Genomic DNA, 57,671 nt, shown 5'->3' with positions numbered 1-57,671 from the left:
ACGGTAGTCGGTTCGGTCCTCCAGTTAGTGTTACCCAACCTTCAACCTGCCCATGGATAGATCGCCCGGTTTCGGGTCTATTCCCAGCGACTAGACGCCCTATTAAGACTCGCTTTCGCTACGCCTCCCCTATTCGGTTAAGCTCGCCACTGAAAATAAGTCGCTGACCCATTATACAAAAGGTACGCAGTCACCCAACAAAGTGGGCTCCCACTGCTTGTACGCATACGGTTTCAGGATCTATTTCACTCCCCTCTCCGGGGTTCTTTTCGCCTTTCCCTCACGGTACTAGTTCACTATCGGTCAGTCAGTAGTATTTAGCCTTGGAGGATGGTCCCCCCATATTCAGACAAAGTTTCTCGTGCTCCGTCCTACTCGATTTCATGACCAAGAGATTTTCGCGTACAGGGCTATCACCCACTATGGCCGCACTTTCCAGAGCGTTCCGCTAATCTCAAAGCCACTTAAGGGCTAGTCCCCGTTCGCTCGCCACTACTAAGGGAATCTCGGTTGATTTCTTTTCCTCAGGGTACTTAGATGTTTCAGTTCCCCTGGTTCGCCTCTTGCACCTATGTATTCAGTACAAGATAACCATCTTATGATGGCTGGGTTCCCCCATTCAGACATCTCCGGATCAAAGTCTGTTTGCCGACTCCCCGAAGCTTTTCGCAGGCTACCACGTCTTTCATCGCCTCTGACTGCCAAGGCATCCACCGTATGCGCTTCTTCACTTGACCATATAACCCCAAGCAATCTGGTTATACTGTGAAGACGACATTCGCCGAAAATTCGATAATACTCAATTAAGAGCAACTCACAAATTTTACCTTAGCCTGATCCGTTACCAGTGAAAGTAACGTTCAGTCTATCTTTCTATCACATACCCAAATTTTTAAAGAACGAACTAGTCAAAGACTAGAAATCAACATTCACCATCTCTCGATGGAATGCTCATTTCTAAGCTTTCAAACTTCAGAAGCAGTAGTGGTGGAGCCAAACGGGATCGAACCGTTGACCTCCTGCGTGCAAGGCAGGCGCTCTCCCAGCTGAGCTATGGCCCCGTATTTCTACAGGCGTTTCCCACACAAAATTGGTGGGTCTGGGCAGATTCGAACTGCCGACCTCACCCTTATCAGGGGTGCGCTCTAACCAACTGAGCTACAGACCCAATTTCGGGCTGCTTCTTTCGTCTTCTTCAATGAATCAAGCAATTCGTGTGGGAACTTATGGAGCAGCTGATGTCGTCGATTAAGGAGGTGATCCAGCCGCAGGTTCCCCTACGGCTACCTTGTTACGACTTCACCCCAGTCATGAATCACACCGTGGTAACCGTCCTCCCGAAGGTTAGACTAGCTACTTCTGGTGCAACCCACTCCCATGGTGTGACGGGCGGTGTGTACAAGGCCCGGGAACGTATTCACCGCGACATTCTGATTCGCGATTACTAGCGATTCCGACTTCACGCAGTCGAGTTGCAGACTGCGATCCGGACTACGATCGGTTTTCTGGGATTAGCTCCACCTCGCGGCTTGGCAACCCTCTGTACCGACCATTGTAGCACGTGTGTAGCCCAGGCCGTAAGGGCCATGATGACTTGACGTCATCCCCACCTTCCTCCGGTTTGTCACCGGCAGTCTCCTTAGAGTGCCCACCATAACGTGCTGGTAACTAAGGACAAGGGTTGCGCTCGTTACGGGACTTAACCCAACATCTCACGACACGAGCTGACGACAGCCATGCAGCACCTGTCTCAATGTTCCCGAAGGCACCGATCCATCTCTGGAAAGTTCATTGGATGTCAAGGCCTGGTAAGGTTCTTCGCGTTGCTTCGAATTAAACCACATGCTCCACCGCTTGTGCGGGCCCCCGTCAATTCATTTGAGTTTTAACCTTGCGGCCGTACTCCCCAGGCGGTCAACTTAATGCGTTAGCTGCGCCACTAAGAGCTCAAGGCTCCCAACGGCTAGTTGACATCGTTTACGGCGTGGACTACCAGGGTATCTAATCCTGTTTGCTCCCCACGCTTTCGCACCTCAGTGTCAGTATCAGTCCAGGTGGTCGCCTTCGCCACTGGTGTTCCTTCCTATATCTACGCATTTCACCGCTACACAGGAAATTCCACCACCCTCTACCATACTCTAGCTCGACAGTTTTGAATGCAGTTCCCAGGTTGAGCCCGGGGATTTCACATCCAACTTAACGAACCACCTACGCGCGCTTTACGCCCAGTAATTCCGATTAACGCTTGCACCCTCTGTATTACCGCGGCTGCTGGCACAGAGTTAGCCGGTGCTTATTCTGTCGGTAACGTCAAAATTGCAACGTATTAGGTTACAACCCTTCCTCCCAACTTAAAGTGCTTTACAATCCGAAGACCTTCTTCACACACGCGGCATGGCTGGATCAGGCTTTCGCCCATTGTCCAATATTCCCCACTGCTGCCTCCCGTAGGAGTCTGGACCGTGTCTCAGTTCCAGTGTGACTGATCATCCTCTCAGACCAGTTACGGATCGTCGCCTTGGTGAGCCATTACCTCACCAACTAGCTAATCCGACCTAGGCTCATCTGATAGCGCAAGGCCCGAAGGTCCCCTGCTTTCTCCCGTAGGACGTATGCGGTATTAGCGTCCGTTTCCGAACGTTATCCCCCACTACCAGGCAGATTCCTAGGCATTACTCACCCGTCCGCCGCTCTCAAGAGAAGCAAGCTTCTCTCTACCGCTCGACTTGCATGTGTTAGGCCTGCCGCCAGCGTTCAATCTGAGCCATGATCAAACTCTTCAGTTCAAACATCTTTGGGTTTTTAAGAAACCCTAAACTTGGCTCAGCAATCGTTGGTTACATCTTTGATTTCTCGCGGAGTAACTTGTGATGCTGATAATCTTGTTGACTATCAGTCTGACTCCACAAGCACCCACACGAATTGCTTGATTCAGTTGTTAAAGAGCGGTTGGTTAAGATCTTTCGTCTCAACCGAGGCGCGCATTCTACAGCAGCCTCTGTTGCTGTCAAGTGGTTATTTTCAGAAGTTTTCAAAGTTTCCTTTGTAACTTCAACCACTTGCGCTTCCGATCACTCGGTAGCGGGAGGCGAATTCTACAGTGATTCAATACTGCGTTGATTCAATACTGCGTCAAGCCTCTTTTGAAACTTTCTTCACCACTTCAAACGTTTGTACATTAAGGACCTTTCCAGCCCTGCTTCAGCAAGGCTGCATCACTTGAAACGGCAGCCCTCCCAACCCGCCTTCGACTGGCGACCCCTACTCGGTCGTCCAGTCAAGATCGTCGTCCCACTCCTCATCATCCTCAAAGTCTTCCTCATCAACCTCCTCTTCTTCTGGGTGGTTAAGGAGAAAATCCTTACGGCTCTCAGTAATTGCCCGTCTTAGTTCCTCCCCTTTTACGGGGCAGTTGAGCATTTGGGCGATGCGATCGATTTTTTTCGCCACGGCTTCCTCCAACGCATCGGCTATGGCCCGATAGTGCGCGCTTTCGGGCCTTGATGCCAAATGGCTGACCACCTGGCAACTCAGTTTTTGCGTAAATCTCCGAGTCGCCCGATGAGGTTTTCGGTTGGGAAGCGAAGATGCAATGCCTTTAACAAAGCATCTGCCGCCGGGGCCTGACCGGCATCCTGCAGGCGAATCACCTCGCGCAATTGTTCATCCAGCTGATTCGGTGGCACCGCGGTACGTTTGCTGACTTTTGATTCCTCAGCCATTCCGGCGTTGATCGATTCGCTCTGCGCGGGCGCAGCAATATCCGCCATCGGCGCAGGGGCCGCCAACGCGCGAGCAGCAGGCGCCGCCTCTTTTTTGGCAACCGGCGCGGACATTTTGGGCGCAGGGGCGAAGTCATAGCTCGGCGCTTGCTCCGGCGTACGTTGCACCAATGCCACCATCAAGGCGACACCCACCAGACTGGCAAACACCACCTGCCAGCGAGGCTTCTGGCAAACCTGAACCCAACGTTGCCAGACGCTTGGCTTCGGCATCGGGGTTTCCCTGTGGGCCACGCCAAGGATCAATGAATCCAGATGAGCCGACGGTTCACCCACCGCATGTTCACGGTAGTGCTTCACCACTTCGTCTTCCGGTGTAGTACGGGCGTCAGTCATGTCAGTACCTCCTCGGCCAGCAGCCGACGCAGTTTTTGCTGGGCGTAGCGCAAACGGCTTTTGACCGTTTCCAGCGGTGTTGCGGTGAGTGTGGCGATCTGCGGCAGGTCGAGATCGCCATGTGTACGCAGCAGGAAGACCTCACGCTGTTCAGCAGGCAGATTTTGCAGGGCCGTTTCAAGACGCTGACTGTCGCGGCTCAGGCTCAACAGAAGCTCCGGATCGGTCGCCTCATCAAATAAGGCGTGAGCCTGTTCGTCATAGCTGTCGTGCAACGGATGGTGGATACCGTGTTTGCGCCAGTGATCGATGAGTCGGTTGCGGGCGATCTGATAAAGCCACGTACGAAAATTCGCCCGACCTTGTGGCTGACTGGTACTGCGTATCAGGCTCAGCCAGGTTTCCTGATAAACCTCTTCGGCCAATTCGGTTTTACCGCTGAGGCCGAGCAGGAACCGGTAAAGTCCCTGCCGATGACGGGCGTATAAAATCTCGAACGCCGGCCCTTCGCCTCCGCGATATCGGGCCAGCAGCGCTTCATCGCTCGGTTCCGGCGCTGACATGTCAGTTGTAGCCTCCTTTAAGTGGCTCGCTGTTCAATGCCGTAGTGGTACGCAGGCTTTGCGCCAGCTCCACCAATTGCACGAACTCTGCACGCAGTCCGAATGGGTCCTCACCCCGCGCACCGCGAGCCAGCGCTTGCGTGTCCTTCAAACTGAAATCACCGGTGTACCGTCCATCCTTGAGTTGCTGGGAAAATGCCGCCACGGCCGCCGCAAATCTCAGGTCATCGCTGGCTTTGGCCGTTTGACTGTTAATGATAGGCCGCTCGATCAAACGACTATTCCCACCCTCCGGTAGCTGATACCGCACTCGTAATATCGCCAGTTCTGCGGTATTCGCCGAAACAACTGCCTCAGGCTGCCCATAACGCAGCGGCTCCAGCCAGCCTTTCTCGCCTTTGGGTACGATTTCATACAGCGCCGTTACCGTGTGTCCTGCACCGATTTCGCCTGCATCGACTTTGTCGTTGCTGAAGTCCTCACGCTTCAACGCCCGATTCTCATACCCCAACAACCGATATTCGCTCACCTGCGCCGGATTGAATTCCACTTGCAGCTTGACGTTCTTCGCCACGACCGCAAGGGTCGAGCCCAGCTGATCGACCAACACCTTGCGCGCTTCACGCAAGTTGTCGATGTAGGCGTAGTTACCATCGCCGGCGTCGGCCAGTTGTTCCATCAGGTGTTCATTGTAGTTATCCACCCCAAAACCCAAGGTCGTCAGAGAGACGCCGGACTTGCGTTTATCCACCGCCATCTGTTTGAGGCTGTCGAAGTCGCTGATGCCGACATTGAAGTCACCGTCGGTGGCCAGCAGGATGCGGTTGATTCCTTTGGGGATAAACGCTTGTTGTGCCATTTGATAGGCCAACTCGATGCCCGACGCTCCAGCGGTCGAGCCGCCGGCGGTCAATTGATCGATAGCTGTACGAATTTTCGCCTTTTCGCGTCCGGAAGTCGGCTCCAGCACCACGCGCGAATCACCGGCATAGACCACCAATGAAACCCGGTCCTGCTCGCGTAATTGATCGACCAGCAATTTCAGGGTGCTTTTGACCAGCGGCAATCCTTCGCGACGATCCATTGAACCGGAGACGTCCACCAGAAACACCAGGTTCGCCGGGGCCAGTTCCGCCACCGCGCGGTCCGACGCCTTGATACCGACGCGCAGCAGTCGGGTATGCGGGTTCCATGGCGACGGCGCCAGCTCAGTGGTCACCCCAAACGGTGAGCCATCAGTGGGTTGGGCGTAGTCATAGGGAAAATAATTGACCATTTCCTCCAGCCGTACCGCGCCTTCGGGGGGCAATCGCCCCTGATTCAACAAACGCCGGACGTTGGCGTAAGCGCCGGTATCCACATCAGCACTGAAAGTCGAGACCGGTGCCTCGGTCACGCTGTGGATGGGGTTGTCCGCCAGCGCTTGGTATTGCTCTCGCTGTTCATCCCGATACCCGGGCGGGAACGACTCAGGTGCAAAACTCGCAACCGGCGCCGGGCGAACGCTGCGCTTGGCCATTGACGCATCCGCCATGCCCACCTCGCTGCGCACCAACTCTTCAAGCTTTACCTCGCTTTGAGCCGGTGGCGACACGTGCGCGGAATCAGGTGTGGAGGAAACGCCGCAACCGGCAACAGCCAATAGCAATCCGCTGACGAATCCCAGGGCTGCCGGGCGAAGGTAAAGCAGAGGGAGGGACATGGGGGGCTGACCTCAGGAGGAAATTGATCCATTCATCCTCTGAGACGAGCCCCCTTTCAGGTTCGGGTTAAACCGGCTGAAAATTAAACTCAGCGGTGATAACGACGTACCACGCTGCTGTTTTTCAGCACATGACCTTTGATCTTTTCCAGCAGTTGCGCGCGCGTAAGCCCGGCGGGCAGGGCCTCTGGAGCAAGGTCCAGTGCGTACAGCTGAATTATGTAGTGATGTGCACTGTCGCCAACCGGCGGGCAAGGCCCGACATAACCGGTGGTGCCTTTGCTGTTGGTGCCACCGACGCCTTCGAGTGCCGACTTTGCCCCGACACCGGCGGGGATCTGGTGAGTGGTGGCCTTGATGCCGTAATGCACCCAATGATCGGCACCCTGCCCCTTCTGCCCATCGGGGTCGTGCATGACCACGGCATAACTCAAGGTACCCTTCGGCCCGTCGTTCCAGTTCAATGCCGGTGACGCGTTGTGTCCGCCACAACCCGGAGCATCGCTGGCCGCGGCCGAGGTAAACAGCCGGTCATCCGTGACACCTGGAATGTTCAGGGTGAAACGTTCTTGGGCTTGCGCCGGAAATTGCACACAAATGGCGACTGCAATGGCCGCCAGCCAAGGGTTCAGAGAGGTCAATCGGGTCATTCCGGAGCACCTTGTGGGGTAGGGCCGTCGTCGGCTTGCGAACTATAGCTGTACCGTTCGTGCGGTGGCAGTGGGAATTGGCTGAACCTCGCATTACGCACCAAACTCTTAAGTGAAACGTCTGTCTGGAGAGCCGTCATGGCACTGCATCGTGTCGCCCGTTTCGCCGATGTGTCTGAAAACCGGGGCCTCGAAGTCCAGATTGAAGACACCAAAATTGTTTTGCTGCGGGTGGGCGATCAATTACGCGCCTATCAGGGTGAGTGCCCGCATGCCGGGGCACCGCTGGCGGAAGGTGCGCTGTGCCACGGACGTTTGATCTGCCCGTGGCACAAAGCGGCGTATCGAATCGAGGACGGTGCGTTGTGCGAGCCGCCGGCTCTGGACAGCCTCAAGCGTTATCCGTTGGAAATACGCGATGGCGACATCTGGGTCGATGACCAGCCGTTTGCCGATGCACACACTCCACCGGCAGACGACGAGCGCACGTTTGTGATCATCGGTGCCGGGGCAGCCGGTACGGCGTGTGCGGCGGCGTTACGCGAAAAGGGCTTCGGTGGCCAAGTGCTGCTGATCGACCGTGAAGCCGACGCCGGATACGACCGCACCGTCCTGAGCAAATTTGTGATTGCCGGGCAGATGCCACTCGAAGAAGTCCCGCCGCTGCGCGATGACGCGTTTTATCGCGAACAGCGGATCGAACGCATGACCGGTGAAGTCGCCAGCCTGGATTCGTCGAATAAAACCGTGCGGCTAACCAATGGTCGATCGCTCAACTATGACGCGGCACTGCTTGCCACCGGCGGCAAGCCCAATCAACTCACGCTGCCTGGCGCCGATTTGCCGCAGGTGTTCGTACTGCGTTCAAAAGATCAGGCAAGCCAGATTCTGCAAGTGGCGAAACCTGGCCAGCGAGTGGTGATCATCGGTGACAGTTTTATTGCGCTGGAGTCCGCCTCAGCCCTGCGGGAGCTCGGGTTGGACGTCACGATCCTGGCCCGGCATGCCATTCCCTTTGCCGCACAATTGGGCGAAGCCGTCGGCAACGCCATTCGCGCCTTGCATGAAAGCAACGGCGTGGTGTTTCACACCGATGGCGAAGCCTTCTATATAGAAGGCACGGACCACGTAGAGGCGGTGTGCCTGGACAACGGTCAACGCTTGCCGGCGGATCTGGTACTGGCCGGCATCGGCGTCAGCCCCGCAACCGAGCCGTTTACCGATTTGCCCAAGGAAAAAGACCGGTCGCTGAAGGTCGACGGCGGCATGCGCGTCACCGACGGGTTGTGGGCGGTAGGTGATATCGCGACGTTCCCGCTCAACGGCCAGCCTCAGCGCATCGAGCATTGGCGTCTGGCCCAGCAACAGGCGCGGATCGCCGCCGCGAATATGCTGGGCGCTGACGAGCATTACCTCGACGTGCCGTATTTCTGGACCTGGCACTTCGGCAAAAACTACGACTACCTCGGCCACGCCGAAGCCTGGGACGAGGTCGAGTTCAAGGGGGATCCGAACCATCCACCCTTTATCGGCTTGTTCGGCAAAAACGGCGTGGTGGCTGCCGCAGTTGCCTGCGATGAAGAACGGGCGATGGCGCTGCTGGCCGAACGCATGAAACAGCCACTGTCGGTGGACGAGGCGTGGCAGTTGATTCGGGACATTGGGTAGCGGGCACACACCCGACAGCAAAACGCCCGAACTGCGGGAGTCGCAGAGGTCGGGCGTTTTATTCAGCCGTGGGATTTATTCCTGGATTTCGGCACCGCCACCGAGCTTGCTCATCACGAAACCGACAAACTCTTCAACGGTCATTTTCTGGCCATTGAATTCCACCTGATTGTTGGCGTAATGCAACTTGCTGACAACGTTGTTGCCGTCCAGTTTGGCGAGCTGCGTGCCGACCGCCATGCTGCTGAACATGTCGGCAGTGGCGGTGGCCTGGTCGGCGATGAGCTTGGCATCGGTCTGACCGTCCAGTTGGCTTTGCACGGTGAGTAAATCGACGAGCATCGGCTTGGACACCTGCACGTTGATATCCAGCAGTGCGATCAACTGTTGGGTCAGTTGATCAGGCGGCAAGTCCATGGACTGCGGTTTGGTCAGGTCAAGCACCAGGTTGGCGCGGCTTTCACCATTGGTCGTGTTGAACGACAGGTTTTCCAGCGCCACTTGCGGGCCAGCAGCCAATAGCTTTTCGAGACCGGTTTTGACTTGCGCCTCCTCGGCCGGAGTCAGGACCAGTTCAGGAGAGGGCAGACCCGCAGCAGCAGCCTCTGCGGCCGCTTTCTCGTAAGGCTGCAGTTTGGTCTGATAGATCTGCATCAGCGACATGGTGGCCGGGATATCGAGGTTCTTCAGGCTCATGGCCATTTGCGCAGAGCCGACGGTCTTGCCGTTCAACGACACTTCACCCACCTTGTAGTCGGCACGTCCCGAAGCGCTGGTGCCCGACTCCTCGGTCTGGTTCTTCATTTCAAATTTCTTGATGCCCAGTACCGATTGCTTGGGGCCGAAAGTAGTTTTGCTGTCCGTCAGCTCAAGGGTGTTCTCGCCGGTGTAGTAGCCGTAGGTGCTTTTAACCAGGTTGCTGGCCAGGGTCAGGCCAGTGAGCTCGACCTTCACCGGGGTTTGATCTTCAGCCACGGTGCTCAGTGTCAGGCTGTCCATGTAGCCGTTGGCCTTGAGCTTTTGGACCTGGGGGCTGGCGTCGACGTCGAGGTTCAAACCGGTGAATTTCAGGTTGGACTTGTCATCCAGCGCAACGTCCAGCGGCTGCAACTGGAGGGTGCCGCTGGTGGAGTTGTCGTAACCGATGTTGACCACGCCGGTGAGCGGCGATTTGTCTTTGGCGGCGGCAAACCACTTTTCGGTGAGCGACGTGCGTTCAAGTTCGTAGTGACTGGTGGCCATGACCGGCAACCACTTCAACGCGACCAGGCGCGAGAACGGCAGCGGACCGTGTTCGATGTGGTCGACAAACTGCAATTCAACCGGGGTTTCACCAAACATCTCGCCTTCGCCTTTAAGGCGGTAGTGCGCGGTACTGCTGAACACGTGGCGCTCAAGCGACACCAGCTCCAGCGATGCCGTGCCATTGGAACCTACCAGCGCGGCCTTCAGCTCTTTGTTAGCGTCGGCGATCGAGGTGTTCAACACGCCTTCGATTTTGCTCCCGGTGAACCAGGCACCCCCCGCGCTGATTGCGCCGATGGCTACGACAATTCCAAGAAGCACGCCTGCTGATTTATTCATGAATGACCCAGTCAATATCCGTTGTTTGAAGGTGTGGTCGTCTTCCCTGAACCCATGACGGGTTGCGGCTCGACTCCGCTAAATAGCTAAATAAAAGTGGAGTGGAGATTAGCACTCGGCGCGACGGGCGGCCCAATGATTAAAGGTTAAAGAGTGTCTATGGACTACTCAGGACGGTTGAGCGTTTCGACGGATATGAAATCGCCATCGCGAGCAGGCTCACGCCTACAAAGGTTATGTGTCGTTCACAGAACCCTTGTAGGCGTGAGCCTGCTCGCGATGGCGTCACTCCCGCCAACAAAAACTCAGGAATACTGCACTTCCATCTCATCCAGCTGATGATCAAAGCTCTTGAGCCGTGCCGTCCACGTATACACCAGCACTTCAAAATCCCGATTGATCACCGCCCCGCCCGTCACTTCGGCGCGCGGGTCGCAAACGTCCAGTTGATAGCGTTCTCGCGCCATGGCAGTGGCGACATCCGAGAGTTCACGGGCATTGTTCAGCCAGTGCCAGTCCTCCTCGGACACCTGTTTATCCAGTGCCAGGCATTGTTTCTTCAAGGTCTCGAGGCTTTTTTCCAACGGTGTGCCGGTGAGCTCGCCCATGACTTCCTGGAAGGTGCGCCCCGGCTGCCAGTAGCTGCCCCAGAAATATTGGTCAAACACCGTTTCGACACGACGCAACGCCACCTTGGTGTCCCAGATCAGCACCAGGGTTTTGCCTTGTTCGAGTTGTCTTTTTTTGATGCGCTGGCCCTGGACTGAAGCCCAGGCCACCACCACGATTGCCATCACGGCAATCAGCGCACTGGCGCTGTCGAGAAACACCAGAGCCTTGTCGATCTGGTGGGCCAGCATGATGCCGTAGAAATAGGTGGCCGACAGCAAAACCAATGCCGCAATAGCGCACCAAAAGCCAGGAGCATAAGGGTTTTTCATTATTAGAGTCCCCATGACCAACGCGAGCCTTGATTGATGAAATCAGAACGTGACTTCATCAAATCAAAGCATAGCAACGGCCTCAGGGTTTGCTGGCGTTCGAACCTTGCGTTCGTCCGCTTTCCCAGCCACCGCCCAGCGCGAGGAACAAATCGATCTGGCTGGCGGCAACCTGGGTGTTGGCCGCGCCCAGTTGCGCCGTGACATCCGTGTAGGTGCGGGTCGCTTGCAAGTCCGCCAGGAACGAAGCGCGGCCGGCCTGGAAGAAACGGTGCGTCTGGTCCGCTGCCAGTCTTGCCGATTGCTCGGCGTCTGCCAGGGCGTCACGACGCTGCAACAATGCGGTGTACTGGACCAGGCTGGTCTGGGTTTCGCGAATGGCGTTGAGCACCACCCCATCGAAATGCGCCAGTGTCGCCTGGGTCACCGCTTCGGCTTCGCGGATGCGTGCCCGGGCGCCGTTGGTCGGCACGTTCCAGGTCAGCGACGGACCAAAGCCCCAACGGTTGGTGGACGGGTCACCGAGATCGTCGAGGATACCGACGGTGCCGATGGTCGCGCCGATGCTGATGTTCGGGTACAGCTCACCCGTGGCGACGCCAATCCCGGCCGTCGCGGTCGCCAGCCGGCGCTCGGCCTGCCGCACATCGGGACGACGCTTGAGCAACGCGGCGCCATCGCCCACCGGAATCAATTGCGCGATTTTCGGCAGCTCGTCGCAGGTGGCGGTGCCGGCCGGCAGTTGATCCACCGGCTTGGCCAGCAACATTGACAGGCGATACAGCCCGGCCTGACGCGAGGCCTCATAGCGCGGCATGTCGGCGCGCAAGGATTTGAACTGGGTTTGCGAACGGGTGACCTGTGTTTCATCACCACGTCCGGCATCGCGCAGACGCTGGATCAGCGTGGTGCTCTGGGCCTGCAGGTCGAGGGAGTGCTGGGCAATCTCGCGCTCTTCATTGGCGGCGCACACCTGGGTGTAGGCCCGGACCACGTCGGCCACCACGGTGATGCGAGCCGTATCGGCAGCGGCCTGCGTCGCATCGGCGTTGGCCTTGGCCGCTTCGATGCCGCGCTGCAACGTGCCGAACAGATCGAACTGGTACGACGCGCTGATGCCGATATCTCCGACGTTGGCCACCGGCACTTTTTCCGGAATCAGGAACGCCTGGCCGGACTCCTGCAATCTCTGGGCGCCCATCTTCACGCCGCCGCTCCAGCCACCCGCCGCTTCTGCCTCATCGACCTGAGCGCGAGACCGCAACAGACTGGCCGCCGCCACGCGCAAATCGGTGTTGGACGCCATGGCCTGCTGCACCAACTGGTCGAGTCGCGGGTCCTTGTACAGGCGCCACCAATCGGCCGGCACCGGTGCGGACACCACCGTTTTACCGTCGACCGCCAAATCACCCTGCAAATCGGGTCGATGGACCGCCGCCTCTTCGGGCAAATGATAATCCGGCCCGACCATCTGACACGCCGACAGCAGCAAGCCTAATCCGGCGACCGCCAAACCCGAGGCCTTGCTCATTGCGCCGGCTCCCGCTTCTGATCGTCGATGATCGATACCGTGGCGGTACGCCCGGCGATCATGCGGAAATCTTCAGGTACATCATCAAAGACAATTCGCACCGGAATCCGCTGTGCCAGGCGCACCCAACTGAACGCCGGGTTGACGTTGGGCAGCAGGTTATTGCCGATGGTGCGGTCGCGGTCTTCGATGCCGGCGACGATGCTTTCCACATGGCCGCGCAGGCGCGCGCTGTCACCGATTACGCGGATGTCGACACTCTGGCCGACGTGAATGCCGTTCAGCTTGGTTTCTTCGAAATAGCCGTCGATGTGGAACGAATTACTGTCTACCACCGACAACACCGGCCGCCCGGCCGTGACGAACTCTTGCGCACGCGGCGCACGGTCGTTGATGTAGCCGTCGACCGGGCTGCGGATGGTCGAGCGGTCCAGGTTCAATTGAGCACTGTCCACCGCCACTTGAGCTTCCATCAACGCAACTTCAGCGCGCGCCACCCGGGACTGGCTTTCTTCCAGCTGTTCGCCAGGCACCAGATTGCCCAGACCACGGTTACGCTTGGCTTCGCGTTGCGCCTGCGCCAGGGTTTCCTGACGGTCGGCGACTGCCGCTTTGGCTTGGCGCAAGGCCAGCTTGAAGCGGTCCTGATCAATGCTGAACAGCACCTGGCCACGTTTTACCCACTGGTTGTCGCGCACATCCACTTGCTGGATCAGCCCGGAGACGTCCGGGGCGATTTGCACGATGTCGGCACGGATATGCCCGTCGCGGGTCCACGGCGCAAACATGTAGTACATCACCATGCGCCAGACCACGACGACGGCGAAGGTCACGATCAACAGGGTCAGCACCACGCGACCCAAGGTCAAAAAAGGTTTTTTCATGTCATCAGGTATCGACTGAGTGAGTCCACGGCGCCGAGCAGCAAAGCGTAGAGAGCCACGTTGAACAATGCCCGGTGCCAGACCAGACGGTAAAAGTGCAAGCGCATCAGCAACCCGTGCACCAGCAGGAACAACACATACGTAATGCCCATCAATACCAGCAGCGTGGGCAAGAACACCCCGCTGATGTCCACATCACCGATCATAAAGGCGCTCCATCGATGCCATGGGGCAGCGGTTCTTCGAGTTCACCCGAGCTTACGAATTCCACACCCGGCAACAACGCCAGACGCAGGCCGCTCAGGGCATGCAGCAAATTCAGACGGGTGTCCTCATCACAATCCACATCCAGCGATCGGCGGGCGCGGTCGAGGGTCATCAGCAACGGGCCCGGTGCCGGCAGACGCTCCCCGGCCTTCAGGCAGGCCTTGAAATACTCGCCGACTTCCGTCACTACCTGATGCAGCAGCGCTCGCGGCACTCCGTCCACTCGCGGTGTGTAAGCCAGCAGATCGAGCACGTTCAGCGCCACACGCACCTCACGCAACGCGATGCCGGTGTCCTGGCCGGTCATGGCCAGACGCGGCAAGTGCTGCATCAAACGATCGAGCACCTGTACGCCCAATTGCCGGTGCTCGGCCAGATTGGCCGGTTCTGTGAGGCTGACGATGTCGCGCCAACTGAACCGGGTCAGCCGCTTGGCCGCCAGCTCCGCACCGAACGGCCGGGCGATCAGGGTCCAGATAAAGGCAAACAACAGCCCGATGGGACCGGCCAGGTTGGAGTTGGCGAAGCTGAGGAAGTCCGCATCGTAGGCGCCCTGAATACTGATAAAGGACGAGGTGTTGACGAGGGTCAGCAGCATGCCCAGGTAAAACTGCGGCTTGACCGTCAGGGTGCCGATGCAGATAAACGGCACGGCAAACGCCAGCACCAACATCGGGAAGTCGTGCAGGTTGGGCAGCACCAGAAACAGGTAAAGGCTGGCCAGCACCACCGACATCGCGGTCCAGAAAAAGAACCGGTAAATCTGCGGCGCCGGGTCATCCATCGAGGCGAAAAAGCTGCACGCCACGGCGGCGAGAATCACTGCCGAGCCGCCGTCGGTCCAGCCGAGCAGAATCCACAACACTGAAGCAACGATGATGGCCAGGACCGTGGATGCCGCCGAGTAGAGCATCAGGCCACGGTCGAGAAACGGCGACAGGCGACCGAGGCGCCAGTGGCGATACACCGCGCGCCAGCTGTCCTGGCTTTCGCACTCGATGGCGTATTGCAGGCTGCGGCAGTCCTGCCACACATCGATCCACTCGCCGAGGCGATACAGTGCGTTGGAGAACAGCAACTGCTTGCGATCATTCAGGGCTTCGGCGGACGGTTGCAGGGCTTCAAGCTGGTCTTTCAGCGATTGCCAGCGGCCGAGATCGGCGTCTTTGTAATTGAGCCATTCGGTGGTGGCGGCCAACAGCGGTGCGAATTTTTCGACCAGCTCCGGCGTGCGCCGCTCAAGGGCATACAGGGCATCGTCGAGGGCGTCGATCACCGGTAACAGGTGAATCATCCGCCCGCGCAGCTCTTTGGTATTACGTACGGTCTGCGCTCGCGCGCCCTCGTGCGGCAGCTGGCCGATCATCAATTCCAGCGTGTTGAAGGTCGTCACCATGGCGGAACGCAGCGCGCTGACTTCGTCTGGCTGCACCGTGCGGCTAAGGAACCGCAAACTGTACGTCGAGGCATCGGCAAACCATTTGCTCACCGCATCGTTGAACACCGGCGCCAGCCGCCGAGGCCAGAACATGGCACCGACCACCGCCGCCACGGCGATGCCAAGAAAGATCTCTTCAGTACGCGCTTCCGCCACGTCCCAAACCCCCAGCGGGTTGTTCACCACCGGCAGGGCGATCAGCGGCAAGGTGTAACCGGCGAGCATCAAGGCGTAGTTGTTGGCGGTACGCAGGTGCAAGGACAGGAACAGCAGGATCCCGGTCCACAGCGCGATGACCACCACCAATACGTAAGGGCTCTGGACGAACATCGGCACGAAAAAAACCGCCGCCGCCGCCCCGAAAAAAGTACCGATCGCGCGGTACAGAGCCTTGGAACTGGTCGGGCCGACAAAGGGGCTGGAAACGATGTAAACCGTGGCCATCGCCCAATAGGGACGCGGCATTTGCATGAGCAGGGCGATGTACAACGCGATCATCGAGGCGGCAAAGGTGCGCACACCGTAGAACCAGTCCCGCGCCGAAGGCATACCGGTGAAAAATCCGCTCAAGGGTTGACCACCGACGGCGCATTGGCCGCTTCAAAGGCTCTCAATACCCGTAGCGTAGCTTCCAGATCGCTTTGGTCGATGCCTTCAAGCACTTCATGGCGCAATCGCACCAGCTCGATTTCGACGGCCTGCACCAATTCACGTCCGGTGTCGGTCAGGCTCAGGCACTTGGCGCGCCGGTCATGGGCATCTTCGGTGCGGCAGACATAACCGCTATGACACAACTGATCGAGCAACCGCACCAGGGACGGGCTCTCCATCCCGGCGGCATGGGCCACCGTCACCTGCCGCACACCCTCGCCCAGACGCCCGATCATCAAGAGCGGAACGGCGCAGGCTTCGGAGATTCCATAGTTGACCAGCGTGGTCTGGCAGATTTTTCGCCAATGCCTGGCGGCCACCACCATGGAGCTGCTGATGTTCATCTGGAGAGCGTCGAGGTTCTTCGGCACGAGGGAAAACACACACTGTTAGTTTGCTAACTATCAATATGGCATTTGGAGGGAAAGGCGGTCAAGTTTTGAAACAAATTGATGGTCATCCGTCGCAGGATGTTGAGCATGAAATCAATTTAGTACTGACGATGTATATACTTCGTCAGTATGTGATTTGAGGACATAGCGATGTCAAAGCAAGCCGTTTTTACGATGAAACTTGAATCTGAACTGCGCGAACAATTTATGGCCGAGGCAGAAGCCTCTCATCGCCCCGCTTCGCAAATCGTCAGAGATATGATGCGCCAGTACGTTCAAACACAACGAGAGTCGCGCGAGTACGAGGCGTTCCTGCAAAGGAAAGTCGACAGCGCGCGTATTTCCATGCAGGCCGGAGAGGGCTTGAGCAACGATGAAGTCGAAGCGCAGTTCGCGGCCAGGCGTGCACAGGCGGCCAAAAAAGGATGAGGATAATCTGGACGCCCGCAGCAGCACAGGATCGTGCAGAGATTTGGGATTACTTGTATGAACTCAATCCGATTGCCGCCATTGACATGGACAACCGCTTGCGCGATGCCATTGCTCGCCTTGCGCAACACCCCGAAAGCGGGCCAGCCGGAATCATTGCAGGTACTCGTGAGTTGATTCCCCACCAGAGCTATCGTGTGGTTTACCAACCAGAATCGGACGCTATCTGGATACTGGCACTGGTCCACACCTCCAGACTGTGGCCACCCAACAGTTAGATCTTCACACCCCCCGCCCCTTCCTCAACAACACATCCAGTTGATCCACCACTTCCGCCCAATCCGCGTCATCCAGAATATCGTCCCGCAAAAACTGCGCCTGGCTCTTGCTCCAGAAAAACGCATCCGCCAGGTGCAATTCGGGCTTGAGCGGTGAGTGGGTGGCGATGAATTTATCAATGCTCTCGGCGTCATCCGCCAGGCCGAGTTGTTTGAACAGATTGGGCAGTGTGTGGATGGGGGATTCCATGTCGGGCTCCTTTAGAAATGAATAGCTCGCTCCCACAGCAATTGCGTGAACCCTGTGGGAGCGAGCTTGCTCGCGATGACGGCAGCATTGACGACACAACACTCAGTCACTCAACTCCCGCACCTCGGCATGCGGCACCATTCTCAGGAATTCCGGCATGTCCATGCGCAGCAGGTTGATGTGGTTGCCGGCTTCCACATAGACGTCTTTCTGCCGGGTCAGCAGCGGGTCGATCACCACGTCCAGCCCATAGGCCTCGCCCAGGGCAGGTATGGCACCGCGTTCACAATCATCAAACAGGTGCGGCAAGTTGCTTTCCCGCGAGACCTGCCATTCGCCGCTGTTGCGGACTTTGCTCAGGTCCAGGTGACGGCTGGCGGGCAGCACCGCCATCAGGTAATGACCGTGGTGGTCGTCGAGGATGACCGACTTGGCCACCCGTTCTGCTGGAATGCCCGCAAGCCGTGCTGTTTCCAGGCTGCTGGCCGAATGGGGGTGGGCGACGATGTCATATTCACATTGAGCCGTTTCAAGGCTTTTCTGCACGGTTCTTGCCATTCGCATGATGCACCTCGGTGTCCGCACCCGTGACGGGCGGACGATGGTTAATGCTTTTCTCCGTAGTGAAAGTCTAGGCCCGCCGGCACAAACCGGGGTGAAATCCGCCCATCGGACGCCGTCCAAAACCGTGCAGAATCCAGATAAGCCGCAGCTCTACTAAACTGTATACAGAGCCACTTCAAGACTCTCGCGGAGGGTCACGTGAATACGCGTTGCTTCGCCGTTGCACTGCTGTTGGCGTTGAGCGGATCGGTGTTCGCCGCCGATACCGTCGTGCTGCTGATGCCAAACCCCATCGGGATCTGGCTGATCACATTCGGCATCGCGTTTCTGATTGCCGAGGCGGCGTTGCCCAATTACGGCGTGATCGGTTTGGGCGGCATCGTCATGTTCGTGATCGGTGCGGTGATTCTGACCAATACCGAGGTGCCTGTACCTTTGATGATCGGCCTGGGACTGGTGAGTGCCCTGTTGCTGATTTTCCTGCTGATCCACGCCCTGAAAACCCGACCGCGCCGCACGGTCAGCGGCGATGCGGGGTTACTGGGCAGTGTGACGCCGATCCTGTCTTTATTGCCCGGCAATGCGTGTAGTGGCTGGGTGCATCTGCAAGGGGAGCGCTGGCAGGTTTCAAGCTCGACTCCGCTACAGCCGGGACAACACGTGCGGGTGGTGGCGCGAAAAGGACTACTGTTGCAAGTGGCCGCGACTGACGCGGCGCCAGCTGGAGAATAGTCATGGGCCTGCAAGTAGGTTTCGCCGCACTACTGCTTCTGGTGATTGCACTGGCGGGGTCAACCTTCCGCATCCTGCGCGAATACGAGCGCGGCGTGGTGTTCCAGCTCGGGCGCTTCTGGCAGGTCAAGGGCCCGGGGTTGATCCTGCTGATCCCGGTGGTCCAGCAAATGGTCCGCGTCGACTTGCGGACTATCGTCCTCGATGTACCGCCGCAAGATGTCATCACCCGCGACAACGTTTCGGTCAAGGTCAACGCGGTGCTGTATTTCCGCGTGCTCGACCCGCAGAAGGCGATCATTCAGGTCGAGGACTTCCTTACGGCCACCAGTCAATTGGCCCAGACCACGTTGCGGGCGGTGCTGGGCAAGCATGAGCTCGACGAGCTGCTGGCCGAGCGCGAACGGTTGAACATCGACATCCAGCAAGTGCTTGACGCCCAGACCGACGCCTGGGGCATCAAGGTCGCCAATGTCGAGATCAAACATGTGGACCTTAATGAATCGATGGTCCGCGCCATCGCTAAACAGGCCGAAGCCGAACGGGAGCGCCGGGCCAAGGTGATCCACGCCGAAGGTGAATTGCAGGCCTCGGAAAAACTCATGCAGGCCGCCGAAATGCTTGGCCGGCAGCCGGGGGCCATGCAGCTGCGTTACATGCAAACGTTGAGTTCGATTGCCGGGGACAAGAGCTCGACCATCGTCTTCCCGCTGCCGATCGAATTGCTCAAGGGGATGGCGGATTTGTCCTCGAAGCCATAAATACTTGCCATCGCTTCAATGCAATACGAACAACTGCGCGTCAGCCCCGCCTGCCCGCGTTTTGTCAACGCTCTGCCAGCCAGCGGGCAACGGCGAGAATTCGCCCGGCACATCGACGGTACTGATCAACCACACGCGATGAGTGCCTTTGGGCAAACTGTCGAGGCGGTCCAGATAAATGTCCTGGGTTACCAGCGTGCCAAAACCATAGGCATTCGGCCGACCCGACTTGCCATTGGCGTGCGGTGGGGTATACAGCAGTGGTTGAGTGGGCGCGCGGTTGTAATAGACGTAGCTGAGGTACCAGAGCATGTCGCTGGTCACGATTCGGTCACCCGCCACAAAGTGCCGGTTTACGTAATCGACCATAACGTTGATCTGATCGTTGGTGTCGACCCTGGTGTTGTTGTTCAAACCCACCAGTTCGATGCCGACAAAAAGCATCAGCACGGTCAACGCCAGCACCCGCAAACCTGAATAGAGGCGATCAATGGCTAACGCGACAATCATCGGCAACCCCAGCATATAAGCCGTCAGGTAGCGTTCGACGAAGACGGGGGTGATGAACGAAACGCCAAACACCAACAGTAACGGCAGCGCCGCGCAGCTCACCAGCAGAACACTGCCGCGAATGACGCTACGGTCCCGCGCCAGCGCCACGCCGGTGATGGCCAGCAGCGCCAGCGGCATCGTGATAAAAATCGGCGTCGGCAGGGTTTCACCGTCGTCCTGGGTCAACATCGACCAGATCATCGACGGCAACGAGCCCAGCGTGACCGGCAACTCCCACCCCACATCGCCATTGGCCTTGAGCTGATCCAGGTGCTGGATCAGATCGATCAGGTTCGGCACCCAAGGCAGGTAAAGCAGCACAATCGCGCCATTGGCCAGCCACCAGCCGGGGCGTTGAATCACACGCAATCGGTATATTGGCAGGACACGAATCAGCCCAAGGTACAGCCAGTGGCACAACACGCACAGGGCGGTGAAATAGTGGGTGTAGAACGCGGCACTCATCAACAGCACGTACGCCACCAGATAGCGCGTGCGCCGGGGATACCTGATCCAGTAGACCAGCGCGATCGTGGCACCGATCAGCCACAGGCCCAGCAGCGAATACATCCGCACTTCCTGGCTGTATCGCACCGCCGTCGGCAGCAGCGCCAGCAGAAAACCGGCCAACAACGCGGCACGCCGGGTGGCGATCAAGTCCATCAACCAGACGCCAAGCCACACCGTAACGATGCCGGGCAGAGCGCTGAGGCAGCGGATTGAGAAGATGCCGTCGCCGAACACTTCGATCCAGCCATGCAGCAAAAGGAAATACAGCGGAGGGTGCACATCATGGGCGGCATGCACCCAAATATCAGCCAGTGAATACTGGCTCAGCAGCAGGCTCGACCCTTCGTCACCCCAAATCGCTGCCGCCGTCAGGTCGTAAAAACGCACCAACGCGGACAACGCCAGGATCGGCAACAGCCAGTGCTCCTGCGCCCAGCGTAACCAGCGCTTTACAACCGCCCACCCGCCGGGCACCGCGTGCGGTTCCTGGGTACCGCCAAGCGATGTTTCTCTGTGCGCTAGCATTCGCTCCCCCTGCAACTGGCTCGAAGTCACCAAGCCTGGTGATTACTTTAAGGCCGCGCAGGTTCGTCGTCGATGCTGGCTTTACGACCAACGCCGTCGCTGAACGTATCTCCCAGAGGGATGAGTGGAGGTTTGGACCGCACGGGTGACGTCAGTGGAGGTTGGTTAGTGGATGGAAATGTGTTGTTTAAAAAAGACAAACTTTTCAAAGTTATTGATTGTTCCCCTATCGAATCGGGTAATCGGTAAGGAATCCCACACAACAGTAGGAGCCCTCATTCAAATGACGTGAATGACGCACTCAATTTAGGGTCAGCCCACTACTCAACCCCGCACGCAGAGATTCAGTTCTCTGGCAGCTGGGGTGAAAAAACCGGCTTCGCAGACTGTGTGAAAACCTAGCAATCTGCGCAAAGCTCAAAGAAAATGCTCCGTATCGAAAGATACGGAGCATTTTTCGTTATGGCTTACATCCAAGGTGAGTCCCGTAGCCAGACCAGTCTGTTCCCGGTCTCGCTGGAAGAACTGATCCCCGAGGATCATCTCGTTCGGGTTATTGACCTGTACGTCGCCAAGCTGGATCTGGTGCAACTGGGCTTTGATAAAGCGCTGCCCAAAAGCACAGGTCGTCCTTCTTATGATCCTGCCGATCAGCTCAAGCTCTACCTCTATGGCTATTTTCAGCGGATTCGCTCATCGCGGCGTCTCGAAGCCGAGTGCCAGCGCAACATCGAAGTGATGTGGCTGATCAACCGGCTTAAGCCCGACTTCAAGACCATCGCCGACTTTCGCAAAAACAACAAATCCGCCTTTGTGGCGACGTGCGGTGCCTTCGTCCGGTTTTGCCGCATGGCCGGTCTGATCGCAGGAGACTTGGTGGCCATCGACGGCAGCAAGTTTCAGGCAGTCGCTTCCTCGCGGCGCCATATGAACCTCAAGCAACTCAAGCGTCAGGAAGAAAAACTGGATAAGCGCATCGCTCAGTATCTGGCCGAACTGGATGAGGCTGACAGGCTCGATGCGGGAGAGGTGATTGATCGCGGCGCGATCAAAACAGCACTGGTGCAGCTTAAAGTTCGCCAGCAGGACAATCAGAGCTGCCAAGCGCTGATGAACTCGATGGGCCTGGAGCAGTTCAACACCCACGAAAGCGATGCCCGAATGATGCGCACGCCCAAGGGGCCGCGTGTGTCCTATAACGTGCAGAGCGCCGTGGATGCCAAGCATTGCCTGATTCTGCATCATGAGGTTACCCAGGATGGCGACGACCGCAAGCAACTCGAACCAATGGCTAAAGCCGCCAAAGAACAGCTGGAACAAGATGCCCTGACCGTGACTGCCGATGCCGGCTACTCCAACGGCCAGCAGTTTCAGGCCTGCGAGGAGGCTGCGATTACCGTTTATGTGCCGCCCAACCGCTCGGTCAATCCTGGTGGTGAGGACTTTTTTGAGCGCAAAGACTTTATCTACGAAGCCGAACACGATCGTTATCAGTGCCCGGCAGGCAAGTGGTTAACGCTCAAACAGCGCCACAAGGGCGATCGGATCTATCAGGCAGATGTCAGCGACTGCGCCGCCTGCCCGCTCAAATCCCAATGCACTGGCGCTCAGCGCCGCTACGTCTCACGCCACGCCCATGAAGAAGCCTTTGAGCGAATGGAGCAACGAATGCTGGCCCATCCGCAGATGATGGCCAACCGAAGATCCATTGTTGAGCACCCCTTCGGCAACCTGAAGCAATGGCTGTTTGGCAATGCTCGCTTCCTGTTGCGTCAACTGGAGGGCGCGAGAGCGGAAATGGCCTTGGCAGTGAGTGCCTACAACCTAAAACGCGCAATTAGTGTGCTCGGGGCCCGCCAATTGATGGCGTTAATGGGCTGAAAGGCTTTTTTCGCCTGTCGCCCGCACCAAAACAAACGCCCCGAACAAGTCGGGGCGTTTGTTGGGCCGGCCTTCAGCGCGTTTTCACACAGTCTGTTCGGCCGGTTTTTTCGTTTCTGAGGATTGGAATTGTGCGTACTGCGTTATTCGTCGACGGTAACAACGTCCAGCGATTCCCCGGTCGAGTTCTCGACAAACTGCTCCTGAGTCGCCAGCAATGCGCCCTGCACGGTCATCTGAATGAAAAAGGAAAACCAGACACCGAAAAACTTAACGCTGCATCCCCCACCGCTTCACCGTCACCCGCTCCAACGTGTCGAACACCAGGTTCTCCACCAGCAACCCGATCAGGATCACCACCGCCAACCCGGCAAAGACCTTGTCGGTGTACAGCTCATTGCGGTTCTGAAAGATGTACCAGCCCAACCCACCCTTGCCGCTGGTGGCGCCAAACACCAGTTCTGCGGCGATCAACGTGCGCCATGCAAACGCCCAGCCGATTTTCAACCCGGCGAGAATCGATGGCAGCGCGGCCGGAATCAGGATGAACAGCACGAAGCGCATGCCCTTGAGGCCGTAATTGCGTCCGGCCATGCGCAAGGTTTCCGAGACACCGAGAAACCCGGCATAGGTGTTCAGGGCCAAGGCCCACAGCACCGAATGCACCAGCACGAAAATCAGACTGTTCTGCCCCAGACCGAACCACAGCAACGCCAACGGCAACAACGCAATCGCCGGCAGCGGGTTGAACATCGAGGTCAATGTACTGAGCAGGTCGCGACCGAACTGGGTCGATACCGCGAGGGTGGTCAGCGCGAACGCCAGGACGATGCCGATCAGGTACCCCTTGAGCAACACCACCAACGAAATCCAGACTTTGCCCAGCAGTTCACCACTGAGCAAGCCGTCGTACAGCGCACTAGCGGTTTGCACAAAACTCGGCAGCAACAGGTCGTTGCCTTGAACCCGGGCGACCACTTCCCACAGCACCGCCAACAACACAAGAATCAGGCTTTTACGAATCCAGCCCTGCTGCCACAGGCGTTGACCGAGCGGTAATTCACGCTCCAGCGGTACGCTTGTCAGCGGCTGTAAAACGGTTTCAAACTCTTCACGCGCAGATGATAAATGGCTCATCGGGCAGTCCTCTCAATGGCTCAATAAGCGATGCGAATGTCGGCGAAATCCAGCTCGCGTGCGGTTTCCGGCGACTGGCCTTCATCGAACAACAACCGATGAATGCGCCGCGCCGATTCCTGGAAAGCCACGCCGCCAAGGCTGTGCAAATCGTATTGATGGCTGTGGACTTCCGCCCGCACGCGCCCAGGGTGTGGCGACAGCAGCAGAATGCGATTGCCCACCACCAGCGCTTCTTCGATGGAGTGGGTGACGAACAGCAACGTGAAGCGCACCTCCTCCCAGAGCAGCAGCAATTCTTCCTGCATCTTGCGGCGAGTCAGTGCATCGAGAGCGGCGAAGGGTTCGTCCATCAGCAGGATTTTCGGTTGCATCGCCAGCGCCCGGGCAATCGCCACGCGTGCTTTCATGCCGCCGGACAACGTGTGCGGATAGGCATCGGCAAACGCCGCCAGACCGACCTTATCGAGGTAGTGCAGCGCCCGTTCTTCAGCCTCTTTGCGCTTCAGGGTTTTCGACGCCAGCAGCGGAAACATCACGTTCTGTTTGACGGTTTTCCACGGAGGCAGTTGATCGAATTCCTGGAACACCACGATCCGGTCCGGCCCCGGTGCGCTGACGGTCTGGCCTTGCAGGCGAATCTCGCCTTCACAGGGCTCAATGAACCCGGCGACCGCTTTGAGCAACGTCGATTTGCCGCAGCCGGAAGGGCCAAGCAATACGAAGCGGTCCGCCGGGTCGATTTCAAAACTGACTTGATGGGTCGCCCGAACCACACGCTGCGGCGTGCGGTATTCGAGGCTGACGTTGTCGACCGACAGCAGCGCCTGGGCTGCCGTGGCCGGATTGCTGACCGTGTGGCCTTGCAAAGGGGCGTTCATTTCGATCAGCTCCCTTGCAGTGGCTTGGTGTCCTGGAAGAAGTAGTCCTTCCACGAATCCGGTTTGTTTTTGATCGCGCCGACGCGGTAGAGGAATTCCGCCAACGGATAGGTATTTTTCGGTGTGACGCTGAATTCGAACTGTGGGTTGTCGATGATTTTCAGCAGCGCAGCGCGGTCGATTTTCGCGTTGGTGACCCGGATATAAGTGTCGGCGGCCGCGCCTTTATCGTTCTGCGCAAATTCAGCCGCTTCAGACAGCGCGGCAATGAAGGCCTTGTAGGTTTTCGGGTTCTCGTCTCGGAATTTCTCGGTGGCGAACAGCACCGTCGGCGAGTTCGGGCCGAGCACGTCATAGGAGTTCAACACCACGTGGACGTTGGGATTGGCCAGCTCCTGATCCTGGAACGGCGGGTTGGAGAAGTGCCCGGACAATTCGGTGCCGCCGGCGACCAGCGCGGCCGTGGCATCCGGGTGCGGAACGGCGATAGTGTACTTGTCGAGGCGATTGAATTCCTTGTCGCCCCACTGCTTGGCAGCTGCGTATTGCAGGAACCGCGATTGCACCGACACCCCCACCGCAGGCACCGCAATGCGGTCCTTTTCGGTGAAATCGGCGATGGTTTTGACCTTGGGATTGTTGCTCACCAGGTAGTAAGGGAAGTTGCCGAGGGAGGCCACAGCCTTGACGTTCTGCTTGCCGTGGGTGCGGTCCCAGATGGTCAACAGCGGGCCGACGCCCGCGCCAGCGATATCAATCGAGCCGGAGAGCAGCGCATCGTTGACCGCCGCGCCGCCGGACAGTTGAGTCCAGTCGACCTTGATGTCGATGCCTTCCTGCTTGCCGTACTTCTCGATCAGGTTCTGATCGCGCACCACGTTGAGCAACAGGTAGACGATGCCGAACTGCTCGGCGATGCGGATTTCACCTTCGGCGTGAGCTGCGGTGGGCGCCACCAGGCTACCGGCGATCAGGCTGAACCCCAGGCCAATGGCCGCCGCCAGTGGTGCAAATGGAAGACGTTTGGACATGATCAAATCTCCGACAAATCAGAAAGGCGCGTCGCCCTGGATGGTGGTGCGATACAGCTTGCGGCGCAGATGGTTTGGGCATCCGGCGGCAAGGTGAATCAGCGAGCGGTTGTCCCAAAACACCAGGTCGTGGGGCTGCCACTGATGGCGGTAGATGTTTTGCGGCAACACGCTGTGGGCGTAGAGTTCGTCGAGCAGTTGCTGGCTCTCGTCATCCGGCAAACCGACGATGCGGGTGGTGAACCCTTCGCTGACAAATAACGCCTTGCGGCCGTTTTCCGGATGGGTGCGCACAATCGGGTGAACCACTTCGGCGACCTGAGCCAGTTGCTCGGGCGTCAATGTCGGGCGCCAGTTGCCTTCGAACTTGGTTTCGCTGTAGCGCGCCGTGTAGGAGTGCGCCGCCGAGCGGCCTTCAACCGCATTGCGCAAGGCTTGCGGCAGGTTGTCCCAGGCGTTGTGCATATCGGCGAACAAGGTGTCGCCGCCCTCGGACGGCAGCTCCTGGGCGTGCAGCATCGAACCCAGGCTGGGCAGTTCTTTGTAGGAAAGGTCGGAGTGCCAGAACTTGCCAGCGTCGCCGAGACCGATGGATTGGCCGTTTTCGATGATGTTGGAAACGATGAGGATTTCCGGATGCCCGGCCAGCAGGAATTGTTTGAGCACGTGAATCTGCAACACACCAAAACGACGACTGAAGGCGATTTGCTGCTCGGGGGTAATGCGCTGTTCGCGGAACACCACGACGTGATGATCCAGGTGCGCGCGGTGGATGCGGGCGAAGTCCTGGTCATTGATCGGGCGAGACAGGTCGAGACCGATAATTTCGGCACCGACAGCGCCACTGAACGGGCGGATGTCGAAGGTTTGTGGCGCGATGCCTTGAGCGGCATGCCCTGAAGAGAAAGAGACGGCTGACATAAAAATCACTCCCACGCACGGCACGCTCAAGGGCGCGCACGTCGATCAAGAAACTCACGGAGGTCCCGTGTTGGTTCGTGTCGTGCGGCGCGCCGATTGGTCGGCAGGTACGCAGGAGATTGACTTTATAGATATAAGAATTGAAATTTAAATACCGTTAGCGAATAACGATATGGCTTTTGAGGTGTGTTGTCCTTGGCGCCGCCATCGCGAGCAAGCTCGCGATGAGGCCGGCAGCCACAACCGGGAACTACCGCTCGTGCAGCGCCTCAGCCCGCGCCCGAATGATCGGCTTGAGCAAATAGCTGAGCACCGACTTCTTGCCGGTGATGATATCCACCGACGCCACCATCCCTGGAATGATCAGCAGCGGCTTTTCATCTGTCCCCAAGTGGCTGCGATCGGTGCGCAGCTTGATGATGTAGTACGTGGTTTTCTTGTCTTCATCGGTGATGGTGTCAGCACCGATCTGTTCGAGCTTGGCTTTGAGCCCACCATAAATGGTGTAGTCGTACGCCGTGAACTTCACCGTCGCCTCTTGCCCCGGGTGCAGGAAGGCGATGTCTTGCGGGCGGATTTTTGCCTCGACCAGCAAGGTGTCGTCCAGCGGCACGATTTCCACCAGGTCGCTGCCCGGCTGGATCACGCCGCCAATGGTATTCACCAGCAACTTGTTGACGATGCCGCGCACCGGCGACGTCACCAGCGTCCGGCTGACCCGGTCTTCCAGCGCTTTGCCGGTGGCCTGGGCCTTGTTCAGATCGGTGCGCGCTTCGTTGAGTTGGGTCAGGGCTTCACTGCGGAATTTGCCGCGCGTCTCGTCGATCTTGCGCTGCACTTCCTTGATCGCCGATTCGGCGCGAGGAATGGCCAGCGTCGTGGCGTCCAGTTGCCCGCGGGTTTCGACTTCGGCGCGCTTGAGTCGCAACACCTCGACCGGCGACACCGCGCCCTGGGCCACCAGCGGCTCGGACATGCTGATTTCCTGACGTTGCAACGCCAGACCATTTCGGTACTGCGACTGCTTGGAGGTGAACTCGCGCAGCTCTTGCTGACGCTGGATCAACTGCTCCTGCAAACCACCGATTTCATCGTGCAGTTGCTGGCGACGGCTGGTGTACAGCGACTCTTCACTGGCGGCCTGACCGGGTACGGCTTTGAGCACATCGGCCGGAAAATTCAGCGGTCGGTCGTCGACTTCCGCGCTCAATCGCTCCACCCGCAGCAACATCGACAAGCGATCCGCTTCGGTTTCACCGACATTGGAGGCAAAGCGCGTGTCGTCCAGGCGAAGAAGCGGCGCACCCGCCTCAACGATCTGCCCTTCCTTGACGAACAGTTCGGAGACGATACCGCCTTCAAGGTTCTGGATTTTCTGGATCTTGGACGAAGGAATCGCCTTGCCGTCGCCCTTGGTGACCTCATCGATCACGGCGTAATTGGCCCAGAGCATCAGGAACACGAAGAAGGCGATGATCGCCCAGATCGTCAGCCGCACCACACGCGGCGCGTCTTCGATCAGGGCTTTTTTAACCTCGGGCAATGGCTGCTCATGCAGCGACTCGGAGCCTTTGAAGTAACGACCGATAGAATCCTTGAAACCCGTCTTAAGCAACACTGATCTGCCCCTTCTTCAACGCTTCCATCACGGCGGCTTTCGGGCCATCGGCGAGAATCTGTCCACGGTCGATAACGATCAGGCGGTCCACCAACGACAACAGTGACGCCCGGTGCGTGACCAGCACCACGGTCTTGCTTTCAATCACCGCCGCGAGGCGTTGTTTGAGGCGTTCTTCGCCGGTGTTATCCATGGCGCTAGTGGGTTCGTCGAGCAGCAGCACCGGCGGGTCGAGCAGCAATGCGCGGGCCAGCGCAACGTTCTGGCGCTGACCGCCGGACAGGTTCTGCCCACGCTCACCGACTTGCAGTTCATAGCCTTGCGGGTGCAGGCGAGCGAACTCATGCACGCCTGCCAGTTCGGCGGCTTGCAGGACCAATTCGTCTTCGACATAACGTGCGCCCGACACCAGGTTGTCGCGCAAGGTGCCTGCCAGCAATTGGATGTCCTGGGCCACGTAGCCGATGTTGTGGCGCAATTCGCTCACGTCGATCTGCCGGATATCGACGCCATCCACCAACAGCGCGCCGTCGTCCGGCTGATACAGCCCAACCACCAGTTTGGCCAGAGAGCTTTTGCCCGAACCGCTGCGCCCGATGATGCCAATCTTCTCGCCCGGTTTGATGGTCAGGTTGATGTTTTTCAGCGCCAGGTTCTGCTGGCCCGGGTAGGTGAAATTCAACTGCCGGCACTCGATGGCACCTTGCAGTGTCTTGCGGCTCAGTGGGCGCTCTTCGAAGTTGCGCTCTTGCGGCAGCTCCATCATTTGATCGACCGAGGTCATGGTCACTCGCGCCTGCTGGTAACGGGTCAGCAGGCCGGACAACGAAGCCAGCGGGCTGAGGGCGCGACCGCTGAGCATGTAGCAGGCAATCAGGCCGCCCATGCTCAGGTTGCCGGCGATGATCTGGTACACGCCGAAGACGATCATGATCACCCCGGCCAGTTGCTGGATCAGCAAGGTGATGTTCATCGCCAGGCCGGAGAGCATTTTCACCCGCAGTTCGAGGCGACTGAGGGTGCCGATGGTCTGCTCCCACTGATACTGGCGTTCGCTTTCGGCGTTGTTGACCTTCACCGCGTCAAGGCCGGCAAGGGTTTCGATCAGGCTCGATTGCCGCTCGGCGCCCAGGGCCATGGTTCGTTCCATGGTCGCCACCAGCGGTTTCTGCAGGGCATAACCGATCAACAAGGCAATCGGGAATGCCAGCACCGGAATCCACACCAGGTGCCCGCCGAGAATGGCAATGACCATGAAGATCAGCAGCGTAAACGGCAGATCGATCAGGCTGGTCAGTGTCAACGAGGCGAGGAAGTCGCGCAGGCTCTGAAACTCATGGATGTTCTGGGCGAAGCTGCCGACCCGGGCCGGTCGGTATTTCATGGCCATACCGACGATGCGTTCGAACAACGTGGCGGAGATGATCAGGTCGGTTTTTTTACCGGCCAGGTCCAGGCACAAGCTGCGCAAGCTTTTGAGGATCAGGTCGAACAAATAAGCGCCAGTGATGCCGATGGCCAAGACCCACAGGGTCGATTCGGCCTGGTTCGGTACAACGCGGTCGTAGACGTTCATCACGAACAGCGGCGCGGCCATGGCGATGATGTTGATCAGGAAACTCGCGGCGATGGCGTCGGCGTACAGCCAGCGCGAGCGCTTGAGGGTGTCGCGAAACCACGAGCGCGCGCGCGGGATCAGCGTGCCGTGATTGACGTCGAATTTATGCTGGGGTTGGGCGAAAAACACTTTGCCGGTGTAGTCGTCGGCCAGCAATTGGCGGCTGACAACACTTTCGCCACCATCGCTTTCGCTGAGCAACACGCGAGCCTGATCGTCACCCTGCCAGCCGAGGAGAACGGCGCTGCGACCCTCCTTGAGTAACAGCAACGCCGGCATCGCGATCGCCGGGATCTGCTCAAGCTTGCGTTGCAACACCCGCCCTTGCAGGCCGGCGCGCGCGGCTGCGCGGGGCAGCAATTCGACGCTCAGGCGTTGCTTGGGCAACGGCAGGCCGGTGGTCAACATCGCGGCGCTGGCCGGCTTCTGATGCAGAGTGCAGAGGGCTAGCAAGCCATCCAGTAACGGATCGTCATGCAGCGTGCGTGGATCATGGATGAGTTCGACTCGACTGACTTCTGATTCCACGCTCGACACTCTTGGCTAACGGTAAAAAGGGAGGACTCAATTCATCCCGGGGAGCTGAACCTGCGGCTTCACGTTGTTCCGCACAATGGCGGCCAACAGTGCGACCACTCCCTGGCCCTTGAGCAACTTGCCCATGGTCGCCTTGATTCGGTATTGAGTAAATAAATGAATGTTTTTGATCTCCGCGGATTATTGACGCCCCACTTCACTGGACGTCGAAAAGCCGTCGAAAACCTTTTGTGACAAACGCAAATTCGACTCGCTACGGTTCAGTGTCTCCCAACGACTATTATTTGAAGCCTCTCGCGTAGTGACGTTGTCACTGTCGTCACGAACATAACCGCCCAGCAGGTCAACCCGTGGAAGGTATCCCCCTTTAACCGCCTTTAACTGATAATCCGCGGCTAATCGACTATTAACACCTGCCTGGATTTCCGAATGGACATCCAGCGCCTGTTGCATGGTCTGCGCAATGGCTGTGCCTCAACAAACGTGGCGGCTAGAGCGAAGGGTAAAGCCTTGAACAGTTGCAGACGGACGGTTCGAATTCCCGCAATTACTTGTCGTGAATCACCTCACAACGCACGGCCGCGGCGGATGATGGCATCTGGCGCGACCGTATGTCGGAAAGTTTAAAGTTCGAACTGGATCACACTCGGCAGGACAACTCCGCAGGCAAATATCAATGTGACATTACGGGGTCGAGTGTTTAGGATGACAACTGCAAGGTCAATAGTTTGGCATATAGTTAATAGCGAAAAAACATAGACGGTTTATTGACGAATAGCCGCGTCAAAGTTGCGTCTACCCTGTTTCAATGTACGCCAGGACCGGTCAGGCAAAAGAGCCGGCAGGTCATGGAAGTCAACTGAATGCGTTACCCGGAGAGTCTTCAATGAGCAGTGTTGTTGCCATCGTCAAAAGCATTGTTGGTCAAGTTTTCGCGGTGTCCCCTGAGGGCGTCCGTCGTGTACTCGTTGAAGGCGATCGGCTGTTGGTTGGCGATCAGATAGACACTGGCGCATCGGGTGCCGTAACGCTCGAACTGGCTAATGGCCGGACCCTGGACCTGGGCCGCGATACCCAGTGGAGCGGCAGCCAGCCAGACTCCGGCGCCGACCTTGCGCAAGCGACCGCTCAAGTCGCACCGTCGGTTGACGAACTGCAACAAGCCATCGTGGCCGGTGCCGACCCGACCACCGACCTCGAAGCCACCGCCGCCGGCCCTACCGCTGCCGGCACGGGCGGCGCGGCAGGTGGGGGCCACAGTTTCGTGATGCTGGATGCAACCGCTGGCCGGGTGGACCCGACCATTGGTTTCCCGACCGCAGGCTTTGGCACCGCGGCTTTGGCTGCACAGGACACCTTCGGCGGCCAGACAGCCGACACCAACCCGAACCTGCAACGTGAGTCGACCCTGAGCCTGAGCGCCACGCCGACCATCACCGAGGCCGGCGGCGTACTGGTTTACACCGCGACCCTGACCCAGGCGCCGCTGACCGACCTGACCATCACCTTGTCCAACGGCGCAGTGATCGTCATCCCGGCCGGCCAATTGACGGGCACCGTCAACGTGCCATTCGCGCCGAACGACACCGTTTATAACGACCCGACCCAGATCGACGTGACCGTTACCGGCACCACAGGCGGCAACGGCATCATCGTCACCCCGCCGACAACGCCAGCCGTGACCCAGGTCACCGACACCGTCGACACCACCACCGTCACCCTGAGCGCTGCCGCCAGCGTGACCGAAGGCGGCGTGATCACGTACACCGCGACCCTGACCAACCCGGCTCAGACCCCGGTGACCATCACCCTGTCCAACGGCTCGACCATCACCATCGACGCCGGCAACACCACGGGCACTGTCAACGTGCCTACCGCCGCCAACGACGTCTATAACAATGGCAGCACCGTCACCACCACGATTACCGGCGCCACGGGCGGCAACTTCGAGAACCTGGTGTCGAGTACGACACCGGCCGTGACCACCATCACCGACTCCAGGGACGACACAGGCCTGAGCCTGTCGGCGTCCTCCGAAGTGGCCGAAGGCGGCCAAATTCTATACACCGCGACCCTGACCAACCCGGCCGGCACGCCAGTCACCGTGACCTTGAACAACGGCGCGGTCATTACCATCGCAGCGGGCGCGACCACGGGCAGCGTGAGCGTCCCGGCGCCAGCTGATGATGTCTACAAAGACGCTGGCAAAGTCGAAGTGACCATCAAGGACGCCACCGGCGGCAACTTCGAAAATCTGGTCAAAGACCCGGCGGCCGCGGTCACCAGCGTCACCGACACCCTCGACACTTCGACCGTCACCCTGACCGCCACCAGCAGCGTGGCCGAGGGCGGAACTGTGGTTTACACCGCATCGGTCGGTGCTCCGGTCACCGGTTCGCCCGTGATCGTGACCCTGGCCAACGGTCAGACCATCACCATCGACATTGGTAAAAGCAGCGGCACCGTCAATGCCGTGGTCTCGAACGATGTGGTCAATGGTCACGCACCGGTCACCAACTCGATCACCAACGTCAGCGGTGGCAATTACGAAAATCTGGTCGCCGACAAGACACCGGTCAGCACCAGCGTGACCGACACCATCGACACCACCACCGTATCGCTGACCGCTACCGGCAACGTCAACGAGGGTGGCTCGATTGTATACACCGCGACCCTGACCAACCCTGCCGGCACGCCAGTGACCGTGACTTTGAGCAACGGCGCGACCATCACCATCGATGCCGGTAAAACCACCGGCACCGTGAAGGTCGATGCGCCGAAAGATGACGTCTATAAAGACGCTGGCAAAGTGGAAGTCACCATCAAGGATGCCGCGGGTGGCAACTTCGAAAACCTGGTCAAGGATCCGGCCCCGGCCGTGACCAACGTGGCTGATACCACCAACACCACACGCCTGACCCTCAGTGCTGACATAGCGGTGCTCGAAGGCTCGCACATCACCTACACCGCCACCCTGACCAATGCCGCGCAAACCCCGGTGACCATCAAGCTGAGCAACGGCGAGACCATCACCATTGCCGCCGGCCAGACCAAAGGCTCGGTGACCATCGCGGCGCCTGCCGACGATGTCTACAGGGACCCGGCCTTGCTCACCGTGAAGGTGACCGACGCCAGCGGCGGCAACTTCGAGAAGCTCGACGTCAGCAAGGGGTCCGTCACGACCATCGTCCTTGACACCATCAACACGACGTCGCTGTCGCTGTCGGCGAGCCACACCGTCAGCGAAGGTGGCCAGATCACTTACACCGCAACCCTGAGCAATCCGACAGACACGGCCATGACCGTGAAGTTGAGCAACGGCGCGGTCATACAGATCGCCGCTGGCGCTGCCAGCGGTTCGGTCATCGTCGCTGCACCGGCTGACACGCCGTACGTCGATGGCGGCAAAGTCGCGGCGATCATTGTCGGCCAAAGCGGTGGCAACTTCGAAAACGTCGCGGTCAATTACGCGCCAGCGGTCACCACCGTTGCCGATACGAAAGACACCACCGGCCTGACACTGAGCGCCACCGGTTCGGTCGCCGAGGGCGGCTCGATTATCTACACCGCGACCCTGACGAATGCCGCGGGTTCCGCTATGAGTGTGACGCTCAGCAACGGCGCCGTGATCAACATTGCGAAGGGCGCCACCACCGGCTCGGTGAATTTCGCCGCGCCCAAGGATGATGTATACAAGGACGCCGGCAAAGTCGACGCCAGCATCACCAAAACCACCGGGGGCAACTTCGAAAACCTGGTGGTCGACAAGACACCAGCCGTCACCGACGTGACCGACACCATCAACAACAGCACCGTATCCCTGACCGCCACGGCGCACACGGCCGAAGGCGGCAACGTCGTGTACACCGCGTCCGTCACTGCGCCGGTCACTGGCCAGGCCGTGGTCGTCACTTTGGCCAACGGTGAAAAAATCACTATCGCGGTCGGTGAAAGCAGTGCCTCGATCACCGTCAAAGCCCCGAACGATGTGCTGGTCGGCCACGATCCATTGACCAACGCCATTACCAAAGTGACCGGTGGCAACTACGAGAATCTGGTCGCCGACAAAACCCCGACCTCGACCGCCATCAGCGATACCGTGGACACCACCAAGGTGACCATGACCGCCAGCAACTATGTGGTCGAGGGCGGCACCATCACCTATACCGTCAACCTCAGCAACGCCGCCGGCACTGACATGACGGTCAAGTTGAGCAACGGCGAGAGCGTCGTGGTCAAGGCTGGCGACAAGTCGGGTTCCATCACCGTTTCGGCGCCGGGCGATGACGTCTACAAGGACGGCAGCAAGATCACCGTCGGCATCGCCAGCACCAGCGGCGGCAATTTCGAGAAGCTCGACGTCAGCCAGACCACGCACACCACCACCGTCAATGACACCATCGACACCACGACGCTGAAGCTCAGCGCAGACGTGAGCACCGTCGGCGAAGGTGGCCAGATCATCTACACCGCCACCCTGAGCCACCCGGCCGACACGGCAATGACCGTGACGCTGAACAATGGCCTGGTGATCAACATCAAGGCCGGCGAATCCAGCGGTTCGGTGCCGTACACCGTGCCGAATGACATCTACACCGGCGCACCGGACGTGCGCGCAGCCATCGCGAACAGCACTGGCGGCAATTTCGAAAAACTCGACACCGACCGCTCGGCCGTCGTCACCAAAGTCACTGACACCGCCGACACCACCAACCTGACCCTCAGCGCCAGCGGTTCGGTGCAGGAAGGCGGGCAGATCGTCTACACCGCGACCTTGTCCCATGCCGCTGGCAGCGACATGACTGTGAAGCTGAGCAACGGCGCGATCATCACCATCCTCAAGGATGCGGTGTCTGGCCACGTCAGCGTGGACGCACCGAAAAACGACGTCTACCTGGATGCCGGCAAAGTCACCGCCAGCATCGACCAAGTCAGCGGCGGCAAGTTTGAAAGCCTGGTGCCGGACAAGTCCCTGGTCACCACGAACATCACTGACAGCATCAACGACGTGGTCGCCAAGCTGACGGTGGATAACGCCAGCGTCACCGAAGGCGGCAAGATCACTTACACCGTGACCCTGACCAACGCCGATGGCTTGCCGGTCAATAATCACGGTGACCTGACCTTTACTTTGACTGACGGCACCGTGGTCAAAGTGGCGGCCAACCAAACCAGCGGCAACACCGTGGTGACCACCCAGGACAACCACGTCATCAACCAGCCGGTGACAGTGGTCAATCAACTAACGGGCGTTTCGGGCACCAACACCTTCGAAAACCTGGTACTGAGTACCGACAAGACCAGCGTCACCCTCCTCGACAACGACCACGCGCCAGTGTCCATCGGTGGCGCTGTCACCGGCCTCGAAGACTCGACCATCACCCTGAGCTGGAACGATTTCAAGGTCACCGACGTCGATAACGACAGCCCGCTCGGCATCACCATCACTCAGGTATCGGGCGGTGGCACCCTGCTGTTCAATGGCGTGCAGGTCACCTTGGGCCAGACCATCAGCCAGGCGGATATCGCGCTGGGCAAACTGACCTTTGTACCCGCCGCCAATGAATCAGGCGCCGACGGTTATGGCGGTACCAGCGTTGGCAACAAGGCGTTGGACTACGCGCAGATTCAGTTCAAACCTACCGACGGCTTCAACCAGGGCACTGAAGCGACCTTGAAAGTCGACATCACCCCGGTGGCTGACGCACCAACGCTGAACGTCACCGGCAACAACGTTGCCTCGACGGGGTTGATCAAAGAGGTCTGGACCGGCCTGTCGGGCCTCGGCACCGATGGCAGCGGCGCGGCTACGGGCACGCTGAAAAGTGTCATCGATGCTGCAGGCACACCGAATTCCAGCAGCACCGTCAGTAACGTGCAATCCGGCGGTGATGTGGCCCAAGGCACGGCGTCGAAAACTTCCGGCCTGATCTATCTCGAAGCCGGTAAGACCTACACCTTCAGCGGCACTGGCGATGACAGCCTGCTGGTGACCATTGGTGGCAAGAACATCGCGGCCACTACATGGGGCGCCGGGGCCAACCTGAACGGTTCGTTCACACCGTCTGCCAGTGGCTACTACACGCTGGACATCTACCACCATAACCAGAATGGCCCGGGCAACTACGACGTCAACCTGTCGGTCAACGGCAGTCCGGCGATCGACCTGAGCAGCGCTGGCGTGCCGCTCTACACCGGTGTTGCCGACCTTACCCATGCCGGCGTGACGGTTTCCGACCTGCACGGCAGCAAGGGTGAAGGCTACTACGACGGCTACAAACTCAACGAAGGCGCGCAGGGGACCAGCGTTCACCTGTCCGCCATCAACACGGCACTGACCGACACCGACGGCTCCGAAACCCTCAGCGTGAAGATCAGCGGCATTCCGGCCGGCTCGGTCCTCACCGATGGCGCCGGCCACACCTTCACCGCGACCGCGACCTCCGGCGAAGCCAACGTCACTGGCTGGAACCTCGGCACCCTGACCGTGACCCCGCCGGCGAACTACAACGGCCAGTTCAACCTGACCGTGACCTCAACGTCCACCGAGACCCTCGGCGGTTCGGCGCCAAGTACCGCGACGATCCCGGTCACGGTTTACCCGACGGCCTCCGTCAGCGAAGTGGTTGCGACCCTCACCGTGGATAAATCCACCGTGGCCGAAGGTGGCCAGATCACGTACACCGTGACCCTGGCCAACAAAGACGGGATCGCCATCGATAACCACGATGCGCTGACCTTCAAGTTGACTGACGGCACCATCATTACCGTTCCGGCCAACAGCACCAGCGGTTCCGCAACCGTGGTCGCCCACGACGATGTGTACAACGGTGGTCAGCCTTCGCTGGTCAATAAGCTGGAAACTGTCTCCGGTGGCAACGAGAAGTTCGGGCCGACGCTGGATAAAACTCAGTTGACCACCACCGTCACCGACGAGCCTTCGGGTCAGGGTGATCAGACCACCGTGGGTATCAGCGGCACGACGTCGGTGGATGAAGGCCACGCTGCGCATTACACGCTAACGCTGAGCAACACCGCTCAGACTGAAGTGACAGTCACCCTGAAATACAGCGGCACCGCGACCAATGGCGTGGACTACACCGGTGTGGTCAACGTCAAGATTCCGGCCAACAGCAACAGCGTCGGTTTCGATATCAACACCCTTCATGACAAGCTGGCCGAAGGCACCGAGAACTTCAAGATCGCCATTGACTCGGTCAGCGGCGGTAACTTTGAAAACCTGGTTATCGACTCGGCCCACCAAGATGTCAGCACCAACATCACCGACCACGACCACGCCCCAGTGGCAGTCGGCGGCGCTGTCACCGGTGTCGAAGATACGGCCATCACCTTGGCCTGGGACAACTTTCACGTCACCGACGTCGATAATGACAGCCCGCTCGGCATTACCATCACCCAGGTATCGGGCGGTGGCACCCTGCTGTTCAACGGCGTGCAGGTCACCTTGGGCCAGACCATCAGCCAGGCCGATATCGCGCTGGGCAAACTGACCTTTGTGCCCGCCGCCAATGAATCGGGCACCGACGGTTATGGCGGAACGGGTGTAGGCAACAAAGCGGCGGATTACGCGCAGATCAAATTCACGCCTACCGACGGTTTCAACCACGGCACTGAAGCGACGGTGAAAATCGACATCACGCCGGTGTCGGACACGCCGACCCTCACTGTCGACAGCAACACCGTCACCTCCACGGGCCTGATCAAAGAGGTCTGGACCGGCTTGTCGGGCCTGGGCACCGATGGCAACGGCGCGGCTACAAGCACGCTGAAAAGTGTCATCGACGGCGCGGGTTCACCGAACTCCAGCAGCACCGTCAGCAACGTGCAATCGAGTGGCGATGTGGCGGCTGGCACCGCGTCGAAAACGTCGGGCCTGATTTACCTCGAAGCCGGCAAGACCTACACCTTCAGCGGCACCGGCGATGACAGCTTGCTAGTGACCATTGGCGGCAAGAACGTCGCAGCCACAACGTGGGGCGCGGGGGCCAACCTGAACGGCTCGTTCACCCCGAGCACCAGTGGTTACTACACGCTGGACATCTACCATCACAACCAGAACGGCCCGGGCAACTATGACGTCAACCTGTCGGTCAACGGCAGCCCGGCGATCGACCTGGGCAGCGCTGGCGTTGCGCTGTATACCGGCGTTGCCGACCTTACCCACGCCGGCTTGACGGTTTCCGACCTGCACGGCAGCAATGGCGAAGGCTACTACGACGGTTACACGTTCAATGCGGGTGCCGAAGACACCAGCATTCAACTGTCTGCAATCAAGGCAGCACTGACCGACACCGACGGTTCCGAAAGCCTGAGCGTGAAAATCAGCGGCATCCCGGCAGGCTCGGTCCTCACCGATGGCGCGCCGGGCCACACCTTCACCATGAACGGCACCGGAACCTTCGGCGAAGCCAATGTCACCGGCTGGAACCTGGCCACGCTCAAACTGACACCGCCGACGAACTTCAATGGCGACATCAACCTGACCGTAACGGCCACCGCCCAGGACGGCACTGCCGCTCCAGCCAGCACCTCGGTGCCACTGGTGATACACGTGGCCCCGGTCGATGACCCGAGCGTCCTGATCCAGGACACCAGCACGGTCACTGAAGACCACGCAGCCACAGGCAACGTGCTCGAAAATGACCACGATGTCGACAACACGCTGAGTGTCGCGACATTCACCGTACAAGGTGTCACCGGTGTCTTTAACGCGGGTCAAAGCGCGCCAATTGACGGGATCGGCAAGGTGACTATCGGCGCCAACGGCGACTACACCTTCACCCCTGCGCAAAACTGGAACGGCACCGCGCCGACCATCACCTACGCCACTAACACTGGCTCCACCAGCACGCTCAACATCACCGTCACGCCGGTCAACGACGCGCCGACCGTCAATTCCACTTTCGCCCAAGGTGATGAAGATCATTTGATCGCCGTGCAGCTCGGCGGCAATGACATTGACGGCAACATCGATCACTTCACCCTGACCAGCTTGACAGCCAAGGGCAGTTTTTACGCGGACGCCGCCGGGACCATTGCGTTGACCACCAGCAGCGTGATCGCCGCCACCGGCAACGGCGCAACGGTTTACTTCAAGCCCACCGCCGACTGGAGTGGCACCACCAGCTTCACTTACAAAGCGACCGACGACGGTGGCCTGCCTTCTGCGTCTTCGGCGACCGGCACCATCGTAGTCGCCCCCGTAACCGATACCCCGAGCCTGACGCTGACCGGTGGCGGGACAGTCATCTCGACTGACCTCCAGGAAGTAGCGCTGAACACCTATGGCGACGTCAATGTCAGCCAGCTCGGCAACGGCGCATGGCACACAGACAACAACGGTGGCATGGTCGAAATCGGCAAGGCCAGCGTTTACGGTGCGGGTGGTGATAACCAGGTCATCGAACTGGAACGTAATGCGGGCGATGCCAGCAATCTCTACACCGAGATCGCTGCCAAGGCCGGCACCACCTATAACGTATCGTTCGACTATGCACCGCGTGCGGGTGTGGCTGATTCGCTCATCAACGTGTACTGGGGAAGCCAACTCATTGGCACCCTGAACACCGCGACCCCCGGCATGCAGCATTACAGCTTTGACATTCCGGTCACTGTCGATGGCACCCAGAAACTCGAGTTCCGCGCCGGGGACAGCAACAGTCTGGGCGGCGTTCTGGACAACATCAACGTCACTCAGATGCTCAACTCGGGCCTGGAAGACAACGCGATCCTGTTGTCCACCATCGTCGCCAAGACCACTGACGTCGATGGTTCGGAAACACTCAAGTCCATCACACTGAGCAACTTGCCTGCAGGTTCCACACTCACCGACGGTACGGGAAGCCACACCTTCAGCGCTGTCGATGGTAAGACCTCGGTGGACATCACGGGTTGGAACCTGTCCACGCTTAAACTGACACCGCCGGCGAACTTCAATGGCGACATCAACCTGACCGTAACGGCCATCGCCAAAGACGGCGATGCTGCACCCGCCAGCACCTCGGTGCCACTGGTGGTGCACGTCGCGCCGGTCGACGACCCTAGTATGCTGACTGCCGACCTCAATACCGTCCTCGAGGACAAGGTCGCCACCGGTAACGTACTGACCAATGACCGCGATGTGGATAACGTCCTGACCGTGGCCAAGTTCACGGTGGGTGGCACCGAGTACACCGCAGGGGGGACTGCCAACCTCGCGAACGTTGGCAAGCTGACCATCGGTGCCAACGGTGAGTACAGCTTTACCCCGGCCGACAATTGGAGCGGCAAGGTGCCGACGGTGACCTACACCACCAACACCGGCTCAAGCACCACGCTGGACATTAGTGTGACCCCGGTCGCGGATACACCGACCGTGTCCGCCACCACCACCCAAGTGGCCGAGAATGGCAGCATTGCGCTGGGCTTGACTGTAACGTCGGCAGACAAAGATGGCTCTGAAATCCAGACCATCACCAAGATCGGCGGCATCCCGGCTGGCGCGACGCTGACCGACGGCACGCACACCTTCACCAGCACAACCGCTAACGGTGCCATCGACAACCTCAGCGGTTGGGATATGAGCAAGTTGAGCTACACCCCGGCACCGTATGCCACCGGCACCAACACGCTGACATTTACGGCCGTCTCGACCGAGAGCCAGGGTGGTTCCGCCACCAGTACGACCCAGATTCCGATCACGATTAATCCGGCGACCTACAACGCCATTACCGCAACGTCCGGCAGTGACACCATCACCGGCACCGGCGGCAACGACATCATAGTCGCCGACATCGGCGGCCTGACCGTGGTCCCAGGCACCAACTACAACATCGCGTTCATGGTCGACAGTTCGGGCAGCATGAGTTCGTCGTCGATCAACGCCGCCAAAGACTCGCTGACGTCGGTGTTCAACACCCTCAAGCAGAGCATGGGCGGCAACTCAGGAACGGTGAACATCTTCCTGGTGGACTTCGATACCCAGGTCAACAGATCGGTATCGGTCGACCTGAAAAATCCGGATGCCCTGACCTTGCTCAAATCGGTACTGGACTCGATGTCGTCCGGCGGCGTGACCAACTACGAAGATGTATTCAAAACCACGGCCAACTGGTTCCAGAGCGCCGCCGCCGTGGCCAACACCGGGGCGAAGAACCTCACGTACTTCATCACCGACGGCCAGCCGAACTACTACCAGACGGGCGAGCAGCCCAACCCGACGCTGTACGGCAGCGTGAAGCTCGATGACGTGGTGAAAACCAGCAATTACAAGCCGGGCGATACCTTCTCCACGACAATCGACAGTACTCACAAACTGACCATCGACAGTGACGGGTTTGCGACGCTGTACACCTTGGTAGGCTCCAAGAACTGGAAAGCCAGCGACGTGGGCACCATTCACGCGCAGGGCGATGGTACTTACGAGTTGTCGACCCTGACGGACAGCGGCAATACACAGACCCTCGTCGATAACTCCACCTCCAGCTTCGCGCTGCTGAGCAATGTGTCCAACGTTGAAGCCATTGGTCTGAACAAGGGTGTCACCCTTACCGACCTGAAACCGTACGACTCGGACCATGCGCCGCAAACCAACATTGATCCGAGTAACCTGGCCAACTCGATCATCGGTCACACCGAAGCGACACAACCAGGTTCCGACACGGTCAATGGCGGTGACGGCAATGACATCCTGTTCGGCGACCTCGTGAGCTTCAACGGCGTTGCCGGCGAGGGTTATCAGGCGATGCAGGCGTTCGTTGCCCAGCAGACCGGCGTCGACGTCAGCAAAGTCACCACCAGCAACGTGCACCAGTTCATCACCGAGCACTACACCGCGTTTGATGTGTCCGGCGCCCATGACGGCAGCGACACATTGTTGGGCGGCGCGGGTAACGACATCCTCTTCGGCTCGGGGGGCAACGACAGCCTCGACGGCGGCAAGGGTAACGACATCCTGCTCGGCGGCACTGGCAACGACTCGCTGATGGGCGGCCAGGGCAACGACATCCTGATTGGCGGTTCGGGTGGCGACACCTTCGTGTGGAAGTCTGGCGACACCGGTAATGACGTGATCAAGGACTTCAAGGCCAGCGAAGGTGACCGCATTGACCTGGGTGATCTGTTGCAGGGCGAGAGCGGCAGCACCATCGACAACTTCCTGAAAATCAGCACCGTCGATGGCGTGTCGTCGCTGCAAGTCAGCTCGGGCGGCAAGTTCAACTCCGGCGACGCGGCAGCCGCGACACCGGACGTGACGATCAAGCTCGAAGGCAACAACTGGTCCAGCGCCAACATCAACTCGTTGATTGCCGGCAGCGACCCGACCATCAAAATCGACCACAACAACAGCTGATCAAACGAAAAACGGCCGCCCTTATGGGGCGGCCGTCACGTTTGCGACCTTCACCACGGTGACGATTTCGTCGCCGCACCGCATACTCGCGTCCAGTTGGCCTATGCTGCTGACAGCATGACGCTGGTCCATTTCTGAGGGATGCTCAATGTTCTACGTGCAACGCGATGCGCAAGGCCAGTTAGTGCGCGTGGAAGCCGCGGCCTACGCCGAGGCCACGGAAACGCTGCCGGCTGACCACCATGAAATCCAGGCCTGGTATGCCAACGAAGTGATGGAGACCAGCCTCAAACAGCTCAAGCAGAGCGACCTGGAAATGATCCGGGTACTCGACGACTTGATCCAGGTGCTGACCAGCAAAGGCGTGATCCGCGTCACCGACCTGCCGCCAGCGGCACAGGCCAAGTTGATGGACCGGACCCAGGCCCGTGAAGCCTTGGGCGGGTTGAGCCATTTGATTGATGATGAAGAGACGGGGTTGATCTAAGGCCCCGCCTTTTTTGGTGTCTGTTCTGGCGCCTTCGCGAGCAAGCTCGGCTCCTACAGGGATTTCGGTCGTTCCAGATCGTTCCCACGCTCCGCGTGGGAATGCCTCAAGGGACGCTCCGCGTTCCGGTTCCAGCCTCGCCACCGGCATTGCGCCTGGCACCGATGTGACGCAGAGCGTCACGGGCTGCGTTCCCACGCAGAGCGTGGGAACGATCAAGAACTAGCCTGGCAATCCTTCCGAACCCGGCGCCAACTCTGGCGATTCAAGGTGATCCAGCGCCCGCTCCACCAATAAATGAACCCCATCGGCTATCCGGCTAAGCCCCAGCGCGACACAGCGGCGTGAGTCTTCTACATCGTCTGCAAGATCGGCGGCGATGGCGCTGATGGAGCGCAGGTCTTCGGAGGCGTTGGCGAGAAGGGCTTCGGTGGGGATGTCGGGGGAGACGGTGAAGAGATGGCCTCTGCGGGGAGAAGGCGGATTGGGCGTTACTTTGAACATAAGAAAAACTCCTAAACAGTCAGTTGAGACCGTCACCGTTCGCTTGCACGCGAATAGGGTGGCGGCCATGCGCAGGTGTGCAAGACCGGGACTGTTTAGGACACCCAGCAGATCCGAAGATCTCCTGCGCGCAGCCGCCATAAAGCAGCGAGCATACAAATGCTCATCGTGAGATATGGCAATACGCAACCTAAACAGTTTGGTCGGACTTGCACGTCCGTGTCACCGAATTTTCAGTGACAAGGCCAGACTAGACCTGCCCATTACCCGGAACAAGTTCACCAAAACCGACGCAACTCGAAGGAAATCTCCTAGGAATTTGCCTTCAGATTTTCCGGTGACTGCACGGACGCCATCGCGAGCAAGCTCGGCTCCTACAGAGATTTTGGTCGTTCACACAGTCTGTGTTCACTGAAGATCTGCCGGCTCCGGGCGGCGTTCCGACGATGAGGGCATCAGCCTCACTGCCAAGGCTTGGGCTCACCAAACAACTGCCCCTGAACCCCATAAATCCCCATCTCCCGAATTACCGACAGCTCCCCTTCGGTTTCGACCCGCTCGGCAATCAGCGGCAAATCGATGCTGTGCGCCGCGCGCTGGATCGCTTCGATGAACAGGCGCTTGTCGCTCTCCTGATCGATCGCCCGGATGTAACCGCCATCGATCTTCAAGTAGGCCAAGCCAAGCCGCGCCAGGTTGCCGATCATGCTGAAGCGGCCGCCAAAGCGCTGCAGGCTCAAGGAGAAGCCGAGTTCTCGCAGGCGCCGCGTCAGCTCTTCCAGCATCGCTTGCTCTGGCAGTTGTTCCTCGCCGATTTCCAGCGTCAGGCGCGGGCCCAGATTGGAATGGGCGCGCAAAATCTCGAAGATTTTATTCAGCGCCTGCGGATCGCCCAACGTCGCCGACGACAGGTTCAACGCCAGCGACTCTTCGTGGTCGGCCATCTGCTCAAGCACCAATTCCAGCATCAGTCGATCCAGCCGCGCGGTCCAGCCAAAACGCTCCAGCCATGGCAGGAAGCGCCCGGCGGGAATGGTCTGCCCCTGTTCGTCGAGCAAACGCGAAAGCACTTTGTAATGCAGCACCAACTGGGTGTCCTGGCTGGCCACGACCGGCTGGAAATACAACTGGAACCGCCGCTGCTCCAACGCCTGGTCCAGCAAGTTGTTCCACGCATGATGGTCATCGCCGACACTGGCCGATGCGCTGTGATCCAGGCACGCCCAACTCGGCTCGCCCTGGGCTTCCGCCTGGGCCAACGCCTGATCACCCAGCCCGAGCACCGCTTGCGGCGAGTCGCCATGAACGAAAGGCGCCAACCCGATCGACGCCACCGAGGCCACATCGGTGGCGCCTGTCGCATGCAGGCTCGCCAAGGCACTGTCGAGGTTCTGCGCCAGTTGCAACGCTTCTTCACGCACCAGCCCCGGCGCCAGCACAGCGAACTCACCGCCGCGAATCCGCGTGACGAGGTTTTGGGTTTCGGGGTACTTGGCACACTCGCGGGACAACTGCTCGCCCACGGCTTTCAACAACTGGTCGGTACGCTGGCCGCCCAACCGCTGGTTCAATCCGGCCAGGTCCTTGACCCGCAACAGCAGCAGATATCCCGAACTGGCCTGCTCCGGGTTGCTCACCCGGGCGTTCAATTGCATCTCGAAATAACGACGGTTGGCCAGCCCGGTCAGGTTGTCCTGATAGCTCTCGACCCGCAGTTTTTCACTGCGCTCGGCCTGCTCCTGGAACAGCGCCTTGAGCTTCTCGACCATCTGGTTCATTGCCTGCACCACGCGGCGCAGTTCCGGGGTGCGTGGCAGTTCCGGCAGGCTGAGGAACTCGCGGCGGGCGATGGCGTGGGATTGCTGGACCATGTAGTCCAGCGGCTTCAATTGCCGGCGCAACAACAACGCGCCCAGCGCCGCGCTCACAGCGCCGCAAAGCAACAACCAGCCCAGACTGCCCAACGCGCTCTGCCACAACTTGGCCAACGCGAACATCGGGTGGCTGACCACCTCGACCCGTGCCGCCTGCTCCCAGCCCCGGCTGACAATCGCATCGCCGCCCGCGGCTTCAAGGCCGATCATTTTGACGAACCAGTCCGGCACGTTGTTCACCGCCGGAATCCCGCTGCGTTCGACAATGGTTTGGTCGTTGCTCAGGTCGACCACGCGAATATTTGCGTAGTAACCGCTGTCGAAAATCGAGCTCACCAACAGCTCGACCATCGCCGGGTCGTCGATGTTCGGCGTCAGGGACAGCGCCAGTGCCGTCGCGGCGTCCTGGGCGTGGGAGCGCAACTGGTTGACGTACTGCGTGCGCGAGCTTTCCAGACTGACCATGAAGCTACCGGTGAAGGCGACGACCAGGAACAGACAGATTGCGATCAACAGCTGTTTGAACAAAGACATCTGAGCGCGTGCTCCTAGTTAGTCGTTTCGACCGGGAAACCTTCGGCCTGCATTTTCTTCAACACGTCCTGCCAGCGGGACAGGCGCTTGGTGTCGCCGACTTTTTTATTGCCCTTGGCGCCGGGCAAATACAGACCTTCGGCATTGAAAGAGTAGACGGGTAACAGATCGGTCCGCTGGCTGGCTGGTTTTATCTCGTTGATCAGGCTGTCGAGCACCAGCGGCATGGCCTCGGGGCTCGAATAGTAGGTCAACACCATGTGCGCCCGATTCTGGCGCAACGCCTTGACGTAGGTGATGCGTAACTTGTCACTGGAGACGCCGAGATGACGCAGGCTGAAATACTTGGCAATCGCATAATCTTCGCAATCACCGGCGCCCTTCCACAGCGCTTCGATGGGCGTTTCCCAATAGTCGACCTCGTGCCACAGATCGATATCCTCGACGTAACGCACCTGCTTGTTGAAGAACAGGTTGACCACTTTGAGCTGTTCTTGCTCGCTGACTTGCTTCTGAGTGGCCAGCAAATGCTGCCAGGCATCGATCCGTTGCTGCCCTTCACCTAACGGTCCGTATAAGGCTTGCGCACGGCGGCTGATCAGCGAAAAATCCCAATCGGCCTGCAAGCCGCCCAGCATGAGGCCGGCCAGTAGCAGCGCACAGCACAGCCAGCGCAAAGTCCGTGGGATCGCGAAACGTACCGCCAATGCGAGGCATCCAGATCAGGCAAATGGTATTCGGCCGATGGTGCAGGTTAGCCCGATAAAAGACAATGGCACGGTGCAATCACGAACGGCACGCTAGACTTGTATTGTGATTGACATAAAAAGAGTGCGATTGAAAAACCTGACTTGTTTGACAAGCTCCATTGCAGTCTCTAGTGTCCATTTGGATCCAAATATTTCAGTCGAATAGGGTGCGTAGTAGTGCCACAAAAGACCAACCCTCTCAGCAGCATCAAGGTCAGCGGGCCTATTCCCGCCCACCTTGCACGTTCGGTGATCGAAGAAACGCTGCGCGCGGCGATTCTCGATGGACGCATCCCTTGCGGCACTGCATTGCGCCAGCAAGACCTGGCCGATTTGTTCGGGGTTAGCCGCATGCCCGTGCGCGAAGCCTTGCGCCAGCTCGAAGCCCAGGCGCTGCTCAACGTTGTCGCCCACAAAGGCGCCGTCGTCGCACCGCTGGTGCAGGGCGATGCGGTTGAAACCTATGCACTGCGGATTTTGTTGGAATCTGAAGCGCTGCGACTGTCGATTCCACTGCTTGAGAAAGAAGACTTCGAAGCAGCGGCCCGTCATATCGACGACATGGAGACAGAGCACGACTACTCGGAGATCGGTCGGCTCAATCGCCTGTTCCACATGTCGCTGTACGTCAAGGCGCCTAACCGTCGCCTTCTCGGTCTGATAGAAGAAGGGTTGAACGAGGAAGAACGCTTCCTGCGCTTCAACCTCGAAGCGATGGGCTTGGGCAAACTGTCCCAGGATGATCACCGAGCGATGTTACTGGCGGTGGAAGACCGCGACATCGAGCGCGCGGTAACGATGCTCGAGAATCACCTCAATCGGGGTGTCGAGGTCATTACACGCTACCTCGCCAGCCCTGAAGCGCTGAACAAGAAAACCTCCCGGTAAACCGTTCTGGCCAGTTGAGCGAGCAGATCAAACTGCTCGTTTTCGCTTGTCACGACGGCGCAGAACCCCACGCTAAAGCCTTGCCCTCGATTTCCCCCTCCCAAGCCCCGTTATTGCACTGAGAAGATGACATCTCAGCGATAGCGGCTGCCGTGATTTACGCTCACTCTTGGACTGCCAACAACCAATGAACGGGCGACGCTGCGCACCTGTGCAACAGTCCCCGCACCAAGAACCTAAGGAAGGAGTCTTGTCACGGGAACGGAAGCACCGGCGTTGGTCCCGGCCAACTTCCACCCTCTAAAGTCACCTCATTGATTTAACTAAGAAAGTTGCTACGAGTGAGGCATTCACTCTTCATTTGAATTTTGACTTTCATTAGTCGAAAGGAGCAACTACGTCCAAATAAAACTTAAACCCAAAGTTTTATCGGAACTTGTCACACTCGAAAAATATGAACTTTAATTTAATTAAAAAATAACTTGCCGGATACTTTATTCGTGTATTAGTTTTTGTTCGCCGCACTGAATACAGGCCTGCAACCCTTTATCTGCGGACCACTACTCACTCATACAGACCCATTAGCCTGAGGCCTTTGCTCGCCCACAGAAAACTTTAAACGACAGAGGCTTATTGGCCGAAACTTCCTTAATCGCACTTTCGATCACATATAGGTTCGCTCATGAAGCCGAATAAAGACCGCCTCAACCAGAAGAAAGCAGAACTTAGTGCGCACCCGATCTTTTCTGAAATACATTCGCTGTCGGTACTTCAACGCTTTATGGAAACCCATGTATTTGCCGTGTGGGATTTCATGTCGCTGACCAAGCGCCTGCAACAAGAACTGACCTGCGTTCAACTGCCCTGGCTACCGCCACGAGATCCGCAGGCCGCGCGCCTGATCAATGAAATCGTGTTGGGTGAAGAGTCCGATGATCGTCCTGCCCACGGTCATTACAGCCATTTTGAGTTGTATCTGGATGCGATGCGCGAAGTCGGCGCCAGTACGGTCGCGGTGGAGCGCTTTGTCGCGTTGCAACAAGAAGGCGTTAGCTACGACGTCGCGTTGCAAAGCGTGGACGTTGATCCGGCGGCGGCGCAGTTCGTGCGGCACACCTTGCACACGGCGTTGCATGCCCCGGGGCACAGTGTTGCCGCGGCGTTTTTACATGGTCGTGAGAGTGTGATTCCGCAGATGTTCCAGCGCATTCTCGACGATTGGGGTATTGGCATCGAACAAGCGCCGACCTTCCGTTACTACCTGGAGCGGCACATCGAAGTCGACTCCGAAGACCATGGCCCGGCAGCGGAAAAACTGCTCGCCCGGTTGGTCGATGGCAATCCGCAACGCGAAGAAGACGTCTATGCCAGCGCCATTGCCGCCGTAGAAAGTCGCATCGCACTGTGGGACGGCCTGCGTCTGAGCATGGGCGAGCCTTTGCCGGAGGTGAGCGCATGAACGCCGCCGACTACCAATCCTTCGCCGACGCCTGGGAGAGCCGCGCGACGATCCGCACTCGCCCACGGCGGATGTTGGAAAACGACGACAAGCTGATCTATCCCTTGAGTCGCCAACCGCTGGTGCTGAACGAAACCTTCCTGCGCGAATGCCCGGAGCAACGGGACTTCGCCTTGGTGCAGACGCTCTACAAGTTCATCAATGATGTGGTGATTTTCGAAACCGAGATCGTCGACAAGACCGCTCGCAGCATCGCCAAGAATCGCTTCGCCGTGGCGTTCCCGTTCGCCTGCCGTTACGACGCCATGACCGTGGTGGTGGACGAGGATTACCACGCCTTGGTCGCCATGGACTTCATGCAGCAGACCATCGCCCTGACCGGCATCGCGCCGATGGTGCTGCCAGATGAAATCGAACTCAGTCGAGCCATTCCGGCAGCCGTGGCGCTCGCGCCGGAGCGCCTGCGCAGCCCCGTCGAATTGATTTGCGTGGCCATTGCCGAGAACACCGTGACCGGCGATGTCGCGGCGTTTGCCAAGGACGACACGGTCAAGCAGTCGATCAAAGGCCTGATGGCCGATCACTTGCTCGACGAAGGTCGCCACTCCGGCTTCTGGGCGCGGCTGGTGCGCATCTACTGGCACACCGCGAGCGAAGACGATCGCCATTGCATTGCGCAGATTCTACCGGTGTTCATTGGCCATTACCTGACCAACGACATTCAGAAGTCCTTCGACTTGCGCCTGATCGAGTCCTTGCAGATCAGCGAGACGGCTCGTCAGGCACTCAAGCGCGAAGTCTCGGGACTGGCCTTCCCGATCAACCGTCATCACCCGTTAGTCGCCAACATCGTGCGGTTTTTCCGCAGCAGTTCGCTGCTCGATTCGCCGTGCGTGCAAGACGCCCTCTGCGACTACCTGGTCTAACGAGGAGAACACCATGAGACGTCTCGACATTTTGCTCATTGGGCAAAGCCAGGCCTTGACCGACCTGGCGCTGGAACTTGAACAGCACGGTCATTCGTTAGTGCGGTTCGACGCGCTCAACGAGCAGTCGTCGTTTGATTTGCTGATCGACGATGCGAGTCTGCCGTTTGCCGGTTTCGACGCAACACCGCGACTGACGCTGCAACTGGGTGTCGGCGCATCGCAGGTTTGCGGTTTGCCGCCGCTGGACGTGTTGTGCACGTATAACTCTGCCTTGTTCACTCGCATACCGATCGCCGACGAACCTGGCGGCAATGGCCAGGCATTGCGCCTGCGAGCCATGGCAGAGTTGCTGGATCACGTCGCGCTGCTGGTCAGCCGCTTCTCCCGCGATGCCGACTATTTCCTGCACACCGAACCGGCCGCTCCCGCTCATTTTGAGCGGGTGGAAAACCTGCTGTTTCTGGAACACCTGGCCTTCGTCCACGCGCTCAACCTGACCGAGCAATCCTGGCTGCTGAAGCTGGCTCAGATCTCGATGATCGAGCGTCTCGAACAACGCCTCCACCAGTCGGCCGAGCGCCCCGCGCTGACGATCGGCGAGACGACGCTGAGCTATCGGCAATTGCACGCGCACAGCCGTGCGATCCAGCAGCGTTTGCAACCACTGCTCGATCAACATGAAGGGCCGTTGGTGGTCGCAATCTGCCTGCCCAAATGCAGCGCGCTGTATGCGGGGATCCTGGCGATTCTCGGCAGCGGCGCGGTGTATTTGCCGCTGGAGCCGAGCCATCCTCTGCAACGTCAGCAGTACATTCTTTCCAATGGCGGGGCCGTGTTGTTGCTGCATGACGGCCAGCATCCACTTGCCGATGACACGCCGGGGCTGGACATCAGCCGTATCAACGCCGAAGACGCGGACCTCGAACAACCGTTGATGCGCCACCGACCCGATCTCGATGCGCCGTGCATGGCGCTCTATACCTCGGGCACCACCGGGCATCCCAAAGGCGTGCTGCTCAGTCAGGCCAACCTCGCGCATTTCACGGCGTGGTATGCCGACTACGTGCAACTCACCGAGCACAGTCGGGTGCTGCAGTTTTCTTCGTTGAGTTTCGACTCATCGCTGATCGACATTTTCCCGACCTTGCTTCAGGGCGCCGAACTGGTCGTGCCCAGTGACGATCAACGTCGTGCCCCCTTGCAACTGGTCGAACTGATCCGCCACCGACAACTCAGCCACGGTTTTTTGCCACCGGCCTTGTTGAGCATTCTGCCGCTGGATCAGTTGCAGGTGCTGGCTCATGTGATGACTGGCGGCGACGTTTGCGAACCCTGGGTAATCGAGCAACTGACGCGCCAGGGCAAGCTCTACAACCTGTATGGCCCGACCGAAGCCACGGTGCTGATTACCGCGCGACAGTTGCGTACCGGTGACAGCAATCGAACCCTCGGCGCGCCAATTGCCAACAGCCAGGTGCTGATCCTCGATGAAGACTTGCAACCGGTCACCGACCACACGGTAGGCGAGTTGTACATCATCGGTCCGGGGGTTTGCCTCGGGTATCTGAACAACCCGCAGCAAACCGCTGAGCGCTATCTGAACCTGAATGTGTCAGGCGGCCAAACCCTGCGCGCCTACCGTACCGGCGACATGGCGAAGTGGACCGGCGACGGCGTCGAGCTGTGTGGTCGCCGGGATAACCAGGTGAAGATTCGCGGCTTTCGGGTTGAACCGGAAGAGATCGAGCGCTGCCTGCGCGACAGCCAGTTGTTCCGCCAGGTGGCGGTGGTCATCGACAGTCAGCGGCGCATTCTGGCTTTCCTCGCACAGCCTCAGGAAGACCGACCCGGAGCCGCTCGCGAAGCCTTGAAGGCTCACGCGGTGCAGTTTTTGCCGGACTACATGCAACCCGGCGCCTGGACCGAATTGCAAAGCATGCCGTTCGCCAGCAACGGCAAAGTCGACCGCAAGGCGTTGCTTTCAATGCCGGTCAGCGTCTTGGAAAACACCACGCGACGTTTGCCGGCCAGTGCCGATGAGGGGCTGCTGTTGGAGATCTGGGCCGAGTTGCTGGAGCTGCCGGTCAGCGATATTTCTACCGACGAAAGCTTCTTCAATCTGGGCGGCCACTCGATTCTGTTGTCGCGCATGTTGCTGCGATTACGTGAGGAGTTTGGTCGCAGCATCTCCATCAATCGCTTCATCGAGCTGCCGACCATTGCGAAGTTGGCGACCTTGGTGCGTGGCTCTGGTACTGAAGAAGTGCTGAGCGAAAAGGCACTGGCCGATGCTTTCCGTGAGCTGGATATTCAGCCGTTGCCGGTCAGCAAAATGGGCGATGTGCACAAGGTGATCGTCACCGGCGCCAACAGTTTTGTCGGTGTGCACATTGTCGAGGCGCTATTGGGTTGGGGCGCAACGGAAGTCGCGTGCCTGGTGCGCGATGGCGGGGGGCAAACGGCGGCTGAGCGCTTTGCTCATGCCTTGCGCGAAAACCGCTTGGAGCATCTGGACCTGAGTCGGGTGCGGGTTTACGCAGCGGACATTGCCCGTCCATTCCTGGGGCTTTCCTGTGAAGTTTACGAGCGCCTCGACCAAGAGTTTGGTGCACTGGTGCACAACGCGGCCAACGTCAATCACGTACTCGATTACGAGTCGCTGGCGCGGGACAACGTCGAGCCGATTTTCGAGTGTCTGAGGTTGTGTGAAGGGCGCAGCAAGAAAATTTTCAATTTCGTCTCCACGCTCTCGGCCTCCAGCACGATTACCGCCGATGGCCGAGTCCTGGAGTTACCCGCCGCGCCGACCCCGCCGATCTACATCAAGAACGGCTACAACCTCTCCAAGTGGGTTGGCGAACGGATTCTTGAACGGGCGCGCGAGCGTGGGGTGCGGGTCAACCTTTATCGCCCCGGCAACATCAGTTTCAACAGCCTGACCGGCGTCTGCCAGCCGCATAAAAACCGCTTGATGCTGATGCTCAAAGGCTCGATCCAGCTCGGTCGTGTACCGGAGTTCGCGCTGAATTTCGACCTGATGCCGGTGGATTTTCTCGCCCGCTTCATCGCCTTCCATGCCAGCCGCTATCAGCCTGAAAAAGCGGTGTTCAACCTGCACAACCCCGAGCCCCTGAGCTGGGACGACTACGTGGCGTCCTTTCGCGAGGCCGGGCGGGAGTTCTCCATGGTCAGCGTCGCCGACTGGCAGCAGCAACTGGACCGGGTCGACAGCGACAACGCTCTGTTCGGCGTGCTCGGGTTTTACCTCAACGGCTTTGAAGAAGACATCGGCGACATCTCGATGATCGGCCACGACAACGCCCAGGCCGGCGTGCGGCAAATGGGTGCGCATTACCCGGAAAAATCCCCGGCGCTGCTGCGTCGTGGCTGCGACTACCTGAAAGAAATCAACTTCATCTGATTCAACCCAAACGGAGCAAAACCATGAGCACTCTGCAACCCGATACCCTGATCAAAAATCCTCAAGGCTGCCACGTCGTGTCCTCGGTGGAAGTGCCGGCCGATGCCAAGGAAGTCTGGGCAATCGTCGGCAACTTTGCCGGCTTCGATCGGTTCATTCCGGCGCTGTCGCACATCGAAATGACGGGTGAAGGCGTGTCGTCCTTGCGCAAGAAATTCTTCAAGGACGGCAACCTCGTGGTCGAACAACTCAACTCGCGAAATGACCACGCGTTGAACATGACCTGGACCACGATCTACAACACGTTGGGCGTGGCCAATTTGTGGGCAGCGATGAGCGTTGAGCCCCTGGGCGCGGGCAAGTCCCGCGCGACCTGGACCATCATCGCCGAGCCGGCGCAGGGAGGTGCCGAGGCACTGCCGGGCTTCAAGGACTTTGTGCAGGGGTTTGCCGATGATGCGATGAACAATGTGTTGAAGTTGTTTGCGTAGGGCTTTCGTTCGGTGGTGATTGATCTACCGCCATAGCGGGCAAGTCTGCTTCCACAGGGATCACCGGAAACCTGTGGGAGCGGCGGTGCGACTTGCCCGCGATTGAACGATAACGCGGTTTTGAATCAGATCTTGAAGCTATCAACCAACTGCTTCAACCGGTTCGCCTGCTGAGACAAGGCATCGCAATCCTTCAATGTTTCATTGAGGTTGGCCACGCTCTGCTGGTTCAGCAGGTTGATCTGATTGACGTCGACGTTGAGCGTTTCCACCACGGCGGTCTGCTCTTCGGTGGCCGCCGCGACTGATTGGTTCATACCGTCGATTTCGCCGATGCGCCGGGTCACGCTGACCAGTCGCAGGCCCGCCTGGTTAGCCACTTCGACGCTCTGTTCACTGGAGAGCTGACTGGCGTTCATAGTGGTCACCGCTTCACGAGAACCGATCTGCAGCGAGGTGATCATCTTGTGGATCTCCTCCGCTGACTCCTGCGTGCGGTGCGCCAGGTTGCGTACCTCATCCGCCACCACCGCAAAACCACGACCCGCTTCACCGGCACGGGCCGCCTCGATGGCCGCGTTCAGGGCCAGCAAATTAGTCTGCTGGGAAATACCTTTGATCACATCCAGAATGTGCCCGATGTTATCGGTGCTGGCGTTCAGGGTTTCGATTTGGGTGCAGGACAGGCTGATTTTCTGCGACAGTTCGGTCATCGCCAGAATCGTTCGCTCAACCACCTGACGACCATCGTCCGCCTGCTCGCTGGCACCACTGGCATGCTGCGAAGCGTCAGCAGCGTTGCGTGCAATTTCCTGCGTAGCAGCACCCAATTGGTTAATCGCTGCGGCCACACTGTTGGTGCGAGCGCTTTGCTCGTCGGAGCCGATGATCGAGGCGTTGGACGATGTCATGACCCGTTGCGACAGGTCATGAACCTGGCGGGTGGCCGAAGACACTTCGCTGATCGAGGCGTGAATGCGTTCCACAAACTGATTGAATGAACCGCCCAGCTCACCGAACTCGTCGTTGCTTTCGACGGATAGCCGTCGGGTCAAATCGCCGTCACCCTGAGCGATGTCTTGCATCGCGCGGCCCATGGTCGTCAACGGACGCATCAGCACATTGATCAGCAAGCTCAGCAGCACTGCAATGGCCGTCACGGCGATGAACATTGCGATCAATGCCGAGGTGCGGAACTGGCTCAATGGCGCGTAGGCCTTGTCCTTATCAATCGACAGACCGATGTACCACTGGGCATTCGGCAAACCACTCACCGGGGTGAACGAGAGGATGCGATCCTGCTTGTTCAACGTGACGTCCTGATTACCCTTCTCGATCCGCACACCGGCGTTCGGGTAGATGTCCTTCAGGTTCTTCATGACATGGTCTTTGTCCGGACTGACGATCACCTGGCCGTCGGCGCTGACCAGGAACGCGTGACCGATACCACCGAAGTCCACTGAGTTGATGATCTTCACCAAGGTCTCCAGGCTCAGGTCACCGCCGACTACACCAAGCAACTCGCCATTCTTTTTCACCGGCATGGCGATGGTCACCACCAGACCGCCAACGGCTGCCATGTAAGGTGGGGTCAGCATGGTCTTGTCGACCGCAACGGCTTGTTTGTACCAGGGACGCTGACGCGGATCGTAGCCGTCCGGCATCTTCGCGTCAGGACGCTGCGTGAACACGCCATTGGCCTGGCCAACGTAAGTGAACTGGAAGTTAGAGGTGAAAGCCGGTTGGTCGATCAGGCCCGCAAGGTCCGCGCTGGCGCCTTGGTGCGCGACGTTTTGCGCAAGGCTCTCCAGAACCAGCACCCGGCCACTCATCCAGTTCTGCACGCTGCTGGCGGTCAGATCACCGGCTTGCTGGACAGCGGTTTCGAGACTTTGCCGGATGGTGTTCCGCTGCAAATAGTCGTTGTACAAAGTGAACAACGCGAATGCCAGCACGACGACGCCGGAGGCGGCCAACAAGATTTTATGGCTGAACTTGAGATTCATTTCATAGGACTTCTTATGCAGAAAGTGGGGATGCGTTCCGAGTTGCAACATTCCATGTAACAGCGCAAACGGCATTCTGCGACCGCTCTACTTTGGTGCACGCATGTCTCAACAGTCTGTCGGCACCAGAGCGGGAAATCTTAGAAATTTGTATGAAATGCCCAGGACTTCGGTCGAACGGCGTACCAACGGGAATAGACACAAATAGAAAAGCCAGTCCCTGATTTCCAGAGGCTGGCTTTTTAGTTTCTGTGGTTTTTGGCGTCCTGAAACGACAAAACCCCTGTCTGCGTTAACAGACAGGGGTTTTGGAATTTAATCTTGACGATGACCTACTCTCACATGGGGAAACCCCACACTACCATCGGCGATGCATCGTTTCACTGCTGAGTTCGGGATGGGATCAGGTGGTTCCAATGCTCTATGGTCGTCAAGAAATTCTGTGACCAGCCCGTTACAGCCGTAACGTGCCAGCAAAATAGGTGACTTCTACTAAAACAAAACCCCAACTGCTTTCGCAATTGGGGTTTCGGAATTTAATCTTGACGATGACCTACTCTCACATGGGGAAACCCCACACTACCATCGGCGATGCATCGTTTCACTGCTGAGTTCGGGATGGGATCAGGTGGTTCCAATGCTCTATGGTCGTCAAGAAATTCGGGTACCGAGTCGTGGCCAACTGGCCGCGCTTCAGCAAATTGGGTATGCGATAGTTGGGTGTTTTGTGAGTATCTCGAACTTTCGGTTCGTTTCGTCTTCACACACCGCAATCTGATGCTCTCTCGAGTAGTCAAATTGCTTGGGTGTTATATGGTCAAGCCTCACGGGCAATTAGTATTGGTTAGCTCAACGCCTCACAGCGCTTACACACCCAACCTATCAACGTCGTAGTCTTCGACGGCCCTTCAGGGGACTCAAGGTCCCAGTGAGATCTCATCTTGAGGCTAGTTTCCCGCTTAGATGCTTTCAGCGGTTATCTATTCCGAACATAGCTACCCGGCAATGCCACTGGCGTGACAACCGGAACACCAGAGGTTCGTCCACTCCGGTCCTCTCGTACTAGGAGCAGCCCCTCTCAAATCTCAAACGTCCACGGCAGATAGGGACCGAACTGTCTCACGACGTTCTAAACCCAGCTCGCGTACCACTTTAAATGGCGAACAGCCATACCCTTGGGACCGGCTTCAGCCCCAGGATGTGATGAGCCGACATCGAGGTGCCAAACACCGCCGTCGATATGAACTCTTGGGCGGTATCAGCCTGTTATCCCCGGAGTACCTTTTATCCGTTGAGCGATGGCCCTTCCATACAGAACCACCGGATCACTAAGACCTACTTTCGTACCTGCTCGACGTGTCTG

Annotated in this window: 38 protein-coding genes, 2 tRNA genes, 5 rRNA genes and 1 pseudogene (2 of these 46 cut by a window edge); 13 read left to right on the top strand and 33 right to left on the bottom strand. The window is 58.7% G+C overall.

What is annotated here, in order from left to right:
- The 9 genes from LOY55_RS00800 to LOY55_RS00760 all read right to left on the bottom strand — a co-directional run.
- Positions 1-737: ribosomal RNA gene (locus tag LOY55_RS00800) — 23S ribosomal RNA — on the bottom strand (it extends 2,155 nt beyond the left edge of the window).
- Positions 738-985: 248 nt separating this feature from the next.
- A tRNA-Ala gene (locus LOY55_RS00795) sits at positions 986-1,061 on the bottom strand.
- A 30-nt stretch (positions 1,062-1,091) separates the two neighbouring features.
- Positions 1,092-1,168, bottom strand: a tRNA-Ile gene (locus tag LOY55_RS00790).
- 81 nt (positions 1,169-1,249) lie between these two features.
- Positions 1,250-2,786, bottom strand: a 16S ribosomal RNA gene (locus tag LOY55_RS00785).
- Together the 16S and 23S rRNA genes with 2 tRNA genes alongside form the textbook arrangement of a ribosomal RNA operon.
- A 475-nt stretch (positions 2,787-3,261) precedes the next feature.
- Positions 3,262-3,510, bottom strand: coding sequence for a hypothetical protein (locus tag LOY55_RS00780; RefSeq protein WP_109788071.1), 249 nt, complete (start codon positions 3,508-3,510; stop codon positions 3,262-3,264).
- Positions 3,511-3,530: 20 nt separating this feature from the next.
- The gene (locus LOY55_RS00775; protein ID WP_109788070.1) at positions 3,531-4,118 is read right to left on the bottom strand and encodes a hypothetical protein; all 588 of its coding nucleotides are present in this window, start codon (positions 4,116-4,118) and stop codon (positions 3,531-3,533) included.
- Positions 4,115-4,681 carry an RNA polymerase sigma factor gene (locus tag LOY55_RS00770; RefSeq protein WP_223524864.1) on the bottom strand — a complete coding sequence of 189 codons (567 nt, stop codon included), beginning with the start codon at positions 4,679-4,681 and terminating at the stop codon, positions 4,115-4,117. Before LOY55_RS00770 ends, LOY55_RS00775 begins: the two co-directional genes overlap by 4 nt.
- Before the next feature lies 1 nt (position 4,682).
- A complete protein-coding gene (locus LOY55_RS00765; RefSeq protein WP_109788068.1) occupies positions 4,683-6,383 on the bottom strand; it encodes a VWA domain-containing protein in 1,701 nt (566 codons plus the stop codon).
- An 89-nt stretch (positions 6,384-6,472) separates the two neighbouring features.
- Positions 6,473-7,033, bottom strand: a complete 561-nt coding sequence (locus LOY55_RS00760) for a YbhB/YbcL family Raf kinase inhibitor-like protein (protein ID WP_046033227.1) — start codon at positions 7,031-7,033, stop codon at positions 6,473-6,475.
- 138 nt (positions 7,034-7,171) lie between these two features.
- On the opposite strand from LOY55_RS00760, the gene LOY55_RS00755 reads away from it, so the two are divergent.
- On the top strand, positions 7,172-8,701 hold the full coding sequence (locus LOY55_RS00755; protein ID WP_109788067.1) for an apoptosis inducing factor family protein: 1,530 nt from the start codon (positions 7,172-7,174) through the stop codon (positions 8,699-8,701).
- A 75-nt stretch (positions 8,702-8,776) separates the two neighbouring features.
- Here the strand turns inward: LOY55_RS00755 and LOY55_RS00750 are convergent, their stop codons facing one another.
- From LOY55_RS00750 to LOY55_RS00720, 7 genes are all read right to left on the bottom strand, one after another.
- Entirely contained in the window at positions 8,777-10,285 is a 1,509-nt protein-coding gene (locus LOY55_RS00750; protein WP_077430939.1) for a YdgA family protein, read from the bottom strand.
- A gap of 305 nt (positions 10,286-10,590) precedes the next feature.
- Entirely contained in the window at positions 10,591-11,226 is a 636-nt protein-coding gene (locus LOY55_RS00745; RefSeq protein ID WP_109788066.1) for an NADH:ubiquinone oxidoreductase subunit N, read from the bottom strand.
- A gap of 82 nt (positions 11,227-11,308) precedes the next feature.
- Positions 11,309-12,757, bottom strand: a complete 1,449-nt coding sequence (locus LOY55_RS00740) for an efflux transporter outer membrane subunit (protein WP_223524862.1) — start codon at positions 12,755-12,757, stop codon at positions 11,309-11,311.
- Positions 12,754-13,641, bottom strand: coding sequence for an HlyD family secretion protein (locus LOY55_RS00735; RefSeq protein WP_046033222.1), 888 nt, complete (start codon positions 13,639-13,641; stop codon positions 12,754-12,756). Before LOY55_RS00735 ends, LOY55_RS00740 begins: the two co-directional genes overlap by 4 nt.
- Positions 13,638-13,847 (bottom strand): DUF1656 domain-containing protein, encoded by a 210-nt coding sequence (locus tag LOY55_RS00730; protein ID WP_046033221.1) that lies wholly within the window; start codon positions 13,845-13,847, stop codon positions 13,638-13,640. The genes LOY55_RS00735 and LOY55_RS00730 overlap by 4 nt, the downstream gene beginning before the upstream one ends.
- The gene (locus LOY55_RS00725) at positions 13,844-15,916 is read right to left on the bottom strand and encodes an FUSC family protein (RefSeq protein ID WP_223524861.1); all 2,073 of its coding nucleotides are present in this window, start codon (positions 15,914-15,916) and stop codon (positions 13,844-13,846) included. The genes LOY55_RS00730 and LOY55_RS00725 overlap by 4 nt, the downstream gene beginning before the upstream one ends.
- Positions 15,913-16,341, bottom strand: coding sequence for a MarR family winged helix-turn-helix transcriptional regulator (locus LOY55_RS00720; RefSeq protein WP_046033219.1), 429 nt, complete (start codon positions 16,339-16,341; stop codon positions 15,913-15,915). Before LOY55_RS00720 ends, LOY55_RS00725 begins: the two co-directional genes overlap by 4 nt.
- A gap of 198 nt (positions 16,342-16,539) precedes the next feature.
- Here LOY55_RS00720 and LOY55_RS00715 point away from each other — a divergent pair, with 198 nt between their 5' ends.
- Both LOY55_RS00715 and LOY55_RS00710 read left to right on the top strand, forming a co-directional pair.
- Positions 16,540-16,818: an antitoxin of toxin-antitoxin stability system gene (locus LOY55_RS00715; protein ID WP_109788063.1), complete on the top strand. Its 279-nt coding sequence runs from the start codon at positions 16,540-16,542 to the stop codon at positions 16,816-16,818.
- A complete protein-coding gene (locus tag LOY55_RS00710; RefSeq protein ID WP_046033217.1) occupies positions 16,815-17,096 on the top strand; it encodes a type II toxin-antitoxin system RelE/ParE family toxin in 282 nt (93 codons plus the stop codon). Before LOY55_RS00715 ends, LOY55_RS00710 begins: the two co-directional genes overlap by 4 nt.
- Positions 17,097-17,100: 4 nt before the next feature.
- On the opposite strand, the gene LOY55_RS00705 is transcribed toward LOY55_RS00710, so the two are convergent.
- Both LOY55_RS00705 and LOY55_RS00700 read right to left on the bottom strand, forming a co-directional pair.
- Positions 17,101-17,346, bottom strand: coding sequence for a DUF2789 domain-containing protein (locus LOY55_RS00705; protein WP_046033216.1), 246 nt, complete (start codon positions 17,344-17,346; stop codon positions 17,101-17,103).
- A gap of 102 nt (positions 17,347-17,448) precedes the next feature.
- Positions 17,449-17,910 carry an aminoacyl-tRNA deacylase gene (locus LOY55_RS00700; protein WP_046033215.1) on the bottom strand — a complete coding sequence of 154 codons (462 nt, stop codon included), beginning with the start codon at positions 17,908-17,910 and terminating at the stop codon, positions 17,449-17,451.
- Positions 17,911-18,108: 198 nt separating this feature from the next.
- Here LOY55_RS00700 and LOY55_RS00695 point away from each other — a divergent pair, with 198 nt between their 5' ends.
- Positions 18,109-18,642 (top strand): NfeD family protein, encoded by a 534-nt coding sequence (locus LOY55_RS00695; RefSeq protein WP_223524860.1) that lies wholly within the window; start codon positions 18,109-18,111, stop codon positions 18,640-18,642.
- Between the two features lie 2 nt (positions 18,643-18,644).
- Positions 18,645-19,403: a slipin family protein gene (locus LOY55_RS00690; protein WP_046033213.1), complete on the top strand. Its 759-nt coding sequence runs from the start codon at positions 18,645-18,647 to the stop codon at positions 19,401-19,403.
- Between the two features lie 15 nt (positions 19,404-19,418).
- On the opposite strand, the gene LOY55_RS00685 is transcribed toward LOY55_RS00690, so the two are convergent.
- Positions 19,419-20,990: a glycosyltransferase family 39 protein gene (locus tag LOY55_RS00685; protein ID WP_258667430.1), complete on the bottom strand. Its 1,572-nt coding sequence runs from the start codon at positions 20,988-20,990 to the stop codon at positions 19,419-19,421.
- A gap of 462 nt (positions 20,991-21,452) precedes the next feature.
- Here LOY55_RS00685 and LOY55_RS00680 point away from each other — a divergent pair, with 462 nt between their 5' ends.
- Entirely contained in the window at positions 21,453-22,871 is a 1,419-nt protein-coding gene (locus LOY55_RS00680) for an IS1182 family transposase (protein WP_223525272.1), read from the top strand.
- Between the two features lie 270 nt (positions 22,872-23,141).
- On the opposite strand, the gene LOY55_RS00675 is transcribed toward LOY55_RS00680, so the two are convergent.
- From LOY55_RS00675 to LOY55_RS00645, 7 genes and pseudogenes are all read right to left on the bottom strand, one after another.
- Complete coding sequence (locus LOY55_RS00675; protein WP_077430941.1) at positions 23,142-24,008, bottom strand: ABC transporter permease; 867 nt, start codon at positions 24,006-24,008, stop codon at positions 23,142-23,144.
- 20 nt (positions 24,009-24,028) lie between these two features.
- The gene (locus tag LOY55_RS00670; protein ID WP_046033210.1) at positions 24,029-24,889 is read right to left on the bottom strand and encodes an ABC transporter ATP-binding protein; all 861 of its coding nucleotides are present in this window, start codon (positions 24,887-24,889) and stop codon (positions 24,029-24,031) included.
- A gap of 5 nt (positions 24,890-24,894) precedes the next feature.
- A complete protein-coding gene (locus LOY55_RS00665) occupies positions 24,895-25,920 on the bottom strand; it encodes an ABC transporter substrate-binding protein (protein ID WP_109788059.1) in 1,026 nt (341 codons plus the stop codon).
- Between the two features lie 18 nt (positions 25,921-25,938).
- Positions 25,939-26,841, bottom strand: coding sequence for a TauD/TfdA family dioxygenase (locus LOY55_RS00660; protein WP_223524326.1), 903 nt, complete (start codon positions 26,839-26,841; stop codon positions 25,939-25,941).
- Between the two features lie 250 nt (positions 26,842-27,091).
- Complete coding sequence (locus LOY55_RS00655; RefSeq protein WP_046033207.1) at positions 27,092-28,459, bottom strand: HlyD family type I secretion periplasmic adaptor subunit; 1,368 nt, start codon at positions 28,457-28,459, stop codon at positions 27,092-27,094.
- On the bottom strand, positions 28,449-30,605 hold the full coding sequence (locus tag LOY55_RS00650) for a type I secretion system permease/ATPase (RefSeq protein WP_077430943.1): 2,157 nt from the start codon (positions 30,603-30,605) through the stop codon (positions 28,449-28,451). Before LOY55_RS00650 ends, LOY55_RS00655 begins: the two co-directional genes overlap by 11 nt.
- 192 nt (positions 30,606-30,797) lie before the next feature.
- Positions 30,798-31,153, bottom strand: a pseudogene (locus tag LOY55_RS00645) (TolC family protein); the annotation flags it as partial.
- Between the two features lie 347 nt (positions 31,154-31,500).
- On the opposite strand from LOY55_RS00645, the gene LOY55_RS00640 reads away from it, so the two are divergent.
- Entirely contained in the window at positions 31,501-42,966 is an 11,466-nt protein-coding gene (locus tag LOY55_RS00640) for a retention module-containing protein (RefSeq protein WP_223524328.1), read from the top strand.
- Between the two features lie 148 nt (positions 42,967-43,114).
- Entirely contained in the window at positions 43,115-43,453 is a 339-nt protein-coding gene (locus LOY55_RS00635) for a hypothetical protein (protein WP_007948790.1), read from the top strand.
- 222 nt (positions 43,454-43,675) lie between these two features.
- On the opposite strand, the gene LOY55_RS00630 is transcribed toward LOY55_RS00635, so the two are convergent.
- The 3 genes from LOY55_RS00630 to lapG all read right to left on the bottom strand — a co-directional run bounded on the left by LOY55_RS00630 (position 43,676) and on the right by lapG (position 47,072).
- Positions 43,676-44,026: a DUF6124 family protein gene (locus LOY55_RS00630; RefSeq protein ID WP_408980971.1), complete on the bottom strand. Its 351-nt coding sequence runs from the start codon at positions 44,024-44,026 to the stop codon at positions 43,676-43,678.
- A 392-nt stretch (positions 44,027-44,418) separates the two neighbouring features.
- The gene (lapD, locus tag LOY55_RS00625; RefSeq protein ID WP_046033202.1) at positions 44,419-46,365 is read right to left on the bottom strand and encodes a cyclic di-GMP receptor LapD; all 1,947 of its coding nucleotides are present in this window, start codon (positions 46,363-46,365) and stop codon (positions 44,419-44,421) included.
- 14 nt (positions 46,366-46,379) lie between these two features.
- Positions 46,380-47,072 (bottom strand): cysteine protease LapG, encoded by a 693-nt coding sequence (gene lapG / locus LOY55_RS00620; RefSeq protein WP_109788053.1) that lies wholly within the window; start codon positions 47,070-47,072, stop codon positions 46,380-46,382.
- Between the two features lie 219 nt (positions 47,073-47,291).
- Here lapG and LOY55_RS00615 point away from each other — a divergent pair, with 219 nt between their 5' ends.
- The 5 genes from LOY55_RS00615 (at position 47,292) to LOY55_RS00595 (ending at position 54,302) form a co-directional block, all read left to right on the top strand.
- A complete protein-coding gene (locus LOY55_RS00615) occupies positions 47,292-48,002 on the top strand; it encodes a GntR family transcriptional regulator (RefSeq protein ID WP_046033200.1) in 711 nt (236 codons plus the stop codon).
- 682 nt (positions 48,003-48,684) lie between these two features.
- Complete coding sequence (locus tag LOY55_RS00610; RefSeq protein WP_046033199.1) at positions 48,685-49,461, top strand: DUF3050 domain-containing protein; 777 nt, start codon at positions 48,685-48,687, stop codon at positions 49,459-49,461.
- The gene (locus LOY55_RS00605; RefSeq protein WP_223524334.1) at positions 49,458-50,387 is read left to right on the top strand and encodes a diiron oxygenase; all 930 of its coding nucleotides are present in this window, start codon (positions 49,458-49,460) and stop codon (positions 50,385-50,387) included. Before LOY55_RS00610 ends, LOY55_RS00605 begins: the two co-directional genes overlap by 4 nt.
- Before the next feature lie 13 nt (positions 50,388-50,400).
- Positions 50,401-53,811 (top strand): non-ribosomal peptide synthetase, encoded by a 3,411-nt coding sequence (locus LOY55_RS00600; RefSeq protein ID WP_258667422.1) that lies wholly within the window; start codon positions 50,401-50,403, stop codon positions 53,809-53,811.
- A gap of 23 nt (positions 53,812-53,834) precedes the next feature.
- Positions 53,835-54,302, top strand: a complete 468-nt coding sequence (locus LOY55_RS00595) for an SRPBCC family protein (protein ID WP_046033196.1) — start codon at positions 53,835-53,837, stop codon at positions 54,300-54,302.
- Between the two features lie 125 nt (positions 54,303-54,427).
- On the opposite strand, the gene LOY55_RS00590 is transcribed toward LOY55_RS00595, so the two are convergent.
- The 4 genes from LOY55_RS00590 to LOY55_RS00575 form a co-directional block, all read right to left on the bottom strand.
- The gene (locus LOY55_RS00590; RefSeq protein WP_109788050.1) at positions 54,428-56,308 is read right to left on the bottom strand and encodes a methyl-accepting chemotaxis protein; all 1,881 of its coding nucleotides are present in this window, start codon (positions 56,306-56,308) and stop codon (positions 54,428-54,430) included.
- A 319-nt stretch (positions 56,309-56,627) separates the two neighbouring features.
- A 5S ribosomal RNA gene (rrf, locus tag LOY55_RS00585) occupies positions 56,628-56,743 on the bottom strand.
- Between the two features lie 105 nt (positions 56,744-56,848).
- Positions 56,849-56,964, bottom strand: a 5S ribosomal RNA gene (gene rrf / locus LOY55_RS00580).
- A 157-nt stretch (positions 56,965-57,121) separates the two neighbouring features.
- Positions 57,122-57,671 (bottom strand): 23S ribosomal RNA (locus LOY55_RS00575) (it continues 2,342 nt past the right edge of the window).

Source organism: Pseudomonas sp. B21-040 (genome assembly GCF_024748695.1).
GTDB lineage: Bacteria > Pseudomonadota > Gammaproteobacteria > Pseudomonadales > Pseudomonadaceae > Aquipseudomonas.
This window is presented reverse-complemented; position numbering and strand designations above follow the sequence as displayed.

Coding starts and splice junctions, on each gene's coding strand:
- LOY55_RS00775 (WP_109788070.1), bottom strand. CDS start 4,118: ATGACTGACGCCCGTACTACACCGGAAGACGAAGTGGTGAAGCACTAC.
- LOY55_RS00770 (WP_223524864.1), bottom strand. CDS start 4,681: ATGTCAGCGCCGGAACCGAGCGATGAAGCGCTGCTGGCCCGATATCGC.
- LOY55_RS00765 (WP_109788068.1), bottom strand. CDS start 6,383: ATGTCCCTCCCTCTGCTTTACCTTCGCCCGGCAGCCCTGGGATTCGTC.
- LOY55_RS00760 (WP_046033227.1), bottom strand. CDS start 7,033: ATGACCCGATTGACCTCTCTGAACCCTTGGCTGGCGGCCATTGCAGTC.
- LOY55_RS00755 (WP_109788067.1), top strand. CDS start 7,172: ATGGCACTGCATCGTGTCGCCCGTTTCGCCGATGTGTCTGAAAACCGG.
- LOY55_RS00750 (WP_077430939.1), bottom strand. CDS start 10,285: ATGAATAAATCAGCAGGCGTGCTTCTTGGAATTGTCGTAGCCATCGGC.
- LOY55_RS00745 (WP_109788066.1), bottom strand. CDS start 11,226: ATGAAAAACCCTTATGCTCCTGGCTTTTGGTGCGCTATTGCGGCATTG.
- LOY55_RS00740 (WP_223524862.1), bottom strand. CDS start 12,757: ATGAGCAAGGCCTCGGGTTTGGCGGTCGCCGGATTAGGCTTGCTGCTG.
- LOY55_RS00735 (WP_046033222.1), bottom strand. CDS start 13,641: ATGAAAAAACCTTTTTTGACCTTGGGTCGCGTGGTGCTGACCCTGTTG.
- LOY55_RS00730 (WP_046033221.1), bottom strand. CDS start 13,847: ATGATCGGTGATGTGGACATCAGCGGGGTGTTCTTGCCCACGCTGCTG.
- LOY55_RS00720 (WP_046033219.1), bottom strand. CDS start 16,341: ATGAACATCAGCAGCTCCATGGTGGTGGCCGCCAGGCATTGGCGAAAA.
- LOY55_RS00715 (WP_109788063.1), top strand. CDS start 16,540: ATGTCAAAGCAAGCCGTTTTTACGATGAAACTTGAATCTGAACTGCGC.
- LOY55_RS00710 (WP_046033217.1), top strand. CDS start 16,815: ATGAGGATAATCTGGACGCCCGCAGCAGCACAGGATCGTGCAGAGATT.
- LOY55_RS00705 (WP_046033216.1), bottom strand. CDS start 17,346: ATGGAATCCCCCATCCACACACTGCCCAATCTGTTCAAACAACTCGGC.
- LOY55_RS00700 (WP_046033215.1), bottom strand. CDS start 17,910: ATGCGAATGGCAAGAACCGTGCAGAAAAGCCTTGAAACGGCTCAATGT.
- LOY55_RS00690 (WP_046033213.1), top strand. CDS start 18,645: ATGGGCCTGCAAGTAGGTTTCGCCGCACTACTGCTTCTGGTGATTGCA.
- LOY55_RS00685 (WP_258667430.1), bottom strand. CDS start 20,990: ATGCTAGCGCACAGAGAAACATCGCTTGGCGGTACCCAGGAACCGCAC.
- LOY55_RS00680 (WP_223525272.1), top strand. CDS start 21,453: ATGGCTTACATCCAAGGTGAGTCCCGTAGCCAGACCAGTCTGTTCCCG.
- LOY55_RS00675 (WP_077430941.1), bottom strand. CDS start 24,008: ATGAGCCATTTATCATCTGCGCGTGAAGAGTTTGAAACCGTTTTACAG.
- LOY55_RS00670 (WP_046033210.1), bottom strand. CDS start 24,889: ATGAACGCCCCTTTGCAAGGCCACACGGTCAGCAATCCGGCCACGGCA.
- LOY55_RS00665 (WP_109788059.1), bottom strand. CDS start 25,920: ATGTCCAAACGTCTTCCATTTGCACCACTGGCGGCGGCCATTGGCCTG.
- LOY55_RS00660 (WP_223524326.1), bottom strand. CDS start 26,841: ATGTCAGCCGTCTCTTTCTCTTCAGGGCATGCCGCTCAAGGCATCGCG.
- LOY55_RS00640 (WP_223524328.1), top strand. CDS start 31,501: ATGAGCAGTGTTGTTGCCATCGTCAAAAGCATTGTTGGTCAAGTTTTC.
- LOY55_RS00635 (WP_007948790.1), top strand. CDS start 43,115: ATGTTCTACGTGCAACGCGATGCGCAAGGCCAGTTAGTGCGCGTGGAA.
- LOY55_RS00630 (WP_408980971.1), bottom strand. CDS start 44,026: ATGGCCGCCACCCTATTCGCGTGCAAGCGAACGGTGACGGTCTCAACT.
- lapD (WP_046033202.1), bottom strand. CDS start 46,365: ATGTCTTTGTTCAAACAGCTGTTGATCGCAATCTGTCTGTTCCTGGTC.
- LOY55_RS00610 (WP_046033199.1), top strand. CDS start 48,685: ATGAAGCCGAATAAAGACCGCCTCAACCAGAAGAAAGCAGAACTTAGT.
- LOY55_RS00605 (WP_223524334.1), top strand. CDS start 49,458: ATGAACGCCGCCGACTACCAATCCTTCGCCGACGCCTGGGAGAGCCGC.
- LOY55_RS00600 (WP_258667422.1), top strand. CDS start 50,401: ATGAGACGTCTCGACATTTTGCTCATTGGGCAAAGCCAGGCCTTGACC.
- LOY55_RS00595 (WP_046033196.1), top strand. CDS start 53,835: ATGAGCACTCTGCAACCCGATACCCTGATCAAAAATCCTCAAGGCTGC.
- LOY55_RS00590 (WP_109788050.1), bottom strand. CDS start 56,308: ATGAATCTCAAGTTCAGCCATAAAATCTTGTTGGCCGCCTCCGGCGTC.